The sequence below is a fragment of the Planosporangium thailandense genome (genome assembly GCF_011947195.1).
In the GTDB taxonomy this organism is placed as follows: domain Bacteria; phylum Actinomycetota; class Actinomycetes; order Mycobacteriales; family Micromonosporaceae; genus Planosporangium; species Planosporangium thailandense.
Genome location: NZ_JAATVY010000030.1, coordinates 1 through 57671 on the forward strand (window position 1 = coordinate 1; position 57671 = coordinate 57671).

The following is a 57671-nucleotide window of genomic DNA, read 5'->3' on the forward strand; positions in this document are numbered from 1 at the left end:
CTGGATGGTGCGGTCTCCGCCCCGTTGCGGACCCTTTTCGTATTGATTGCTGGCCACGTCCAGCCTTGAACCGGCGCTGCGTGGTGCTGATTCGCGGGGGACGCGCAGGCGGCCGGCATCCTCAGTCGGGTGCCGACGCATTCCCGCGGTCTTCGGCGATGTGCCAGCCGAACTGCGGACAGCCGATTCCGCGTACGAGCGCACGCTGCGGGGGCTCGCGACACGATCCGACCATCGTCCAGATGTCGCTTTTACGAAAAGCAGGCCGCGCCGATGCGGTTGCCGACTCGCGACGGCACAACATGACGTTTCCGGCTTCGGACCTACCCCGGGCGTGCGGTTCGGCGCGACGCTGCTGCTGGCGGGCACGCTGATGATCTTAGTCACGCACCGATCCGGTCGGGCAGTCCGTATCCAGTGGTGCTGGTCGCATTTCGCTGCTTCGAGACCGTGCGCAGCCTTCCATCGTGGACCGCCTCGTGGTGCACCGGATGGTGCCCGCGTGGCTGGCGCCGGGCTCCGCTGCGAACAACTGCCCGCCGAAGTGCCCGCCGTCACGATCGCCTCATCGGTGCGGCATCATCGGCGGACCTCTCGTCCCAAGCCGTGGGCAATATCGAGCACCTCGTCGGCGCTGAACCGGCACTGGTCACCGTGGACACTCATGGCCAGAGAGGCCATCGCCGTGGCCCGGGTGAGCGCATCCTGCGGGGAGCCGTCGAGCAGCCCCCACAGCAGACCCGCGGCGAAGGCGTCCCCGGCGCCGATCCGGTCCACCGCGACCGTGGGCAGCGCGGGAGCGCCGAACGTCTCGTCCTGCCACCACGCGACCGCGCCGTCGGCGCCCGACGTCACCACCACCCGCTCGATCGAAAGTGTTCGCGCCAGGTCTTTCGCCACGGCCAACGGGTCGCCGGCCAGTCCGAAGAGGTCACGGGCGTCCTCGGCCCGGCAGACCAGCAGGTCGACGTCCGCGGCCAGGTCCGTGGCGAACCGGGCGGCCGCAGTCGTGGAAGTCAGTGCCGCGCGGTAGTTGACGTCGTAGACCACCAGCGCGCCCCGTTCGCGGGCCTCCCTGGCCGCTCGCATGACGAGCGCATCGGACCCGGGCGCCACCGCGGCGGTGATCCCGGTCAGATGCATCACGCGCGCGTCGCACACGACGGGCCAGTCCAGGTCGTCCGCGGACAGCGAACAGAATGCGGTACCCGCCCGGTCGTAGACCACTCTCGTCGGTCGCGGCGGGGAGCCGATCTCAGCGAAATACAGTCCGAGGCGCCCGTCCGGCGCCCACCGTACGGCATCGATCAGGACGCCCGCGCTCGACAGCGAGTCGGCCACGCGGCGGCCGAGGACGGTGTCGGGCAGTGCCGAGGTCCAGCGGGTCGGCACGCCGACCGAAGCCAACGCCACGGCGAGGTTGGCTTCGGCCCCGGCGACGTGTACCCGGAACTGTGCGCTGTCGCGGAGTAGTTCGCCGGGCGGTGACGAGAGGCGCAGCATCGCTTCGCCGAGTGTGGCCACCGCGACCGTCGAGGGTCCCGAACGATGACGTTGTTGCCCGTTCACGAGAGAGGAACTTACACCAATCATCCTGTCATGACATGATGCTGACCATGGACGCGATGGTTGCGACAGCTCCCTGGGAGTTCCGCATGCAGGACCGCCCCGCTCCCGCGGGCGACGGTGGGACGACGCTGGATGTGCGCTACGTCGGGCTGTGCGGCACGGACCTGCACATCGTGCACGGTGAACATCCGCGGGCCACGTACCCGCTCGTGCTCGGTCACGAGATCGTCGGCGCCGTACCGGCGGACGCCGACAGCGCGTACGCCGGACGGCACGTCGTCGTGAACCCGCTCCTGCCCTGCGGGACCTGCGCGGCGTGTCGTCGGCGGCGCTTCCACGTGTGCGCCCGGCTACGGTTGATCGGCATCGACCGGGACGGCGGCCTCGCCGCTCGGCTCACCGTGCCGGACGCCCGGCTGCACCCCGTGCCGGCCGGACTCGCCGCGCGCGACGCCGCGCTCGCCGAGCCGCTCGCGGTTGCCGTACACGCCGTGCGGCGATCCGCCCTCCGACTGGGCGACACCGTCGTGGTGGTGGGCGCCGGCCCGGTCGGGCTGCTGACCGCGCTGGCCGCCCGGCATGCGGGCGCTGCCCACGTCTACGTCGCCGAGCCGGTGCCGGCCCGGCGGGCGGTGGCGAGCGCGCTCGGATTCGCCCTGCTGGACGCGGCGGATCCGGCCGCAGGGCTGGCCGACCTGACCGGCGGCGACCTTGCGGACGTGGCCTTCGACGCCGCCGCGCACCCGTCGGTGGCCGCGACGTTGACCGGGCTCGTCGTGCCCGGCGGTCAGGTGGTCATCGTGGGCAGCTACGGCGCGCCGGCCCCGGTCGACCTCCAGGCGCTGATGTTCCGCGGGCTGTCCGTGGTCGGCGTGCGGGTCTACCGGCCCGAGGACATCGACGCCGCGCTGGCCATGCTGGCCGCCGGTGTGATCGATACGGACCAACTGGTCACCGCGGTCGTGCCGCTCGAGCGGGTCGGCGAGGCGTTCGCGCAGTTGCGCGACGGCACCCAGGTGAAGGTGCTCGTCGACTGCCGGACCTCGAACGGCGGTGGCGCGGCGTGAAGGGCGTCGTCAAGACGATCCGCGGCGTCGGCGGTGTCGCCCTGCGCGACGTGCCCGCGCCGGCGGCCCGCGCGGGCGAGGTCGTTCTCGACGTCATCGCCGGTGGCATCTGTGGCACGGACCTCCACATCGTCGCCGACGAGTTCCCGTACTGGCCGCCCGTGGTGCTCGGCCACGAGATCCTCGGCCGCGTGGCCGAGGTCGGGGCGGGCGTCGACGAGGCGCTGATCGGCAAGCGGGTGGTGGCCGAGCCGCACGCCGGCGCATGCGGCGTGTGCTACCTGTGCCGGCGGGGGTGGGCTCAGCTGTGCGCGGACAAGCGTTCGCCCGGCTGGGGCATCGACGGCGGGTTCGCCGAGCGGGTCCGGCTCCCCGCGCATCTGTTGCACGTCATCGCCGACGCCGTCCCCGACGACGCCGCGGTCCTCGCCGAGCCGCTCGCCGTCGTCTGCAGCGGGTACGAGCAGGCCCCGGTCGAACCGGGTGACCTGGTCGTCGTGGTCGGCGCCGGTCCGCTGGGGCTGCTCGCCGCGCTCGCCGCGACGGCGTACGGCGCGGCCGGGGTGTTGGTGGTGGGCCGCCACAGCAGTCAGCTCCGGCTGGCCGCGGCCGCCGAACACGGACTGGCCGTCGCGCGGTCGCCGGACGAGGCGGCCTCCTGGGTGGCGGCGCGCAGTGACCGCGGGGGAGCGGATCTCGTCGTCGACACCACCGGCGCGGCGTCGGCGGTCGCCATGGCCACCGCGCTGCTGCGGCGGCGCGGGCGACTGCTGGCCCTGGGCTTCGGCGGCGCGGAGACGATCGCCGTGCCGTGGGACGCGATGCTGCAGCGGGCCGTCACGGTGTCCTTCGCGATGTCGTCGTCGCACACCGGCTGGCTGGCCGCGACCGAGCTGCTGTCGTCGCGGCGGATCGCGCCGGAGTGGCTCGTGACCCCGTTCGATCTGGCGGCCTGGTCGGAGGCGTTCGACGCGGTCGAGGGACGACACGTCATCAAGGCGGTATTGCGGCCCTGACCCGCCGGCAGTACCCGACAGTACGACAAGGAAAAGAGGTAGGCATGCGTGCAGTTGTCTTCGAGCGCCCGCACCAGTGGGCCGTCAACGAGGTTCCCGACCCGCACCCGGGGCCGGGTGAGGTGCGCCTGCGCATCGTCGTCACCGGGGTCTGCGGCACCGACCGCCACCTGCTCGCCGGCGGCTTCATGGCGCGGTACCCGCTCATCCCCGGCCACGAGATGGTCGGCGAGGTGGAGAGCGTCGGCGACGGCGTCGAGGGCCTCGCCGTGGGGGATCTGGTCGCCGCCGACAACACCGTGCTGTGCGGCCACTGCGAGTACTGCCGGCGCGACCAGCCGCTGTACTGCCAGAACTTCTACTCGCTCGGGGTGAACGGCCCGGGCGGGTTCGCGGAGCTGGTGGTCGTCCGGGCGGAGAAGTGCTTCCCGCTGGGAAACCTCGACCCGATGGTCGCGGTGATGACCGAGCCGCTGGCGTGCGCCATGCACGGCGCCGATGTGCTGGCTCTGCGGCCTGGCTCGGACGTGCTGGTGTTCGGCGCCGGGCCGACCGGACTGCTGCTGTCCCAGCTGCTGCTGCACGGCGGCGCCGCCCGGATCACCGTGGCCGCGCCGTCGGAGCACAAGTTGGAGCTGGCCCGGGCGTTCGGGGTGGACGAGACCGTCCGGATCGGACGGGGGGACCTCACCGAGGCCCTGCCGCGGCTACGCGCCCTGGCGCCGTCCGGGTTCGACGTGGTCGTGGAGGCGACCGGATCGCCGGATCTCCTCGCCCAGGCGCCCGCCCTGACCCGTATCGGCGGCACGGTGCTCGTGTACGGGATGGCGGACGCCGAGGACCGGGTGCCGTTCTCCCCGTACGAGATCTTCGCCCGCGAACTCACCATCAAGGGCTCTTTCGCCCAGACGCACTGCTTCGACCGGTCGCTGCTGGCGCTGCGGTCCGGCCGGGTGCGTACCGAAGGGATCGTGACCGACGTGGTGGCGCTGGACAAGTTCGACCGCGCGCTGGAGGCGGTGTCCAGTTCGGCCAGCGTGAAAGCCGTGATTAGGCCGTAGCGATGTCATTGACTGAGGGAAACCATGCTGCCTATCATCCTGTCATGACAGGGTCACCAGCGTCTCCGCCGGCGAGAGCAGCCGCCCGTCGCATCGACCGCCGTTCGGAGCTGCCGTTCTACTCGCAGCTCCGGGAGATCCTGCTCGATCGTCTCGCGAACGAGTGGATGACCGGCGACAAACTGCCCAGCGAGGCGGATCTGTGTGAGTACTACCAGGTCAGCCGGACCACCGTGCGGCAGGCCGTGGACCAGCTCGCCCACGAGGGCCTGATCGTCAAGGTCAAAGGCGTCGGCGCGTTCGTGGCCGACCGCAAGGTGGACGCCACCTTCGTCCAGCGCGCCGCCGGCTTCTACGACGAGATGGTCCAGCAGGGCCGCGACATCACCAGCCGGGTCCTGGCGCAGCGGGTGGTTCCGGCGAGCGTGCGCGAGGCCGCCCAGCTGGAGATCCCGATCGGCGCCGACGTGGTGCAGTTCGACCGGGTGCGCTACGTCGACGACGAGCCGGCGCAGATCGTCTACACCAGACTGCCCGGCGCACGGTTCCCCGGCTTCGTCGACATCGACATGACGGATCGCTCGCTGTACCAGGTGCTCGCGGAGCGGTACGGCTGCCGTCCGGCGACCGGGCGGCGCCGGGTCGAGGCGCGCGGCGCGGACACCACGGAGGCGTCGCTGCTCGACGTCCCGGAGGGGTCACCGGTTCTCGTCATGCAGAGCCTCACCCGAGATACCGATCAACAGCCCTTTGAATGGTTCGTCGCGGTCTACCGCGGGGACCGGTTCCAATTCGACATCGAACTGGTGGCGTCATGACACTGGAAAATCTGCAACTGCCCCTCGCCACCATGCTCGACCTGGCCAGCGGCGACATGGACCCGTACGCGCTGGTCGTGGAGCGACGCCTGAGCCACATGGCCGAGGCGTACCACGACCGGGCCGCCGTGACCGCCGCCGCCGGCGAGGACCCGGTGATCTACCGGGCGTACGAGGCGGACGTGCCGCACGAGGCGAGTCAGCTCGTCTACCGTATGACGATCATCGAGCCGGGCCGCATCGGCGACGAGTTCTACATGACCAAGGGGCACCACCACGTGGTCGACTCCGGGGAGTTCTACCTCGGGACGGCGGGCACCGGCGCGGTCGTCATGCAGACCCGGTCGGGAGAGGTGCGGGTCGAGGAGATGCCGCCGGGCCGGGCCGTCTACGTGCCGCCGGGCTGGGCGCACCGCAGCGTCAACGTCGGTACCGAGCCGTTCGTCTTCCTCGCCGTCTTCTTCGGCAACGCCGGACACGACTACGCGTCCATCGAGCGCGACGGCTTCGCCGTGCGCGTGCTCGCCGACGGCGACGGCTACCGGGTCGGCTAGACGCCCGCCACCGACGCGGTGGCGGGAGATCACCGCCGTGCTCCGCCCGGGCCCGCGCAAGATGCGTGGGCCCGGCCGGGAGCAGCTTGTTCACAGCGGCGTCGTCATCCCTGGTGGGTGACGCGTGCGCTGGACCGATCACGCAGGGAGTCGTCAGTGAGCAATGATCGTTCGTCCGTCCGGCTGCTCGTCGCCGGCGAGCTGCGGGACACCGCCGGCCAACTGCCGGTGGTCAATCCCGCCACCGGCGCACCGGTGGGTGACTCGCCGCTGGCCGAGGCGGACCTGGTCGACGAGGCCGTACGCGCCGCGCACGCCGCCTTCCGGGACTGGGCCGCGCTGCCGGTGCCGGCCCGCACCGCGTACCTGACCCGGTTCGCCGCCTGGGTACGCGACCACGTCGACCCGATCGCCCGTACCCTCACCGCCGAGCAGGGCAAGCCGCTGTCGGAGTCGATCGGCGAGGTGAAGGCGGTGGCCACCGCGTTCGACTACTACGCCTCGGCAGCGCCGCACGTGCTCGGCGAGACGATCCCGACGGCCTCGCCGACCCTGCGCAGCACGGTGCTGCGCCAGCCCTCGGGCGTGGTCGGCGCGATCGCCACCTGGAACTACCCGCTCGGCATCCTGGCCTGGAAGCTCGCGCCGGCCCTGGCCGCCGGCTGCACGGTCGTCGCCAAGCCGGCCGAGCAGACTCCACTGTCGACGCTCGCGCTGGCCGAGGGCTTCGTCGCGGCCGGGTTCCCGGCCGGCGTGGTCAACCTCGTCGCCGGACCGGGCGCGACGGTCGGCGCCGCGCTCGCCGCGCACCCGCTGGTCCGGCACCTCACGTTCACCGGCGGCACCGGCACCGGCAAGACCCTGATGCGCGTCGCCGCCGACACGCTCAAGCGGCTGACGCTGGAGCTCGGCGGTGGCTCGCCGCTCATCGTCGCCGCGGACGCGCCGCTGGAGCGGGCGGTGGCCGACGGCGTGAAGCGGGCGTTCCGCAACAGCGGCCAGCTGTGCAACTCGGTGCAGCACATCTACGTCGAGGCGGCCGTGGCCGACGAGTTCACCGAGCGGTTCGTCACGGCGGCCGCCACGATGCGGATCGGCCGGGGCGACGCCGCCCCCGAGCCGGACATGGGTCCGATGTGCGGCGAGGCGGCGCTCCAGCACGTGACCGACCTCGTCGAGGACGCCCGGGCGGCGGGCGCGACCGTGCTCACCGGCGGGCAGCGGCTCACCGGGCCGGAGTACGACGGCGGCTGGTACTTCCCGCCCACCGTGCTCACCGGCGTCACCGACACCATGCGCATCAGTTCCGAGGAGGTGTTCGGGCCGGTCGCCGTGATCACCGTCGTGTCGTCGGTGGACGAGGCGATCGAGCGCGCGAACGCCGGCGAGTCCGGCCTGGTGGCGTTCCTCTACACCACCGATCTGCGCACGGCGACTCTCGGCGCGGAGCGGTTGGAGTACGGCACCGTCAACATCAACAACGTCGGCGGCGGTGACGTGCCGTTCCCGTACGCCGGTTGGAAGCAGAGCGGGCTGGGCGTCGAGCTGGCGCGCGACGGCCTGACCGCGTTCCTGGAGACCAAGCATGTCCGCGTCGAGCTCGGCTACTGACTCCGCCTGCGTCGTCGCGGTCGACATCGGCACGCAGACGACAAGGGCGGCGCTCGTCTCGCCGCTGGGCGAGGTGCTGGACGTGGCCACCACGCCGGTGGAGCTGTTCGCACCCGCCCCCGGCTGGGCGGAGCAGCGGCCGATCGACTGGTGGAACGCCACCCTCGCCAACCTGTCCACCGTGCTCGCCCGCAACCCCGACCGCCGGGTCCTGGCGGTCGGGGTCGGCGCGGCCATGCACAGCGTGGTGCCCGTCGACGCCGACGGCGCGCCGGTGGCCGAGCGGGTCGGCATCTGGAGCGACAAGCGGGGCGCGGCGATCGCCGAGGAGCTGGCCGCCCGCCCGGACGCCGCCGACCTGGTCCGGCTCGCCGGAAACCTGCCGACCCCGGCGTGGTCCGGCATCAAGATCGCCTGGTACGCCCGTCACGAGCCCGAGCTGTACCGCCGCGCGCACGCGTTCCCGGTCACCAAGGACTACCTGAACCTCTGTCTGACCGGGGTGCTGGCCACCGACCACACCGAGGCTTCGGGAGCGTTCCTGTACGACGCGGAGCGCGGCGAGTGGTCGGAAGCGCTCTGCGCGGCGGTCGGGGTCGACCGGGCGAAGCTCCCGCCGATCCTCGCGTCCGGTGACGTCATCGGCGGCGTCACCGCCGAGGTGGCGGCGCTGACCGGGCTGCCCGCCGGTACGCCGGTGGTCGCGGGCGCGGGGGACATGCTCTGCCAGCTCGCCGCGACCGGGCTGCACAGTGTCGGCCGGGTGACCGAGATCAGCGGTACCGCCTCGATCATCGCCGGGTACGCGGAGGCGCCGCACCCGGACACCCGGGTGATGAACCTGCGCGCCGCGGCCGGTGGCTGGGTGCACTTCGGCATCGGCGACGCCGCCGGACTGTGCATGCGGTGGATCGCCGACGAGCTGTGCGAGGGCGTGACCGAGGCGGCGCGCCGGACCGGGGCGTCGCGCTACGACCTGCTCACCGCGCTCGCGGCCGACGTCCCGGCCGGCAGCGACGGCCTCATGTTCCTGCCGTACCTGCTGGGCGAGCGGACCCTGGGCAGCCCGCACGCGCGCGGCGCGTTCATCGGCATCACGCCCGGGCACGACCGGGCCGCGCTGGTGCGCGCGGTGATGGAGGGCGTCTGCTACGACCTGCGGCTGGCGCTGGACCTGTTCCAGCCCGACCGGACCGGCGCCCAGCTGCGGGTCACCGGCGGCGGCGCGACGAGTCCGCTGTGGAACCGGATCCGCGCCGACCTGTACGGCATGCCGGTCGCCACGCTCGCCACCAGCGACGGCGGCATCGTGGGCGCCGCGATCTGCGCGCTCGTCGGCGCGGGGTGCTACGCCAGCGTCGCCGAGGCCGCCGAGCGAATCGTCGTCGAGTCGGGTACGCGCTACGAGCCCGGCCCGGACATCGCCGCCTACGCCTCCGCGTACGAGCGGTTCCGCGCGTTCCACGACGCGCTGATCCCCGTCTGGAAGGCTTATCTCTGATGGGCGACCCACTGGCCGGGCGGGCGCTGCTGCTCGACATGGACGGCGTCCTGTGCTTCGGCACCAGTCCCGCTCCCGGGCTGCGCCGGTTCCTCGACGCCGTCGCCGACCGGCCGTACCTGTGCGCCACCAACAACACGCTGGTGACCGCGGCGGACATCGCCGACCGTTTCGCCGGGATGGGCGCCGACCTGCCCGCCGAGCGGGTGCTGACCGTGAGCGACGCGCTGCGCGATCATCTGGTCGCAACCTGCGGCCCGGACGACCGGGCGTACGTGCTCGGCAGCGGCCCGGTCGCCGCGGCGGTCGCCGACGCCGGGCTCGCGGTCGACGCCCGGCGCGCGTCGGTGGTCGTCGTCGGGCTGGACCTGTCCGCGACCCTGGCCGACCTCGGGCCGGCGATCGACGCGCTGCGCCGGGGCGCCCGCCTGGTGGCCGCGAACGCCGATCCGGTCCTGCTGACGGAGTCCGGGCTGCTTCCGGGTACCGGCGCGGTGGTGGCCGCCCTGCTCGCGACGGTCGATCCGGCGGCCGGCGGGGCCGTCGAGTACGTCGGCAAGCCGAGTCCGGTGATGTTCCAGCGGGCGCTGGCCCGGCTGGGCGTCGAGGCCGCCGACGCCGTGATGGTCGGTGACTCGCTGCGCTCCGACATCGCCGGGGCCGCCGTACTCGGCATCGCCACGGTCCTGCTCACCTGCGGAGTCACGCCGCCGCACGCGGTGCTCGACCCGGTACCCGATCTGGTGTTTCCCACCCTCGACGCGCTCACCGATGCGCTCGTCGACTCCTCATACGATCCGCCGGCCAGCCGGCGGGAAACGGAAGTGACAGCGTGAGGAAGACAGTCGTCATCACCGACTGCGACCACGGCGGCGTGGACGTCGAGCGCGCGGTGTTCGAGGCGGCCGGCCTGGACGTGACGGTCGCGCACTGCCGAACCGCCGAGGAGGTGGTCGCGGCGGGGCGCGGCGCGCTGGCGCTGGTCACCCAGTACGCGCCGGTGACCCGCGCCGCGCTCGCGGAGCTGCCCGGGCTGCGCGCGGTCGCCCGGTACGGCACCGGCGTCGACACGATCGACGTCGCGGCCGCGGCGGAGCGGGGCGTTGCGGTGATCTGCGTACCCGACTACGCCGTCTCCGAGGTCAGCGACCACACGATCGCGCTGATCCTGGCACTGACCAGGGGAGTGGTGGCGGCTGACCGGGCGGTGCGGGCCGGGCGCTGGGATCTGGACGAGGTCCGGCCGGTGCGCCGCACCTCGACCCTGCGCCTCGGGCTGGTCGGCGTCGGCCGGATCGGCGCGATGGTGGCGCGCAAGGCCGCCGCGCTGGGCTTCGACGTGGTCGCGTACGACGAGCAGCCGCTGCCGGACGGCATCGGTCGGGTCGGGTTCGACGAGCTGCTCGCCACCAGTGACGTGGTCAGCCTGCACCTGCCGCTGACCGAGCGGACCCGGCACCTCATCGGAGCCGCCGAACTCGCCCGGATGCGGCCCGGCTCGTTCCTGGTCAACACGGCGCGGGGCGCCGTCGTGGACGAGTCGGCTCTGGCCGGTGCCCTGCGGTCGGGGCACCTCGGCGGCGCGGGGCTCGACGTCGTGGAGTCCGAGCCGTTGGCCGCCGACTCACCGCTGCGCGAGTGCCCGAACGTAGTGATCACTCCGCACGTGGCCTTCTACAGCCAGCAGGCCATACACGAGCTCAAGTACCGGGTGGCCACCGGAGTGGTGGACGCACTGCGCGCCGCCGGCGCCATCGAGAAGGAGGAGTCATGAGTAACGCCACCGCTTCGATCTGGACCGCGCCGGGCCGCCTGGAGCGGCGCGACCTGCCGTTGCCCCCGGTACCCGTGGGCGGCCTGCTGCTGCGCGTCGAGGCGAACGGTATCTGCGGCACCGACCTGCATCTGCTCGACGGCGCGCCACCGCGGCCGACGGTGCTCGGGCACGAGATCGTCGGCACCGTCGTCGCGTTCGGCGAGGGCACCGCCCGGCTGGACGCCGGCGATGAGCCGCTCGCCGAGGGCGACCGGGTCGCGCTGTTCCCGTGGATCCCGTGCGGCGCCTGCTGGGCCTGCCGCCGGTTCGGCCCGGCCGCCGCGACCTGCACCAAGGGGTTCGTCTACGGCATCCCGTTCGAGGCCACCGGTGCCGGCGGCCCCTCACCGCTGGAGGACGACGCCACCGCGCCGGCCCTCACCGGCGGCTACGGCTCGCACCTGGTCGTCTACCCGGGCACGTACTACTGGCGGGTGCCGGACTCCATGTCGAGCGCGGTCGCCTCGCTGCTCGACCCCCTCGCCGTGGCCGTCCGCGCGGTCGACATGACCCGTACCGCGACGGGCACCTGGGACGAGGTACTGACACCGGACTCCACCGCGGTCGTGCAGGGCGCCGGCCCGGTCGGGCTGCTGACCGTACTCGTGCTGCGGGCCCTGGGCGTGCACCGGATCATCGTCACCGGGGCGCGCCCGAGCCGGCTGGCCGCGGCCGCGTCGCTGGGCGCCGAGGAGGTCCTCGACGTACGGGCGACCAGCGCCGCCGACCGTCTCGCCCGGGTCCGCGCGATGACCGCCGGCCGGGGCGCCGACCTCGTCATCGACTGCAGCAACGCGCCGGACGCGTTGACCGAGGGCATCCGCCTCAGCCGGCGGCTCGGCACGGTGGTCGAGGTGGGCAACATGGTCAACGCCGGCAGTGAGATCCGGCTCGATCCGGCCGTCGACATCTGCCAGCGCAACATCCGGTTGTTGGGCATGAGCGCCAACCCGCCCCGCTCCTACGCTGAGGCGATGGCCCTGCTCGGCCGCGAAGACCTGCCGTTCGCGTCGCTGGTCACCGACGAGGTGCCGCTGTCGGAGCCGGAGGCGGCTTTCGCGGCCCTCCGTGGCGATGCGATCAAGGTCGTGCTGGTCGCTGACTAGGCCCGGAAGCGAGGAGGAAGACATGGCGTACGACAACCGCGTGGCCGTCCTGTACGGCGTCAAGGACCTGCGCGTCGAGTCCCGACCGACGCCCGAGCCGGGGCCGGGTGAGCTGCTCGTCGAGGTCCGGTCCGTCGGGGTGTGCGGCTCCGACGTGCACTACTACGAGCACGGCCGCATCGGCCACTACGTCGTCGAGCAGCCGCTGGTGCTCGGCCACGAGGCGTCGGGGGTGGTGGTCGCCGCCGGGCCCGGCGCCGACGCCTCCCGGGTCGGCGAGCGGGTGGCGCTCGAACCCGGCGTCCCGTGTGGACGGTGCGCCCAGTGCCGGACCGGCCACTACAACCTGTGCCCGGACGTCCGCTTCTTCGCCACCCCGCCGATCGACGGCGCGTTCGCCCGGTACGTGACGATCAACCAGGAGTTCGCGCACCGGGTACCGGACAGCCTCGACGACGACGAGGCGGCCCTGATCGAGCCGCTGTCGGTGGGGGTGTGGGCCTCGTGGCGGGCCGGGCTGCGCGGTGGCGAGCGGGTACTGGTGACCGGGGCCGGACCGATCGGGCTGGTCGCCGCCCAGGTGGCCCGCGCCTTCGGCGCCGCCGAGGTGATCGTGACCGACGTGAACCCGCGCCGGCTCGCGCTGGCCGCCGAACTCGGCGCCACCTCGGTCATCGATCTGACCCGCGAGTCCGTCCCCGCCGACGTCGGCGCCACCGTGCTGCTGGAATGCTCCGGCGTGCCGCGCGCGCTGGTCGACGGCATCGTCGCGCTCGCCCCGGCCGGAACCGCCGTCGCCGTGGGCATGGGGCCCTCAGCGGACGCGGTGGTGCCGCTGCAACTGATCCAGAACCGGGAGATCAATCTGACCGGCACCTTCCGGTACGCCAACACCTACCCGTCGGCGATCGCGATGGCCGCCACCGGACGGGTCCAGCTTCGCCCTCTGGTGACCGGGCGGTTCGACCTCGACCACGCCGAGGACGCGCTCACCGCCGGTTCATCCGACCCGTCGGCGATCAAGACCGTCGTACGCCCCCAGGAGTAATCATGACCGCAACCATGACCGGCGCCTTCCTGCCCGGCGGCAGCCGCGTCGAATTCAAGCAGGTACCGGTGCCGACCCCCGGCCACGGCCAGGTGCTGCTGCGGGTACGCGCCTCCACGATCTGCGGCTCCGACCTGCGGGCCATCTACCGCGAGCACCTGGGGCACGGACCCGAGGCGTACCAGGGTGTGGTCGGCGGCCACGAGCCGGCCGGTGAGGTGGTCTCCGTCGGCCCCGGCGTCGAATCGTTGCAGGTAGGCGCCCGGGTGGCCGTCTACCACATCAGCGGCTGCGGTACGTGCGCCGACTGTCGGATGGGCTACCAGATCAGCTGCACCTCGCCGGCCCGGGCCGCGTACGGGTGGCAGCGCGACGGCGGCCACGCCGAATTCATGCTCGCCGAGGCCCGCGACTGTGTCGTGCTGCCCGACTTCCTCACCTACCTCGACGGCGCCTGCTGCGCCTGTGGCTTCGGCACCGCGTACGAGGCGCTCTGCCGGATCGCGCCGTCCGGCCGGGACCGGCTGTTGATCGTCGGCACCGGCCCGGTCGGGATGGCCGCCGGGCTGCTGGCGCGCTGCCTCGGCGTGTCCCGGCTGGTCGGGGTGGACACCAGTCAGGAGAGGCTGGACCTGGCGGTACGGCTCGGCGCCATCGACGACGGGGTCCTCGCCGGCGACGATGCCCTGCCGGCGCTGCTGGCCGCCACTGACGGCGGGTTCGAGGCCACGATGGACTGTTCGGGTAGCGCCGCGGGGCGGACGCTCGCGGTCCGCGCGGCCCGCCGGTACGGCCGCTGCGTGCTGGTCGGTGAAGGTGGCCGGCTGGAGCTCGACGCCAGCCCGGACGTGATCCACCAGCAGTTGCGCATCGAGGGCTCGTGGGTCACCAGTACCTGGCGGCTGCAGGAGCTGGTCGACAACCTGGCCCGTTGGCAGCTGCACCCCGAGATCGTCGTGACCGGGCGGTACGCGTTGGCGGACGCGGCGGCGGCGTACCGGGAGGCCGACGCGGGCGCCTCGGGGAAGATCGGCATCGTCGCCTGATACCGGAGCGGTGAGGTCTGAGCGCCGTCACGGCGCTCAGACCTCACCGTCGGCCGTCAGCGGTGCCGGAAGACCGGTGGGCGGCGTTCGAGGAACGCGGCAACACCTTCCTGGGCGTCCTGCGTGGCGTACAGCTCGCCGATCAGGTTCGCCTCCAGCTGGCGACCGGTGGCCGCGCCGTTGCTGAGCCCGCCGTCCACCGCCGCCTTTATCGCCTGGACCGCGCGGGCCGGCCGGCTCGCGATCGTCGTCGCGAGTTCGAGCGCGAACGTCCGCGCCGTTCCCGCCTCGACGACATGATCGACGATTCCCAGCTCCAGCGCCCGCCGGGCGTCGACGGTGTCACCGCGGAACATGAGCTCCTTGGCCCGCGAGGCGCCGATGACGCGAGGTAGGCGCTGCGTGCCGCCGGCGGACGGGAACACCCCCAGCTTCACCTCCGGCAACCCGAGCCGCGCGGTCTCGTCGGCGACCCGGAGGTCGCAGGCCAGCGCCAACTCCAGCCCGCCGCCGAGAACGTGACCGTGCAGGGCGGCGATGACCGGTTGCGGTAGCGCGGCGATCGCGTCGGCGCACGCGTGCTCCGTGCGCGAACGCGCCCGTCCCGCGGCAGCGTCGCGAGGGAACTCGGTGATGTCGGTTCCGGCCGAGAAGCAACGACCGGATCCGGTTATCACGACCGCGCGTGTCTCCTCGTCGCCGCGTAGCTTGTGGGCGAGCGTCTCCAGTTCGCGGCGGCCGGCGACGGTGAGCAGGTTGAGCGGCCCGTTGGCGAGCGTCACGACCGTGACGGCCGCCACCCGGGTCACCTGGATCCCGGTCATGCGACCCCCTTGAGGATGTGGGTGGCGACCGCCACGACCTCCCCGTCCTGGTTGTATGCCCGCACGTCGGCGCGCAGCATGCGACGCTGCGGCTCGCTCTCCGCGATCGTGTACTCGATGCGCACCGTGTCGCCGAGGAACACCGGGCGGGTGAAACGGATGCGGTCGTAGCCGTACGACACGTGCGGGTCGTTGCCGATCGACTCGACGAACTTCGTCGAGCACGCCGACATGTAGGCGACCATGAGGGCGCCGTGGGCGATGCGCCGCCCGTACGGCGTGCGCTTCATGTACTCCTCGTCCACGTGGTTGGGGCTGAGATCGCCGCTGATGCCCGCGAAGAGGTACACGTCCGACTCGCTCACGGTCTTGCTGAACGTGACCGTCCGGCCGATGAGGTCGTCGGTCATCGGTTCCGGCCACCGTCGGGGCGTGGTGCGGCGAGGAACGCCCGGAGGCTCTCGACGAGGAACGCGTGGTCCTGCGGACCGGGCAGCCCGGACACGGTCACCGTGCCGATGAGTCCGGCCCCGCGTACCCGCAGCGGGAACGAGCCGCCCGACGCGACGTACTCCGACCGGTCGAGCCGGAACTTCTCGTCGAAGTCGTAGCCGTCGCGCTCGGCCTCGACGGCGACCCGGTACGACGAGCGGTTGAACCTCATCACCGTCCGCGCCTTGCGTTCGATCCACTCGTCGTTGTCGGCGGTCGATCCGGGCAGGGCGGCGTGGAACACCTGCTGGGCGCCGAGCCGGATGTCGATGGCGAGGGGATGCGCCCGCTCCCGGGCGGCGGCGACGAGCGCGGTGCCGAGCGCCCAGGCCGCATCGAGGTCGAACGAGTCGAACTGCACGTCGTCTTCTTCGGCGGCCAGCTGGCGTGCCAGCTCCTCGGCGTTGGCCATGGTCACACTCCTGCGGACAGGGCGGCGGACCGGCGTGTTGCGCATCGCCGGTCCGCCGCGACTGGTGGGTTTTCGCGCGTGCTAGGCGTTGAAGAAGGGGGTCCGCTTGCCGGTACGGATCTGGACCGTCTTCACTTCGGTGAACTCGTCGAAGCCGACCTGGCCCATCTCACGGCCGTACCCGCTCTTCTTGACGCCGCCGCCGGGCAGCATGGGCGCGCCGTCGATCGTGGTGTTGACCCACACGGTCCCGCTGCGCAGGCGGCGGGACGCGGTCAGGGCCTTGTCGATGTCCTTGGTCCACACCGAGTTCGCCAGCCCGTACTCGACGGAGTTGGCGAGCTCGATCGCCTCGTCGAGGTCACGGAACCGGGTGATCGTCAGCACCGGCCCGAAGATCTCCTCGTTGAAGACCTTCGCGGTGGTCGGTACGGCGTCGAGGATCGTCGGCTCGAGGAACGTGCCGTCGCCGAACGCGCCGTCGGTGATCCGCGACCCGCCGCTCACGATGCGCGCGCCGTCGGCTTCGGCCGAGCCGATGTAGTCGAGCACCTTGTCGAGGTGGTCGGAGTGGATCAGCGGGCCCACGTCGGTGCCGTCGTCGAGCGGCTGGCCGACCCGCAGCCGGGACGTCCGGCGGACGAGCTCGGCGATGAAGTCGTCGGCGATGTCCTCGTGGACCAGCAGCCGGGCGCCCGAGACGCAGCACTCGCCGTTGTTGAAGAAGACGCCGAACATCACGCCGTCGATCGCGTCCTCGAGGTCGGCGTCGGGCAGCACGATGTTGGCGGCCTTGCCGCCGAGCTCGAGGGACAGCCGCTTGAGGTTGCTCTTGGAGGCCTCGACGATGCGCCGTCCCACGTCCGTGCTGCCGGTGAACGAGAGGACGTCGACGTCCTCGGACTCGGCGATGTACTGGCCGACCACGCTGCCGCTGCCGGTGACGACGTTGACCACGCCTTCCGGGACGCCGGCCTCCTGACACAGGCGCGCGAACTCCAGCGTGCTGCTCGACGTGATCTCCGCCGGCTTGACGACCGCGGTGCAGCCGGCGGCGATCGCGTACGGCAGCTTCTGCGCGAGCAGCAGCAGCGGGAAGTTCCACGGAGTGATCATCCCGACGACGCCGGCGGGTTCCCGGGCGACGAAGGCGGTGAAGTTCTCGCCGAGGTTGGTGTGAATGTCGCCGTGCGTCGACATCGCGAGCCCGGCGGCGTACTCGATCATGCCGATGGTGCCGTCGACGTCGCCGCGTGCGAGCCGGATCGACTTGCCGACCTCCTCGGCCTCCAGGCGCGCCAGCAGCTCCTTGTTCTGGCGTACCAGCTCGGCCAGGCGGAGCAGCACCCGGGCCCGCTCCTGGCCCGACAGCCTCGGCCAGGGGCCGTGGTCGAAGGCGCGCCGCGCGGCGGCGATCGCCCGCTGCGTGTCCTCCTGCGTGCCGCGGGAGTACTCGGCGACGACGGCGCCGGTGCCGGGGGCGCGTCGGGCGTGGCGTTCGTCGGACGGCGGTTCGAATCTGCCGTCGATGAAGTGCCCGTACACGCGCGGTTGCATCGCAGCCGCGCTGCCGGTGGCACGAGACTCAGCCGTCGCTGTCATGACCACTCCTGACTGTTTCTGGATTCCACTGACCCCACCGCACCCGCTTGCCGAAAGACCCCTCAGGTCGGCGGCCGCTCGACGCGCCGGGAAACGTTTACCTCTTGACGTGACCGCTCCTGGAGGCGCAAAGTTAGCCGACCAAGAGCGGTGTTGCAATACCTGGCACCTCTTGTCGGAGGGTATCGGAAACCGTTTCCCGAAGCGAGAGGCACGGCCGGGCGGAATCAAAGTGGAGGAATCAATGGCGCGCAGCGAGCTCGACTTCGACTACGTGATCGTGGGAGGAGGAACCGCAGGCTGTGTGCTCGCCGGCCGGCTGTCCGAGGACCCCACGGTCCGCGTACTCATGATCGAAGCGGGCCGCTCTGACCGTCATCCCTTCATCCACGTCCCGGCAGGCTTCGCCAAGTTGACGGTCGGACCGTACCAATGGGGCTTCACCAGCGCCCCGCAACGCGCCTGCGGCGACCGGGTGATCCCGCTGCCCCAGGGCAAGGTCGTCGGCGGCGGCGGATCCATCAACGCCCAGGTGTTCACGCGAGGCGTTCCCGGCGACTACGACGAGTGGGCCGACGTCTACGGCTGCAAGGGCTGGCGCTTCGCCGACATCCAGCGGTACTTCCTGCGCTCCGAGGGCAACGAGCGCCTGTCGGCGCCGTGGCACGGCACGGACGGCCCGCTCGGTGTGTCGGACCTGCCGACCCCCCACCCGCTGTCGAAGGCCTTCGTGCGCGCGGCGCAGGAGTTCGGGCTGCCGTACAACTCGGACTTCAACGGCGCCGAGCAGTACGGCGCCGGGTACTACCAGACCACGACCCGCGACGGTCGCCGGTGCAGCGCCGCGGCGGCGTATCTGAAGCCCGCGCTCAAGCGGCCGAACCTCGTCGTCAAGGCCGGGCACCTGACCAGCCGCATCATCCTCGACGGCAAGCGCGCGGTCGGCGTCGAGACGCTGAGCGGCGGCCAGCGGTTCCGGTTCTCGGCCCAGCGTGAGGTCCTGGTGGCGGCCGGGGCGTTCAACTCCCCGAAGGTGCTCCAGCTGTCCGGGATCGGCGACCCGGAGGACCTCAAGGCGGTCGGCATCGACGTCCGGCACGCCCTCGTCGGGGTGGGCAAGAACCTGCACGACCACTGCGACCTCGACATCATCTACGAGCTCAACGAGTACCAGAGTATGGACCGCTTCGACCGGGTCCGGCCGGCGACCGCACTCGCGGGCCTGCAGTACCTCGCGCTGCGCTCGGGCCCGCTGCGGTCCACGGTGGTGGAGGCGGGCGCCTTCTCGTACGCCAACCGGGACGAGGCGTCCCCGGACCTGCAGTTCCACTTCCTGCCGGCCTCGGGCGCGGAGGCCGGCATCGCCGCGGTCCGGCCGGGCTTCGGCGTCACCTTGAACTCCTACTTCGTGCGGCCGCGCAGCCGGGGCACCGTGCGCCTGGCGTCGGCCGACCCCCGTCAGCAGCCGATCATCGACCCGAACTTCGTCGCCGACGACTACGACCTCGAGATCAGCGCCGAAGGCGTCAAGCAGAGCCGGGAGATCATGGCTCAGCCGTCGATGGCCCCGCACATCAAGGCGGAGCACCTGGCCGGCGGCCGCCAGCTGAAGACCAAGGACGACTACATCAGGTTCGTCCGCGACTTCGGCCGCACGTCGTACCACCCGGTCGGCACGTGCGCCATGGGTGAGGGCGATCTGTCCGTCGTCTCGCCCGACCTTCGCGTCCACGGGCTCGAAGGGCTGCGGGTCGTCGACTCGTCGGTCATGCCGCGCATCGTCAGCTCCAACACCCAGGCGCCAACCGTGATGATCGCGGAGAAGGCCGCTGACCTGATCCGTGGCATCGACGCGTAGGCACCAGAACCTCGACGGGGGAGTAGGAGGCAGGGTGCGACCGCTCGTTGTCGCGGTCAACGGCGCCACCGGTCGGATGGGGCGGGCGCGTCACCTCGAGGGTGCGCTGATCCCGCTCCGCCGGTCGGGCGTGCGGTCCGGTGACAGCCGCCGCGAACTCGACCTCGTGCTGGTGGGCCGGCGCCCTGACGCGCTGCGGGAACTCGCCGCCGAACACGGGATCCAGCGCTGGTCCACCAGCCTCGACGAGGTGCTGAGTGACCCGGACGTCGACGTGTACTTCGACGCGCAACGCTCCGGGGAGCGCGCGGCCGCGGTGCGCGCCGCCATCGCCGCCGGCAAGCACGTGTACTGCGAGAAGCCGCTCGCGCCGACGCGGCTCGAAGCGGTGGCCCTCGCCCGCGCGGCGCAGAACGCGGGGGTGCGGACCGGGGTCGTACAGGACAAGCTGTTCACCCCCGGCTTCCGGGCACTCGGCGAGCTGGTCCGCGCGGGCCGGCTCGGCCGCGTCGTCGACGTGCGCGGCGACTTCGGGTACTGGGTGCACACCGGCGAGGACCGGGCGCCGCAACGGCCGTCCTGGAACTACCGCCGCGCCGACGGCGGCGAGTTCATCGGCGACCTGTTCAGCCACTGGTTCTACCTCCTGGACCTGATCCGTACGCCGGTGAGTGTGGCGGCGCTGGGCGCCACCCACGTGCCGCAGCGTCACGACGAGCACGGGCAGCTGTACGACGTCGACGTCGAAGACCTGGCGCACGTCCTGGTCCGCCTCGATGACCGGGTGACCGGGGTGGTCTCGTCGTCGTGGATCCAGCGCCCGGCGACGCCCTTCACGTTGACGGTGCACGGCAGCCGTCTGAGCGCCCGGGCGACGCCGGACGGTTGTGCTGTCGCGGACCTGACCACCGGCGACAAGGCCCCGTCAGCCGAGCCCCCCTGGCGACCGGTCGACGTGCCGAACCATGGCGACGAGTTCCTGTCGCAGTGGGGCGACTTCCTGGCCCATGTCGCGTTCGGCACGGACTACCGGCTGACTTTCAGTTACGCCGCGCGCGCAGCCGCCTTCTGCGACGCGATCCGCACCAGCCTTGCCCAGGGCACCTGGTGCGACATCCCCTACGAGGAGAGAGGGACGCGGTGACCCCGTCTATCACTCTGCCGCGAAGCGACGGAACGTTCTACACCCGTCGCCTCAACGCCCCTGCGGTGCTGCCGACATCGGCTCACCCCGCGACGTCCCGCGTCGCCTACGCGGCCGCCCATGTGGTCGCCGACCCGTTGCGGGCCTGTGCCGGCGACAGCGAAGCGCGGATCGACTGGGACGCCACCCTCGCCGTCCGCCGCCGGCTGTGGGGGCTCGGCCTCGGGGTCGCGGAAGCGATGGACACCGCGCAGCGGGGCATGGGCCTGTCCTGGGGCGCGGTTCAGCGGCTGGTCCGGGAGAGCCTCAGCGAAGCGTCGACCGTCGGCGCCGACGTCGTCGTCGGCGTCAGCACCGACCAGCTCCCCGCCGGTGAGCGGCCCGACGTGGCGACCGTGCTGCAGGCCTACCGCGAACAGATCGGCTACGTGGAGTCCCATGGCGGGCGCGCCGTCGTCATGGCCAGCCGACACCTTGCCGCGGCTGCCGCGGGCCCCGACGACTACCAGAAGGTGTACTCGACCCTTCTCGCCGAGGCGGCCCGACCTGTCGTCCTCCACTGGCTGGGCGAGGCGTTCGACCCGGCGTTGCGTGGCTACTGGGGGAGCACCGACTTCGAGAAGGCGGCCGACGTCGTCCTGGGGATCATCAACGACCATCCGGACAAGGTGGCAGGAATCAAGATGTCCCTGCTCGACGCCGACAAAGAGGTCGAGGTGCGGCGACGGCTCCCATCCGGCGTACGGCTGTTCACCGGTGACGACTACAACTACGTCGATCTCATCGCGGGGGACGGCGTCCACCACAGCGACGCGCTGCTCGGCGCGTTCGCGCTCATCGCGCCGTACGCCTCGGCCGCGCTCGCGGCGCTCGACGCCGACGACGTCCCGGGCTTTCGCGGCATCCTGTCCCCGACGCTCGGCCTCAGCCGGCTCGTGTTCGAGGCGCCGACGTACTACTACAAGGTCGGCGTCGTGTGGCTGGCCTACCTCACCGGCGCGCAGAACCACTTCCGGATGATCGGAGGTCTGGAGTCGGGGCGCAGCGTCCTCCACCTCGTGGAGGTGTTCGAACACGCCGACGATCTCGGGCTGTTTCCCGACCCGGACCTCGCCGCGGCCCGGATGGCCGCGGTCCTACAACTCAACGGAGTCGGATAGCGATGGATCTGTCCCGTTGCAGTCTCAACTCGATGACCGTGCCGAGTCTGCGGCTGCCCGAGCTGGTCGAAACGGCCGTCGCCCACGGCATCCCGGCGATCGCCCCCTGGCGTGACATCGTCGACGACGTCGGCACCGCCAAGGCTGCGCGGATCATCCGCGACGCCGGGCTTCGGGTCTCCAGCCTCTGCCGCGGCGGCATGTTCACCGCGGACGATCCATCGGTTCGCCGAGCCGCGCTCGACGACAACCGGCGGGCGATCGAACAGGCGCGGGAGCTGGGCGCGGCCGCACTCGTGCTCGTCTGCGGCCCGGTGGTGGGTCGGGACCTGGCCGGTTCACGAGAGATGGTCTTCGACGGGATCTCCGCGCTCGTCGAGGACGCGCGGGCCGCGAACGTGCCGCTCGGCATCGAGCCACTGCACCCCATGATGATCGCCGGCCGATCGGTCATCACCACGCTCGGTGAGGCCAACGACCTGGCCGAGCGGGTCGGAGACGATGTCGTGGGCGTCGTCGTCGACGCCTACCATGTATGGTGGGACGCGGTCATCGAGCATGAGGTCGCCCGCGCCGGAAAACGTATTCTCGGATTCCATGTGTCCGACTGGGTTGTCCCCATCATGGGTGAGCTCTCCAGTCGTGGCCTGATGGGCGACGGACATATCGACCTTCCGCGCCTGTCCGCGAGCGTCACCGCCGCCGGTTATCGCGGCGACGTCGAAGTGGAGATCATCAGTGATAGTCTTTCGCGGCGGGATCCACACGAGGTCGTGCGTTCCGTCCGTGAGCGCTTTGTGACGCACGTGTAGCGGCGGAGATCACGACATCATGCCTAACAAGAAGAACGCGAGAACTCGCCACACGTCGGTCAGCCAGCGACGACAGGTCACGATCATCGAGGTGGCCGAGGCGGCTGGCGTATCGATCGCGACCGTCTCCCGGGTGATGAGCGGAAGCCCGAGCGTCCGGTCCGAGCTGGTCGAGCGGGTCCGCCGCGCCGCCGACGAGCTCGGATACCGGCCCAACCCCGCCGCACAGCGCCTCGCCTCGGGCGTCGGTGACACCATCGGTGTCGTCGTGCCCAACCTCGCCAACCCGTACTTCTACGACGTCATCAAGGCGATGAACATCGCGGCGGCGACCGAGGGCTATCAGATGCTCATCGCCGACGCGAACGAGGATCCGGACGAGGAGTTCGACCTCTCCACCAACCTGCTCCGGCAGGTCGACGGGCTCGTTCTCGTCTCACCGCGGATGCCTGCCGCTTCGCTGCGTCGGCTCGCGCAGGAGAACGTGCACATCGTCCTCGTCAACCGGGTGGCGGTGGGGGTCGGTCTCCCGACCGTCGCCGTCGACAACTACTCGGCGATGGTGGAGATCTGTGGGCACCTCGCCAGGCTCGGCCATCGGCGCGTCGTCTATCTGGCGGGTCCGGAGCTGTCCTGGCAGAACGTCGAGCGCCAGCGGGCCGTCGAACAGGCGGAGGCCTTCGGTCTCGAGGTGCAGACCGTACCCGCTGGAGCGAGCATCGACACCGGCCATGCCGCGGTCGACCGCGCGCTCGAACTCAAGCCGACGGCTCTGGTGTCCTTCAACGACCTGGTCGCGTTCGGTGCGCTGGCGCGCCTCCAGGAGCTGGGCGTGCGCGTTCCCGATGACGTGTCACTCACCGGGTTCGACGACATCCCCTTCGCCGCGTACGTGTCACCGTCGCTCACGACGGCGAACAGTCCACAGCGGGTCTTGGGGCAGCGCGCCTGGCAGGTGCTCCACCAGATGATGAGTGGAGCGGAGGTGGACGACACTCCGCTGGTGAAGGCGGAGGTCGTGATCCGCGGCTCCACGGCGGCGCCCACATCGTCCACTCCCGACCGGCTGCCGTCGCGACCCGCGGCCGGCTCCGCGGCTCCCTCCGTCCACTAGCCCGCAACCACCCGCGACCACCCGCAACCACCCGGAACCACCCCGTCTCCGCGCCGGCGCGCGTCGCGTCGACCGGCGCGTCTTCGGCATGTCCACGCTCTGCGGGTACGCCGCTCGGTTGCATTTTAGATAACGCTTACCAACTTATTTCCAATCTGTTGACAGTGGTTCACGCAACGAGTAGAAAACGCTTCCAAGGAGGTAACCGGTGATGCGATTGCAGGGCAAGGTCTGCCTGGTGACGGGCGGGTCGTCCGGGATCGGATTGGCGATCAGCGAGCTGTTCGCGGCGGAAGGCGCGGCGCTCGCCGTGCTTTCGGTGGACGGCGAACAGCTGACCGCGGCCTGCAAGCAGCTGACGGCGGATGGACACGAGGCGCTCGCGATCCACGGTGACGTCTCGCGCGAAGCGGACTGGGCGGCGGCGGTCGAGCAGACCCTCGCCGCGTACGGCCGCATCGACGTCCTCGTCAACAACGCCGGCTACGGCGTGCGGGGCACCGTCCTCGACACCGACCCGCAGGCCTGGAACGACATGTTCGCCACCAACGTCAACGGGGTCTACCTCGGCAGCCGCGCGGTGCTCCCGGTCATGTGCCGGAACGGATCGGGCTCGATCGTCAACGTCGCCTCGGTCGCGGGCGCGATCGGCATGTCGCAGCGCGCCGGGTACTGCGCCACCAAGGCGGCCGTCATCGGGCTCACCCGCGCCATGGCCATCGACCACGCGGACGCCGGTGTGCGGGTGAACGCCGTCGCGCCGGGCACGACCGACTCCCCGTACTTCGACAAGATCAGTCCGGACGTCGCCGACCGCGCCGCCTTCCGTAAGCAGCTCGCCGAACGCCAGGTCCTTCGCCGTATGGGGACGCCGGCCGAGATCGCCGCTGCGGCCCTGTTCCTGGCGAGCGACGAGTCCTCGTTCGCCACCGGCTCCGTCGTCACCGTTGACGGCGGCATGAGCATCTGGTGAGGCGGACAGCATGACCCACGCCGACATTGTCGACGCCGACCGCGCCGCCGCGCTGATTCCCGACGGCGCCGTCGTCGCCCTGACCGGTAACGGCGGAGGCGTTCTCGAGGCGGACGAGATCTACGCCGCGATCGAGCGCCGCTTCCTTCGGGAAGGGCACCCGCACGGGCTGACGCTCATCCACGCGCTCGGGATCGGCGACGGCGAGCAGCGCGGCCTCAACCGGTTCGCCTACGAAGGCCTGGTCCGCCGGGTCATCGGCGGTCACTGGTCCTGGTCGCCGCGTATGCAGCAGCTCGCGCGCGAGGGGAAGATCGAGGCGTACGCGTTGCCCGCCGGAGTCATCTCGGCGCTGCTGCGCGAGAGCGGCAGCAACCGGCCCGGGCTGATCACCCGCGTCGGGCTCGGCACCTTCGTCGACCCGCGCCAGCAGGGCGGTCGCCTCAACGACGCCGCCCGCGACGAGCTCGTCAGCGTCGTGGAGATCGACGGAGTCGAGTACCTTCGGTACCACCCTCTGAACGTCGACGTCGCGATCGTGCGCGGCAGCGCCGCGGACAGCCGCGGGAACGTCAGCCTCGAGGACGAGCCGGCTCTCCTGGACTCGCTGGCGGCCGCGACGGCCGCCAAGGGGCGCGGTGGCAAGGTCCTGTGCCAGGTCAAGCGCCTGAGCAGGCCGGGGCACCTCGACCCGCGCCTGGTGCACCTGCCCGCCCCGGTCGTCGACGCGCTCGTCGTCGCGCCGGCGCAGTGGCAGACCTACGCGTCCGAGTACGACCCGGCACTGTCCGGCCGGCACGTACCCACCACGCACGCGACGGTCGACGGGGCGGCGCTCATGCCGGACGTGCGTACCATCATCGCCCGCCGTGCCGCCCTCGAAGTCGTCGCCGGCTCGACCGTCAACGTCGGTTTCGGCATCAGCGCGCAGGTCGTCGACGTGCTGGAAGCCGCCGGTCGGCTCGAAGAGATCGACCTGTTGATCGAGCAGGGGGCCGTCGGGGGAGCGCCGGTGGGTGGCGCGCTGTTCGGGGTCAGCAAGGCTCCGTTCGCGCTGCTGCCGTCGACCAACCAGTTCGACCTGTTCGCGGCGCGGATTCTCGACCTGTGCGTGCTCGGCATGGCCGAGGTCGACCCGGTCGGCAACGTCAACGTCAGCTACGTCGGCGAGAACGCCGTCGGGCCGGGCGGATTCATCGACATCGCCCAGGGCGCGACGAAGGCCGTCTTCTGCGGCACGTTCACCGCCCGGGGGCTGAAGGTCGCGGTGCGCGACGGCGGCCTCGACATCGTCCAGGAGGGCGCCGTACCGAAGTTCGTCGAGCGGGTCCGGCACATCACCTACTCGGCGCAGCTCGCGCGGGAGGAGCGGCGCAGCGCGATCTACGTGACCGAGCGCGCGGTCTTCGAGCTCCGCCCGGAGGGGCTGGCGCTCATCGAGGTCGCGCCGGGCATCGACATCGAGCGCGACGTTCTGTCGCACATGGACTTCGCCCCCATCGTCGACGACGTGCGAACGATGCCGGCCGACGTGTTCCGCAGCGGCCCACTCAACGGCGTTGCACCGCAGCTCGCCGCCAACGCTTCCACCACCGCACTGTGACGACCAGGAGAGATCAGAAACGATGCCGACCCAATCCACCGCGCCCGACTCGGCCGGTAACGAACTCCGGGACATGGTGCGCGACTTCGTCGCCAACGAGATCCGGCCGGTCGTGGAGGAGCTCGACGCGACCGAACGGTTCCCCGCCGAGATCTACGAGGCCATGGGCAAGCTCGGCCTGCTCGGCATCGCCATCCCCGAGGAGGACGGCGGCGCGGGCGGCACGGTCCGGGACTACGTCACGGTGATGGAGGAGCTCTCGTACGGCTACGCGAGCATCGCCGACCAGTGCGGGCTCGTCGAACTCGTCGGGAGCCTGCTGTCGATTTTCGGTACCCCGGAACAGAAGCAGCGGTACCTGCCCGGGCTGTTCGCCGGTACCACCCGGTGCGCGTACGCGCTGACCGAACCCGGCGCCGGCTCCGACCTCGGCGGGATCAAGACGCGGGCGGTCCGCACGGCCGACGGCTGGCGGCTGACCGGCGAGAAGGTCTTCATCCACAACGCGCCGGTCGCGGACTTCGCGATGGTTCTCGCGGTCACCGACCCGGACAAGCGCAAGCGGGGCGGCATGTCGATGTTCCTTGTGGACACCGACCTGCCGGGGGTGGAGCGCGCCTACCGCGAGAAGAAGATGGGGCAGAAGGCCTCACCGGTCGGCGGCCTGATCTTCAACGACGTCGAGCTTCCGGCCGACGCGCTCCTCGGCGCGGAGGGCGCCGGCTTCGGCGCCGTGCTCAAGGTTCTCGAGAAGGGCCGGCTGGGCATCGGGTCGCTGGCCAACGGCATCTCGCGGGCCGCCCTCGACACCGCGCGCGAACACGCCACCACGCGCCACCAGTTCGGCAAGCCGATCGCCGAGAACCAGGCGATCGCTTTCATGCTCGCCGACATGGCCATCGACCACCAGGCGGCCAGGCTGCTTCTCGAGCACGGCGCAGACCTGCTCGATCGCGGCGCCGAAGCGGGTTCCGCCTGCTCGATGGCCAAGGTGTTCGCTTCCGAAGCCGCCGTACGTAACTCGTCGCGGGCGGTCCAGATTCTCGGCGGCGGCGGCTACATCCGCGGCGTCGAAGCCGAGCGTCTCTACCGGGACGCTCGAATCACGATGATCTACGAGGGAACCAGCGAGGTCCAGCGGCTGATCATCAGCCGGGCCCTGCTCAAGTAACAGACAACCTGTCGTAACCGCAAGGAAAGCAACAACCACGGTGCCCGGTGTGCCGTGCCCAGGCCGGGAAGCCTTGAGTCATCGCTTACCGCGCCCTCCTCATAACAGGTCCCCGTGAAGGGAATTTCCCGCAAGGAGAGCAGCATATGCGAATCCTGAATCGATCCATCACCGCAAGATCGGCGCGGAAGGTGGTCGCCCTGTCCGCGGCCGCCGCCGTCACCTTGCTGGCTGCGGCCGGATGCAACAACAAGGGGTCGTCGTCCGCGAGCGGCGGCTCCGGCAAGGCGGGCGCGTGCGACCCCAAGCAGGTCCACCTCGTCCAGTCGGGCCGTGGCTTCGAGAACCCGTACTACGTCGCGGTCGACGCCGGCGCCAAGGCCTTCGCGAAGTCGGTTGGCCTGGAGAACAACTACACCTGGATCGCGAGTGAGGGCGACTCGTCCAAGCAGCTGACCCAGATCCAGTCCCTGCTGGCCAAGTACGGCAAGTGCACCGTGCTCAACGTGGACCCGAACGACAACTCGATCCTGCCGGCGATCGTGACCGCGGTGCAGCGGCAGGGCGCCTGGCTGGTCACCCAGTGGAACAAGCCGGACGGCACGGGCCCGACCAAGTCGTCGGAGCACTGGGTCTCCCACATGTCGGTCGACGGCAACCCGCAGGGTTACAACACCGCCAAGGCGCTGTTCCAGGCGATGGGTGGCCAGGGCAACATCGTCGCCCTGCAGGGGATCCTCGACAACGTGCCGGCCAAGCAGCGCTTCGACGGGCTGCAGAAGGCGCTGAAGGAGTTCCCGAACGTCCACCTGCTGGACAACCAGACCGCTAACTGGGACCAGACGCAGGGCCAGAACGTCACCCAGACGTTCCTCACCAAGTACGGCGACAAGATCAACGGCGTCTGGGCCGCCAACGACTCGATGGCGCTCGGCGCTGTCGAGGCGCTCAAGGCGGCCGGTAAGGCCGGCACGGTCAAGGTGAGCGGCATCGACGGCCTGCAGCAGGCGATCGACGACGTGAAGGCCGGCAACGTCGGCTACGCCGCGACGACCCAGTCGACGGGTGCCGCCCAGGGCGGGTACGGCCTCGCCATCGGGTACGCCGCCGCGACTGGCAAGATCAACCCCGCCAAGGAGTCGGCCGAGCACCGGGCCTTCTACCTGAAGTTCCAGGGCATCGTGTCGGCTGACAACGCCGCCACGCTGCCGCCGCCCACCGACACCTCGAAGCTCGACTTCAGCGACGTCTGGTCGTGCGTCGAGTCGCCGATCACCGAGGGCTAATCGTGTCCCAACACACGGTTGCGCCGCAGAGCCGCTCCGACGGCGGCTCTGCGGCGGGCCGCACCGAGACTCCAACGCCCGATGCCGGCGGACTGAGCGTCGTCCGGCGCGCGCTGCGCGTCGAATCAGTTCCGCTACCCGCGCTCGGCGCGCTCGCGCTCGTGGTCGTGCTTTTCAGCATCGCCAACAGCCGGTTCCTGACCATGGCGAATGTCCGGGCGCTCGCGGACCAGTCCGCGATCCCGGTGGTGCTCGCGGTCGGCATGACGTTCGTCATCCTGATGGGGAGCATCGACCTGTCCGTGGAGGGTGTCGTCGCCGCCACCTCGATGGTGACCGCGCTCCTCGTGGCCAACAACCGTACGCATGAGAACTTCGGCCTCTTCGCGGTCGTGGTGAGTATCGCGGTCGGCGCCGCCCTCGGCAGCATCGCCGGGTTCAGCGTCACCAGGCTGCGGATCCCGTCCTTCCTCGCGACGATCGGTACCTGGCAGATCGGGCTCGGGGTCGCACAGACCCTCTTCGCCGGACGCCCGCCGGTGGTGCAGGACCAGGACCTGCGCAGCTGGGCGCTCAAGACGTGGCTCGGGGTGCCCCGCCTCGCGTTCGTCGCCCTGGTCGTGGTGCTGATCGGGCTCTGGGTGCAGAACATGACCCGGTTCGGCCGGTACGCGTACGTGATCGGCGGTGGCGAGGACATCGCCCGCCTGTCCGGCATCAACGTCAAGCGGTTCCGGACGCTCGCCTTCGCGGCCGCCGGCGCCTGCGCCGGTCTCGCCGGCGCGATGGCGACGGCCCGGTCCGGCCAGGGGGCCGTCGCCAACGGCAACGGTTACCTGTTCCTGACCATCGCCGGTGTCGTCATCGGCGGGACGCTGCTCACCGGTGGGCGCGGCGGCGTGGTGCACTCGGCGATCGGCGTGCTGATCATGGTGTCGATCACCAACGGGTTGATCCTCATGGGCGTCAGCCCGTACATCTCGCAGTCTGTGCAGGGGGTCATTGTGGTCCTGGCGGTCACAGCAACGTTGTGGCGGCACCGCGAACGGCTGCGGGTGGTGAAATGAGCGACGTCGCGTACTCCGTTCAGGGTGTATCGAAGCAGTTCGTCGGCACCCGCGCGCTCGACGACGTCAGCGTCGAGATCCGCCGTCACGAGGTGGTCGGGCTGATCGGCGAGAACGGCGCCGGAAAGAGCACCCTGCTGAAGATTCTCAGTGGGATCTACCAGCCGGACTCCGGCACCGTGACGCTGCACGGGCAGCCGGTGAAGTTCCGCAACATCGCGCACGCGATGAAGCAGGGCGTCGCGATGGTGTTCCAGGAGCAGTCGCTGCTGCCGAACATCAGCGTCGCCGAGAACATCTACCTCGGCAACGAGCGCGACGCCGTCAAGCAGGGCGTGTTCCGCTGGCCGTTGCTGCGTAAGCGGGCGGCCGAGAAGCTCGACGCGATCGGCAGCCAGGTCTCGCCGCGGACCCGCACGGAGCAGTTGTCGTTCGCGAAGCGGCAGATGGTGGAGATCGCCAAGGCGATGGCGACCGGCGAGGGCAGCCACCACGACCCGGTCATCCTGCTCGACGAGCCGACCTCGGTACTCGAAGCGGCCGAGATCCAGCGCCTGTACGAGGTCATCCACGAGCTGAAGAAGCGGGCGTCCGTCGTCTTCGTCTCGCACCGCATGGAGGAAGTGCTCGAGGTCTGCGACCGGGTGTACATCATGCGCGACGGCAAGGTGGTCGCGGAGCGCACCAAGGACGAGATCGACGTTCCCGAACTTTTCCGGCTCATGGTCGGTCGGGATCTCAGCGACAGCTACTACGCCGAGAACGAGCAGGAGGCGCGGCGCGACGACGTCCGGATGCGCGTCTCCGGGCTGTCCGGCCGCGGCTTCACCGACGTGTCGTTCGACCTGCACGCCGGCGAGGTACTCACCCTGTTGGGGGTGCAGGACAGCGGCCGGGAGGACCTGGCCCGCGCGCTCTTCGGCGCGGCGGCGACGACCGCGGGTACGGTGACGCTCGACGGCAAGGCCGTGCGCTTCCGCAGTCCGGCGCATGCGGTCAAGGCCGGAATCGGCTACATCCCGGGTGAGCGCAAGACCGAGGGCGCGCTGCTGGGCATGAGCGTCGAGGAGAACATGACCCTCGCGCACACCGATCAGGTCATGAAGGGACCCGTGCTCGTCCATTCGGTCGAGCGCAAGACGGTCGATGAGTGGATCTCCAAGCTGCGCATCAAGACGCCTTCCGGGAAGACGTCGATGGCGAGCCTGTCCGGTGGTAACCAGCAGAAGGTCGTGCTGGCCAAGTGGCTGCTCGACCCGAACCTGCGGGTGCTGATCCTGGACACGCCGACGCGGGGCCTCGACATCGGCGCCAAGGCCGACGTCTACGCGCTCGTGCGGCAGCTGGCACGTAATGGAATCTCGGTGCTCCTACTGGCCGACTCCCTCGAGGAGGGGATCGCGATGAGCCATCGCGTTATCACCATGAAGGACGGCCGGGTGTCCGGAGAGTTCGACTCGGCACCCGGAGCGCGTCCCGAGCGGACGGACGTCCTGGAGCGGATGGTGTGACATGAGCACGACCAACACTTCGGCCGCCCCGAACGTCGCGGCACCGACGATCGATCCGGACGCCACCATCGCGCCACCCAAGCGGAGCCTCGTCAGCCGGCTGCACGACATCGGCGTCGCCCCCGCCCTCGTGCTCATCCTCATCGTCGCCGCCGTCTCGATCTACGACTCGAGCTTCCTGTCGTCGGACAACCTGCTGGCCCTCGCGGAGCAGTCCGCGATCCTCGGCCTGCTCGCCCTCGGCCAGAGCTTCGTCATCATGACCGGGCGCATCGACCTGTCGAACGCGGTGCTGACCAGCTTCTCGGCGGTGATCCTCGCCAAGCTGCTGCCGGGCCAGGGGGTCCTCGCGATCGCCATCGTGCTCGTCGGCAGCCTTCTCATCGGCATCCTGCAGGGGCTCGTACAGTTCCAGCTCCAGGTACCGTCGTTCATCGTCACCCTCGGCGCGCTCGGCCTGTGGACCGGCCTGTCGCTCACGGTGTCGCACGCGTCGACCATCCTGGTGATGCAGAACTACGAGACCGTGTCCTGGATCTACGGGCGTGACTACGGCCTGCCCATCTCGTTCCTGCTCATCCTCGCGCTCACCCTCGTGCTGATGGCCGCGATGCGCTGGTTGCGCTTCGGCCGCCAACTGCGGGCCGTGGGGTTGAACGAGCGGGCGGCCGCGCTGAGCGGTATCCGGACCCGGCGGGTGGTCCTCGCCGCGTTCGGCCTGTGCTCGCTGTTCGCCGGCCTGGCGGGCGTGCTGCAGATCGCGCTGCTGCAGTCCGCGTCGTCGGGAAGCTCGGACTCGCTGCAGCTGCCGGCGATCGCCGCCGTGGTGGTCGGTGGCACGTCGATCGCGGGCGGTGTCGGTGGCATCGGCCGGACGCTGCTCGGGGTACTGATCATCACGGTGCTCCGGGTGGGGCTCGACATCGTCGGCGTACCCTCGTCCGCCCAGCCGATCTTCTACGGTGCCCTCGTCATCGCGGCGATCACGATCACCGTCGACCGGCAACGGGTCACCTCGGTCGCATGACTGCGTCCGTGCATCCCAGCCAGCGTGGTCACGCGGCGCCGGTGGTCCTCGTCGCTCCCGACAAGTTCAAGGGGAGCCTCACCGCGGCGCAGGTGGCGGCCGCCATCGCCGACGGCGTCACCGAGGGCTGGGATGCGCGGGTGGTGACCCGGCCGGTCGCCGACGGCGGCGACGGAACGCTGGCCGCCGCGCTCGGCGCCGGCTTCGCCCGCCACCCCGTCGTCGTACGGGGCCCGACCGGCGAACCCGTCGCCGCCGCGATCGCGGTGTCCGGCCCGCGTGCCGTCGTCGAGTTGGCGTCCTGCTGCGGCCTGGGTCTGCTCCCGGCCGGGCGTCCGGCGCCGCTCGACGCGAGCACCGCGGGCCTCGGCGATGCCATCCGCGCGGCGCTCGACGCCGGGTGCCGTGACATCACGGTCGGAGTCGGGGGGAGCGCCTCCACCGACGCCGGACTCGGCCTGCTGAGCGCGCTCGGCGCCCGGCTGTACGACGCCGCCGGCGACGAGCTCAACCCGAGCGGACGAGCGCTCGAAGCGGTACGGCGGATCGACGTGACACACCTCGACGTACGGCTGCGCGAAGCGCGTATCACCGTGGCCTGCGACGTGGAGAACCCGCTGCACGGTCCGGACGGCGCCGCACACGTGTACGCACCGCAGAAGGGCGCCGACCCGACGATGGTGGAGCTTCTCGACCGGGGGCTGCGCAACGTCGGTGCGCTTTTCGACGCGACGCGGCCCGGCACGTCGCTGACTCCGGGCGCGGGGGCCGCGGGTGGCGTGACGGCGGCGGCACTGGCGGTGCTCGGCGCCCAGGTCAGCTCGGGCGCGCAGCTGGTACTTGACATGCTCGACTTCGACGAGCTCCTCGACGCCGCGGATGTGGTGATCACCGGTGAAGGCTCGTTGGATCAGCAGACCTTGAGCGGCAAGGCGCCGGCCGTGGTCGCTGCGCGCGCCCGCAGTCGGGGGCTGCCGGTCATCGGCATCGCGGGTCGCGCGACCCTCACGCCCGGAGAGCTCGCGGATGCCGGGTTCACGACGGTGCTGACTCTTGCCGAGATCGAGCCCCGGCTGGACGTGTGCCTGGCGGACGCCGACCGGCTGCTGCGTGTCGTGGCGCGCAGCGCGGCCGGTACCGTGCGCAGCAGCCTCGGCCTCCGGGGCCGGCAAACCCAACAGTGATGCATTCACCAATCGAATAGACCCAACGGCGGTGACCGCCGAAACCGGAAGTCGCGGGCTTGCGGGGAACACCTGAAGGAGTTGTGATGGCGAGCGTAAGTGATCGTCGCCCATTCGGACGGGCGGGCTTTGAGGTAACGGCCATCTCGTACGGCGCGGCACCGATCGGCAACATCTTCCGGCCGATCGTGGAGGCCGACGCCCAGGCTCTCATCGCGCACGCGTGGGACGCCGGCGTGCGGTACTTCGACACCGCGCCGATGTACGGCCACGGTCTGAGCGAACACCGCCTCGGGCACGGGCTGCTGCACCGGGATCGGGACGAGTTCGTGATCTCCACCAAGGTGGGCCGGACGCTGGTGCCGAGGCGCCGGGGCACCTTCGACACCGGGGTGTGGGTCGACACCGCGCCGTTCGAGGCTGTCTTCGACTACAGCTATGACGCCACCATGCGGCAGGTGGAGGACAGCCTCCAGCGGATGTGCACCGACCGCGTCGAGATCGCCTTCATCCACGACATCGACGCGTACACGCACGGCCCGGTCGAGGCGCCGAAGCGGTTCGCCGAGGCGATGGAGGGCAGCTACAAGGCGCTGCTGAAGCTGCGCGAGGAGGGCGTCATCCGGGCCATCGGGGTCGGCGTGAACGAGGTGGAGCCGCTCGTGGCCGCCGCGAAGCAGGGCGACTTCGACTGCTTCCTCGTCGCGGGCCGCTACACGCTGCTGGACCAGGACACGCTGGACGAGTTCCTGCCGATCTGCGAGGAGCGGGGCATCGCGACCGTGCTCGGCGGCGTGTTCAACAGCGGCATCCTCGCCACCGGGGCTACCGCCGGCGCGAAGTTCAACTACTCGGCAGCGCCGCAGGAGGTGCTCACGAAGGTGCAGCGACTGCAGTCGGTGTGCGAGCGGTACGGCGTGCCGCTCGGTGCGGCGGCCGTGCAGTTCGCCGCCGCACACCCGACGGTCGCGAGCGTCTGTCTCGGCTCGCGCACCATCGAGCAGCAGCAGCTCGGTTACGACTGGTTCGCCACCGAGATCCCCGGCGAGCTGTGGGCGGACCTGCGCAAGGAGGGCCTGATCCGCGAGGACGCGCCGACGCCGTAACAGTCCAGACGCCGTAACAGTCCATTCGGTAGGTGGGTGCGGTGCGGCCCGGCGCGCGCCACGACGCCGAGCGCACCGCCCACCGCCCGAACGGGAGACGGCCCCTGCCCGTGCCGCCCCGGTAGCCGTCTGTCCGTACAGAAGAGGAGAACCCCTTGCGCGCGCTCAGATTTCATGGTCGCCAGGACCTGCGTATCGACGACGTTCCGGAGCCCGAGGCGGGGCCCGGCCAGATCAAGGTGAAGGTCGACTGGTGCGGCATCTGCGGCACCGACCTGCACGAGTTCCAGGCGGGTCCGATCTACGTCCCGTCGACCGCGCCGCACCCCCTGACCGGTGAACTGGCTCCCGTCGTCATGGGCCACGAGTTCGCGGGCCGGGTCGCCGCTGTCGGCGAGGGCGTCACCGACGTCCAGGTCGGTGACGCGGTCACCGTGGAGCCGTCGATCCGGTGTGACGCCTGCGTCGCGTGTGAGGACGGGCGCTACAACATCTGCGAGACCCGAGGCGTGTACGGCCTGTCCGGGTGGGGTGGCGGGCTCGCCGAGTACTGCGTCGTGGACCGCAGGAACGTGCACATCCTGCCGCCCTCGGTTCCGACCGATGTCGGCGCGCTCGTCGAGCCGCTCGCCGTCGCGTGGCACGCCGTGCGGAACTCCGGCTTCGAAGCGGGGCAGGACGCGCTCGTCGTCGGTGCCGGGCCCATCGGCCTGGCACTGCTGCTGTGCCTCAAGGCGCACGGCGCCCGCTGGGTGGGTATCTCTGAAATGTCGGCCGCGCGCAAGCAGCTCGCCGGTCAGCTGGGCGCGGACGATGTTCTCGACCCCCGCACGGACGATGTCGTCGACCGGGCGCGCAAGGCCACCGGCGGGACCGGGCCGCACGTCGCGTTCGACGCGTCCGGGTTGCCGGTCACGCTCGAGACGGCGATCACGGCCGTGCGTACGCGGGGAACCGTCTGCAACGTCGCGATCTGGGAAGAGCCCGCTCCGGTCGACATGCAGCTGCTGCAGAACGGCGAGAAGACGCTGCGTTCGACACTGTGCTACGCGGGCGACGACTATCCCGAGGTCGTCGCGGCGCTCAGCGACGGCCGGCTGTCGCCCGGGGCGCTGATCACCGCACGCGTTCCACTCGACGAGGCCGTCGACGGCGGTTTCCGGCAGCTCCTCGACAACAAGGACCAGCACGTCAAACTCCTCATCGCACCCTGACCCGAACAACCAAGGAGTAGCGCCATTTCGGCTGTACAGATCGGCGCAGTCGTCATCTGCCTCGCCGTCACGGCGCTGGCGGTGACGCTGTTCGCCAAGGTCGTCACGCACCTTGTCAGCGTCTTCAAGCTGGGCCGGTCCGACGGGACCCGGACCGACCGGCCGGCGTACCGCGCCGCGACCCTGGTGCGCGAGTTCCTCGGGCACACCCGGATGTCGCGCCTGCCGGTGGTCGCCGTGGCGCACTGGTTTGTCATGGTCTCCTTCGGGCTGCTGTTCTTCACCCTGCTCACGGCGTACGGGCAGCTGTTCGAGCCGTCCTTCGCGCTCCCGCTCATCGGCCACTTCGCGCCGTACGAGTGGCTGACCGAGCTGATCTCGTGGGCGTCGTTGGTCGGCATCCTGCTGCTGATGGCGATCCGGCAGCAGAACCATCCGCGCCGCCTGGAACGGCGGAGCCGATTCTTCGGCTCGACGTTCTGGCAGGCCTACTACGTCGAGGCCACGATCCTCGGCGTCGTGGTGTGCATTCTGACGCTGCGCGGCCTGGAGTACGGGCTCGGCCGGGCGCACGCCGAGGCCAGCGCTTCCGCCCTGCACTACCCGCTGACCGCCTTCCTCGGGAAAGCCTTTTCGGGTCTGTCGGTCCGCGCGCTGGAGACCCTGATCGTCGTCGTCGCCGCCGTCAAGATTCTCATTTCGATGGCGTGGATGGTCACCATCGCGCTCCAGCCGACAATGGGGGTGGCCTGGCACCGGTTCCTCGCGTTCTTCAACATCTTCTTCAAGCGTCATGCCGACGGTCGTACGTCGCTCGGCCCGCTACAGCCGATACAGGTCGACGGCACGCCGGTCGACTTCGAAAACATCGAGGAGCTCGACGAGGACGCCGGTCTCGGCGTCGGCAAGGTCGAGGACTTCACCTGGAAAGGCCTGCTCGACGTCACGAGCTGTACCGAGTGCGGCCGTTGCCAGAGCCAGTGTCCGGCATGGAACACCGAGAAGCCACTCTCGCCCAAGCTGCTCGTGAAGACGCTGCGCGACCACGCGCACGCCAAGGCGCCATACCTGCTCACCCCGGAAGGCGAGCGCGGCAGCCTGCCCAGCGAGACCACGGTCCTCGCCGACGTCTCCCTGGTCGCCGGCACCGGCTACGACATCGCCGACCCGCTGTCGGCGTACCACCCGCACGGCCCCGACGCGGTCATCGACCAGGATGTGCTCTGGTCCTGCACCACCTGCGGCGCCTGCGTCGAGCAGTGCCCGGTCGACATCGAGCATGTCGACGCCATCGTCGACATGCGACGCTATCAGGTTCTCATCGAGTCGACGTTCCCCGCCGAGCTGGGGCTCCTGTTCAAGAACCTGGAGAACAAGCAGAACCCGTGGGGGATGCCCGCCCAGGCGCGCCTGGAATGGGCCAAGGGCCTGCCGTTCGAGGTCACGGTCGCGGGTCGGGACATCGAAGACCTCTCGGAGGTCGACTACCTGTTCTGGGTCGGCTGCGCCGGCGCCTACGAGGACCGCGCGAAGAAGACCACCCGTGCGGTCGCCGAGCTGCTGCACACGGCGGGCGTCTCCTTCGCCGTGCTCGGCGACGGAGAGACCTGCACCGGCGACCCGGCCCGGCGCGCCGGCAACGAGTTCCTGTTCCAGCTGCTGGCCAGAGCCAACGTCGAGGTGCTCAACGAGGTCCGCGCCAAGAAGATCGTCGTCACGTGCGCGCACTGCTTCAACACCATCAGGAACGAGTACCCGCAGCTCGGCGGCGAGTACGAGGTCGTACACCACACCGAGCTGCTCAACACGCTCGTCCGCGATGGGAAGCTGGTGCCGGTGTCGCGTCCGGACGACGCCTCGACGGGGTCCCTGACCTATCACGACCCCTGCTACCTCGGCCGCCACAACGGGGTCTATTCCCCGCCCCGGGAGCTCATCGGCGCGCTGCCCGGCGTCGAGCTGCGTGAGATGCCCCGCAGCCAGGAGAAGTCATTCTGCTGCGGCGCCGGTGGCGCGCGGATGTGGATGGAGGAGAAGCTCGGCACCCGCATCAACGCCAACCGTACCGAGGAGGCGGTGGCGACCGGGGCCGACCGGATCGCGGTGGCTTGTCCGTTCTGTCGCGTCATGCTCTCCGACGGCCTCGTCGGCAAGCAGGCCGAAGGCACAGCTCGCGGAGAGATCGAGGTCGTCGACGTGGCCCAGGTGCTCCTCGCGGCAGTTCAGCGCGGTGACGAGCCGGTCGTCGACACGCCGCCGGCCGGACGACTCCCGTCCTGAGTGGTCGGCGCGGCGGCGCCGGTTGTCGTCCCTGGTGCGAACGACGTCGGGTGTGTGACGCCGATCATCTTCGTTTTCACCCCGTCACAGGTAACAATCGCTCAACGCGAACAAGGTCCGTGCTGAACTTCTGCCGGAATTCTTAATACCCACTACCTTTGTCCAACGTGCCACCTTCCCTCTTCTGTGGAGTCAGTAATGATCATCGGTGTGCTCAGGGAGTCCCACTCGGGGGAGTCGCGGGTGGCGGCGACGCCCGCCACCGTGGCGGCGTTGGCCAAGCTGGGTTACGACGTGGTGGTCGAGTCCGGCGCCGGTCTCGCGTCCTCGTTCTCGGACGAGGCGTACGCCGAGGCCGGCGCGACGATCGGTGACGCGCTGAAGGCCGACATCGTCTTCGCGATCAACCCTCCGTCCGCCGAGCAGCTCGACCGGCTACCCAAGGGCGCCACGTTGATCGGCATGCTGAACCCGCGCCTGAACCCGGACCTGGTCGAGGACCTTTCCCGGCGACCGATCACCGCGTTGGCGATGGACGCCGTACCGCGGATCTCGCGCGCCCAGTCGCTGGACGTGCTTTCGTCGATGGCCAACATCGCCGGCTACCGGGCAGTGGTGGAGGCGGCGCACGTGTTCGGCCGGTTCTTCACCGGGCAGGTGACCGCGGCGGGCAAGGTGCCGCCGGCCAAGGTGCTCGTTGCCGGCGCGGGCGTCGCGGGCCTGGCCGCGATCGGTACCGCCGGCAGCCTGGGCGCGATCGTACGGGCGACGGACCCGCGGCCGGAGGTGGCCGACCAGGTCAAATCGCTGGGCGGCGAGTACCTGGCCGTCGAGACTCCGGACGTGGAGGTCTCCGCGACCGGCTACGCCAAGGAGATGTCGGACGACTACAACGAGCGCGCTGCCAAGCTGTACGCCGAGCAGGCCAAGGACGTCGACATCATCATCACCACGGCGCTCATTCCGGGGAAGCCGGCGCCACGGCTGATCACCGGCGAGATGGTCGCCAGTATGAAACCGGGCAGTGTCATCGTCGACATGGCCGCCGCCAACGGCGGAAACGTCGAGGGCACCGTCGCGGGCGAGGTGGTGGTCACCGACAACGGCGTGACGATCATCGGGTACACCGACCTGGCGGGGCGCCTGCCCGCGCAGGCGTCCCAGCTCTACGGCACCAACCTGGTGAACCTCATGAAGCTGCTGACGCCGGACAAGGACGGACAGCTCGTGCTGGACTTCGAGGACGTCGTCCAGCGCTCGATGACCGTCGTACGCGACGGTGAGCTGACCTGGCCGCCGCCTCCGGTGGCGGTGTCGGCGGCGACGCCGGCCGCCTCTGTGACGGCCGCCCCGACCGAATCGCACGAGAAGCGTCCGGCCTCGCCACGACGGCGGCTGGCGCTGGTCGGGGCCGGCGCGGCGGCGCTGTTCTGCGTCACGGCGCTGGCGCCGGCCGCCCTGCGGGGTCATCTCACGGTCTTCGCACTGGCGATCGTCATCGGCTACTACGTGATCGGGCACGTGCACCACGCCCTGCACACGCCGCTGATGTCGGTGACCAACGCGATCTCGGGGATCATCGTCGTCGGCGCCCTGCTGCAGCTCGGGCATGGTGACAACATCGTGACCGCGCTGTCGTTCGTCGCGATCCTACTGGCCAGCATCAACGTCTTCGGTGGCTTCGCGGTGACGCGCCGCATGCTCGCCATGTTCTCCAGGAGCTGATCTGATGACCATCGAAACGGTGGCGCAGGCGGCGTACATCGTCGCCGCCCTGCTGTTCATCCTGGCGCTGGCCGGTCTGTCCAAGCACGAGACCGCCAAGGCCGGCAACGCGTTCGGTATCGCCGGAATGGCGCTGGCGCTGGCGGCGACCATCGCGCTCGCGGTGGATCATGACATCAGCGGCCTCGGTCTGACCCTGCTGATCGTGGCGATCCTCATCGGCGCCGCGATCGGACTGTACCGGGCGAGCAGGGTCGAGATGACCGGTATGCCCGAGCTGATCGCGCTGCTGCACAGCTTCGTGGGTCTGGCCGCGGTGCTCGTCGGGTGGAACGGGTACCTGCACGTGGAGGCCGACCCGGGCGATGCCGAGGCCAACCTGTTGCGCGCCCAGCACATGCTCGGCATCCACAGCGCCGAGGTCTTCATCGGCGTGTTCATCGGCGCCGTGACCTTCACCGGCTCGATCGTGGCCTTCCTGAAGCTGTCTGCCCGGATCAAGTCCAGCCCGTTGATGCTGCCGGGCAAGAACATCCTCAACCTCGGTGCGCTCGCCGCGTTCGGCGTGCTCACGGTGTGGTTCGTCATTCAGCCGCAACTGTGGCTGCTGATCGTCGTCACCGTGATCGCCCTGCTGCTGGGCTGGCATCTGGTCGCCTCCATCGGCGGCGGCGACATGCCGGTGGTCGTGTCGATGCTCAACAGCTACTCCGGCTGGGCCGCCGCCGCCTCGGGCTTCCTGCTCTCCAACGATCTGCTCATCGTCACCGGTGCGCTCGTCGGCTCTTCGGGCGCCTACCTGTCCTACATCATGTGCAAGGCGATGAACCGGTCCTTCATCTCGGTGATCGCCGGTGGTTTCGGCATCGAGGCCGGGCCGGCCGACGACACCGACTACGGCGAGCACCGGGAGACCACCGCCGAGGAGGTCGCCAAGCTGCTCGCCACCGCCGACTCCGTGATCATTACTCCGGGGTACGGCATGGCGGTCGCCCAGGCGCAGCACGGCGTCGCCGAGCTCACCCGCAAGCTCCGCGAGAAGGGCGTCAACGTCCGCTTCGGTATTCACCCCGTGGCCGGCCGCCTTCCCGGTCACATGAACGTGCTGCTCGCCGAGGCCAAGGTGCCATACGACATCGTCCTCGAGATGGACGAGATCAACGACGATTTCGCGGGTACCTCGGTCGTGCTGGTCATCGGCGCCAATGACACCGTCAACCCGGCGGCCACCGAGGACCCGGGCAGCCCCATCGCCGGCATGCCCGTCCTCAGGGTGTGGGAGGCCGACAAGGTCATCGTGTTCAAACGCTCGATGGCCTCCGGCTACGCCGGGGTGCAGAACCCGCTGTTCTTCCGCGAGAACAGTGCGATGCTCTTCGGTGACGCGAAGGAGCGGGTGGAGGACATCCTCCGCGCTCTCTGACCGCCCGGGAACGGCGGTAAGCGGCCGCTGTGCGTGGCTGACTGTTCGGAATACGGGCTGACCGTCCTGCGGTTTCTCGGTTCGCGGCCCCGGTCCTGGGGCCGCGAACCGGCCGCTCGTGCGCTCCCCAGGCATCTACCGGTGCTCGTCGGCGTCCGTCCCTTTTGTCATTCGTTGTTGTCGTTTTCCGTTCCATGACCGTTCAACTCGCGGCCCCTGCCCGGGTCATTTTGTAATCCCTAACTTCGTAACAGCCAACGAAGAGAGGGATCAATGGATACCGCCCTCGCGGTCCGGGCTCGCGGGATCACGAAATGTTTCGGCGCTGTCGTCGCGCTCGACGGCATCGACCTGGATGTGCCGCAGGGGCAGATCCACGGCCTGGTCGGGCCGAACGGCGCCGGCAAGACGACCTTGCTCGGTCTGTTGCTGGGCCTGGCCGTCGCCGACAGCGGCCGCCTCGAGATCCTGGGCACGCCGGTCGGGCGGGTGCTCGCCGCTGGAGACGGTGTCGCCGGCTTCGTGGACGGGCCCGGTCTATACCCCTCGCTCACCGCCCGGCAGAACCTCGCCGCGCTGGCCGCTCTCCGTGGCCGCGCCGCGCGGACGGCGGGGGTCGACGCCGTGCTCGACGAGGTCGGGCTCACCGATGTCGCCGACGACCGGGCCCACGGCTTCTCCCTCGGCATGCGTCAGCGGCTCGGGCTCGCCGCCGCCCTGCTCACCAGGCCCCGGCTGCTCGTGCTCGACGAACCTGCCAACGGTCTCGACCCGGCCGGCAAGAAGCACGTACACGGTGTCCTCACCCGGCTCGCGACGGACGGAACCAGCGTCGTGCTCTCGAGCCATCGCATGGACGACGTTGAGGCGCTGTGCTCCGAGGTCACCATCGTCGCCACCGGACGGGTCGTCTTCTCCGGGCCCCTGAGCAAGCTGGCCGCCGAGAACCGTGAGCTCGACTACCGGCTGCTCACCTCCGACCCGCGGGCCGCCCGCCGGCTGGCTGTCGACACGGCCGGGATCCGTGTCGTCGACGACGCCGGGCCGCCGCACGACGCCGAGGTGCTGGTCGTGCGCGCGCTGGTGCCCGCCCTCGACGAACTGGTGATGCGGCTCGTGCGCGCGGGCATCGCGCTGCGCGCGCTCGTACCCGTGGCGTCGCCGCTCGAGGCCGCGTTCCTCGCCCTCACCGAGCAGCAGGGGACCACCCGATGACCACGACCGTCGCCGCCGACCGCGCTGCCGGTGCCCGCCGCGTCCCGGTGGCGCGCGGCTACCGCTTCGAGCTGGTGAAGCTGGTCTCACAATGGCGGATCCGCTTGCTGGTCCTCGCCTGCTGGATCGCGCCGGCGCTGTTCGTCGCCGCGGTGAGCCAGCAGAGCTCGCTGCCCGTCGACACCCTCTTCGGTCGCTGGATGCACGCCACCGGGTGGGCCGCGCCGCTGGTGATGCTCGGTTTCGCGGGCACCTGGGCGCTCCCGCTGCTGACCTCGGTGGTCGCCGGCGACGTGTTCGCCTCCGAGGACCGGCTCGGCACCTGGCGCCACCTGCTCGTGGCGGTCCGGTCGCCGCGACGGATCTTCGTGGCGAAGGCGCTGGCCAGCCTCACCGTCATCCTGCTGCTTGTGGCCGGGCTGGCCGGTTCCAGCGCGGCCGGCGGGGTCGTGGCGGTCGGCAACCAGCCGCTGGTCGGCCTCGACGGCCACCTGCTGACGCCGGCGGACGCCGCCGGGCAGGCCCTGCTCGCCTGGGTCTGCGTACTCGCTCCGACCCTGGCCCTCGCCGCGATCGGGCTACTCGGGTCCGTCGCGCTGGGGCGGTCCCCGATGGGACTGCTGCTGCCCGCGCTCGTCGCGCTCGTGATGCAGCTCGCCCAGATGCTGCCGCTGCCCGTCGCGGTACGCCTCGCCCTGCCCGGCTACGTCTTCATCGCCTGGACCGGCCTGTTCACCAGCCCGGCACAGCTCGGCCCGCTCCTGATCGCCATCGCGGTCAGCGTGGCGTGGGCCGTGACCGCGACAGCGCTGGCTTACCGGCTCTTCCTGCGGCGTGACTTCACCAACCTGGCCCACGACGGCTCGGGGCGCCGCGCGGTCACCGCCGGCGTCGTGCCGCTCGTCGGCCTGGTCGCCGCGACGATCGCGGTCGTCGCCGCGGCGACCGGGGCCACCGGTTCCGGGATCGAGCAGGACAAGGTGCAGCGCTCGGTCGCCACGGCATTCGCCCACCTCTACCGCATGCAGACCAGGCAGCTGGGCCGCCCCGACGTCACCGAAGCGCAGCTGACGGCCACGGCGACGTGCGGCAAGGGCGGCGGCAAGCTGGCCGCCCAGGGGCCGGGCAACGACTGGCGTTGCGTCGTCTCCTGGCATCTCCCCGACGTCGAGGCCACCGGGACGGCCATCTACCAGCTCGACGTCACCGCAGACGGGCGGTACGTCGCCGACGGCGACGGACCGAAGGAGGTCAACGGCTACTTCCTGGTGCGGACCCCGACCGGGGACGCACCGAACCCGCTATGGCAGTTCGACGGGAACGTCGAACTGCTCCCCAGCACCCGGAGGAAGGGATAACTCAATGCAGGTAACACGCCGCAGACGGCGTGTCGAGAAGGACCACCCCCGCCTTCTCGGTCGACGCATCGGCAGAGTACCCCTCGTGACGGCAGGCACCACCGCTGTCGCCGTCGCCGCCAGCACCGGCATCGCTTTCGCCTCGACGTACCGGTTCGGCACCGACCAGGTCGGCCAGACCACCAAACAGGGCCTGGTCGTGTCCGCCGACCAGTACATCAACCCGATCGGCGAGCGCCTCGTCATCAACAACGGCAAGATCATGTCGTCCGCGGTCAGCCCGGACGGCACCCACCTCGCGGCCTCGGTCGCCGACGGTGGAATGGCGCTGGCCATCGTGGACCTCAAGAGCTGGAAGGTGCAGCAGCTCGTCGGCAACAACGCTGCGGCAAACCTCCGCATCCCCGGCAACGACGTGGGCCAGGAAGGCCCCACGTACTCGCCCGACGGTAAGCAGCTGTGGCTGGGCCAGGCCGACGGGTACCGCACGTTCACCGTCACCGCCGACGGCACCCTCGCCAACCCGGCGTTCATTCCGATCCCGAAGGACGGGCCCAACCGCGCGCTGGTGGGTGAGGCGGTGTTCTCGCCCGACGGCTCCACCGTGTACTCCGCGGTCAACGGCCAGAACCGGGTGGTCGCCATCGACGCGGCGACCGGGGCCGTCCAGCGGAGCTGGGCCGTGGGCAACGCCCCGCGTGACATGGTCAAGGTCGGTACCAAGCTCTACGTCAGCAACGAGGGCGGGCGGAAGGCGTTGCCCGGCGACACCACGATCAACTCCTACAACACCCAGGTGCCGGCCGACCCGGTCACCGGTGCCACCACGACCGGCACGGTCGGCGTCATCGACCTGGCGAACCCGGCCGCGCCCGTCACGAGCATCGACGTCGGTCTGCACCCGACCGCCCTGTACGCCAAGAACGGGGCGCTGTTCGTCACCAACACCGCCACCAACGACGTGTCGGTCATCGACACCGCCCGCAACAAGGTCGTGCAGACCATCGCCACCCAGCCGTGGCCGGAGGCGTCGGTGGGCTACGAGCCCGACGCGGTGACGCTCACCGACGACGGTCACCTGCTGGTGACGCTCGGCCGCGCCAACGCGGTCGCCGTCTACCGGTACACGACCCCACTGGAGCCGGTCAGCTACGTCGGCCTGCTCCCGACGGACTACTTCCCCGCGGAGATCGCAGTCGTCGGCAAGGACGTGCTGGTATCCAACACCCGCGGTATCGACGCCCGCCGCCCCACCAACACCGCCGCGCACGGCACCCACGACACGACGTCGAGCCTGCAGCGGTTCAAGCTGCCGAGTGACGGCGTCATCAAGTCCTACACGGCCAAGGTCTTCCAGCAGAACGGCTGGACCGCCAACTCCGTCGAGCTGGCCAAGGGCAAGGGCAAGGCGAAGCCGGTGCCGGTCCCGCAGCGTATCGGCGACCCCTCGACGATCAAGCACGTGTTCCTGATCGTCAAGGAGAACCGGACCTACGACCAGGTCTTCGGTGACGTCCCGCGCGGCAACGGCGACCCGACGCTGGCGCAGTTCGGCGAGAACGTGACGCCGAACCAGCACGCGATGGCGAGTCAGTTCGGGCTGTATGACAACACGTACGACATCGGTACGAACTCCGCAGAGGGTCACAACTGGCTGATGCAGGCCGACGACCCGGAGTACACCGAGTCCTCGGCCGGTGAGTACATCCGCAGCTACGACACCGAGGACGACGCTCTCGGCCACCAGCGCACCGGCTTCCTCTGGACCGGCGCACAGGCGGTGGGGAAGACCGTGCGGGACTTCGGAGAGTTCCACCAGTTCCTGACCAAGCCGGCCGACGCGAGCTGGCAGAACCTGTACTGCGACACCAAGAACATGGCGGCGACCGGGCAGGACACCGCCTACCACCTGGTCTCGTCCTCGCCGATCCCGTCGCTCAACAACGTGTCGGTGCCGGCCTTCCCGAAGTTCGACACCGATGTCCCGGACATCTACCGGTACGAGATCTGGAAGCGTGACTTCGCCAAGAACGGGCCGGCGAACCTGAACATGTTCTGGCTCTCCAGCGACCACACCGGTGGTGCGCCGAACGCGGCCGCTCAGGTCGCGGACAACGACCTCGCGGTCGGCAAGATCGTCGACACGATCTCGCACAGCCCGTACTGGAAGGACTCGGCGATCTTCGTGGTCGAGGACGACTCCCAGGCCGGCCTGGACCACGTCGACGGCCACCGCGCCCCGATCCAGATCATCAGCCCCTGGGCCCAGCACGGCGTCGTCGACAGCCGCTACTACTCCCAGATCACAATGATCCGGACCATCGAACAGATCCTCGGGATCCACCCGATGAACCAGAAGGACAGCGCAGCCAGCCCGATGCGTGCGGCGTTCACCAACAAGCCCGACTACACGCCGTTCACCGCGCTGCCCAACCGGACCTCGTTGACCGCGGGTCTGAAGACCCCGCCCGCCTGTGGCGTGGACACCCCGGCGCCGCAGGACCCCAGTGCCGCGCCCGCGCCGTCGGCGACGGTGCCGGCGGACAAGCAGCAGGTGGCGGCGCAGTGGGAGGCCTGGAAGTCGCACCAGCGGCTGACCGGGCCCGACGCCAAGCCCGACTTCGCGAACCCCGCGCAGATGAACCACTTCACGTGGTACCAGACGCACGACTGGACGAAGCCGTACCCCGGCGAGGGCAAGATCTACGCGCCGGACCAGGTGCCGGGTGCCTACCTCCCGTCGTCGGAGTCCGACGGCTGACGGCGGGCTGATCGCGTCAAGGGGCCCCTGGCCGGCGTTACCGCTGGCCAGGGGCTCTTCCGTCCCAAGGCGGGCGGCGGCTACGGCGCGTCATTGATCATTTAATTGTTCACCTCATTGTCTCCTGCGGACAACTTGGACAAAACCGGTCTGTTCTCGAAGGCTCGGCAAACTCTCCGCGGTCGCGTCGTCGGCGCGGCACAGGTACCGACAGACCCGGAGCGTTGTCTTTGACCCCACATGGACGTCGTCATCGGCGCTGGCCGGCGAGCGTCCTCGCGCTGGTGGCGTTCGCCGCGACCGTGTTCGCCGCGCCGGCCCGCGCAGGAGCGCACCCGTTCGGTGATCCGCAGACCGTGGCCATCGCATCCGACGAGGATCGCCCCGAGGTCGTACAGGTGCGGTGGAAGGTCGGCGGCCTCGACGACCTGACCGTGCTCGGGGTCGCGCTCGGCCTGCTACCGCAGGACCGCGTCATGCTCGACGGCGCGGTCTTCTTCCGGGACTCGGACGCCGCGACGATCGGCCCGTCGCAGGAGTTCGCGGCCTACCTGCTGAAGCAGATCACGGTCGCCAGCGGCGGGCGGTCGTGTGCCGGTACGGTCCAGCCGCCGGCCGACCTCGCCAAGACCGGGGTGACCATCGATTACTCATGCTCCGCGCCGGTCGGCACGGTCACGGTCGCGGTGCGGACGTTGACCGACCTCAACCCCGCCTACCAGACGTTGGCCACCGGTCCGGCCGGCGAGCGCGCGGTGTACCGGTCGGGTCAGTACGCCCACGACTGGGTCCTCCGGGACGCGCCGGCCACTTCCGGTACGAACCTCGGCCGCAGCGCCGCCGTCCAGATCGCCGCGGTCGTCGGCGCCGGGCTGCTCGTCGCGGTCGCCGCGCTGGTGTTGTCACGGCGGTTGAAGCGACGGCGGTCCGTGGCATGACCGCAGTATTCGACGCCGCGTCCGTTTCGGACCGGCTGCAGGGCTTCCTCCACTCGCCGGGTGTGCCGCCGCTGGCGTTCCTGCTCGCGTTCGCCGCCGGTGCTTTCCACGCGGTGGCGCCGGGACACGGCAAGAGTCTGGCGGCGGCCTACCTCGTCGGGGCGCGCGGCCGGATCCGCGACGCCGCCTGGCTGGGCGGCTCGGTGGCGGTCATGCACACGCTCTCCGTACTGGTGATCGGCGTCGCGTGGACCTTCCTGTCGCTGGCGAACGTCATCCGGATGCAACAGCTCACGACCTGGCTGGAGCTGGGTGGCGGGCTGCTCGTCCTGGCCACCGGCCTCTGGCTGGTACGCCGCCACCTCCACGCCGCCGGCCACGGGCACACCCACTCACACGATCACCACCACGCGCATGACCACGACCACGACCACGACCACGGCAAGCGACCCGGCCTGCTCATGCTGGGCATCTCCGGTGGCCTGACCCCGTCGCCGGCGGCCTTCCTCGTGCTGGCGAGCGGACTGTTCATCGGACGCGCGGGTTTCGCCCTGTTGCTGGTGCTGACGTTCGGCATCGGCATGGCAGCCGTGCTGTTCGGCGTCGGCGTCCTCGCGGTCACCGGCAGCGCGGTGGTCGTTCACGGCGCCCGGTCGCACGCCGTCCTGCGGCTGGCCACACGGGTGGCCCCCGTACTCGCCGCCGGCGGCATCACGCTGTTCGGCGTCGGCATCGTCGCCGTCGCCGCACTCCACCTCATCGCTACCAGCTAAATCGCTATCAGCTAAGGAGACCCCGGACAATGACGCACCGACCACGGCGCATGGGGAGACCGCGGGCACACGTGCTCGCGGCCATGCTGGCCGTCGCGCTCGCCGGCGGATTAACCGCCGCGATGCCGCCTACCGCGGCGGGCGCGGAGAACGCGCCACCGGTGACCGGCGGCGCGCCGGCACTCAACCTGAGTGACGGACAGACCCTGGAAGGCACCGTCAAGGTCAACGTCGAACCGAGCGTCGAGAACGACTCGGTCGTCTCGCTGGCCGTCGACGGCCGCACCGTGGACGCCAAGCAGACCGCGGGCACCGCGCACTTCGGCTTCGACATGGGCAGCAACGGCACCGAGGCCCGGTACCACAACTACATCACGGTCAACGACCATACGGCCGAGGCCGACCGCGTCTACTTCCCTGACATCGCCGGGACCAGCGGCGCCCTCGACTTCCCCGGCGCGTGGCTGCACCCCGGCGTCAACACGGTCACCGTGCACGCCGGATGGAACTGGGTGGACACCACCAACACCGGCGCGGCCGGCGTGGAGCAGCTGCCCGACGGAGAAGGCCTGCGCTGCCCCAACTACGACGACTTCTCGCTGAGCAGCCTCAGCCTGAGCCTGCTCGGTGTCGTGGCCGACGGCGAGCAGAACAATTTCAGCTACAGCTTCGGCGACGGCACCTGCGGCAGCTCGCCGAAGCTGTTGAAGCAGGACCTGACCTTCGTCATCTCCGGCCAGCCCGGCAGCACCGCCGGGCTCAACGCCGACCTGGACACCACAACGCTGGCCAACGGCACCCACACCGTCACCGCGACGACGAAGTCGGGGGCCACGACCCGGGTCAGCGTCGGCGTCAACAACGCACCCGCCGGTGCGCCGAAGGTGACCCCGGCCGACGGCGCCGTCGTCCGCGGCACGCAGCCGGTACTCGCCGCCCTGCCGGGCGGCAGCGCCGGCACCGTTGAGACGCTGGCCATCGACGACAAGCCAGCCGAGAACGCCGAGACGCTCGCCGCCGGTACCGCCACCCTCGGCTTCACGGTCGAGGCGGGCAACTCGGTCGAGGCGAGGTACCACAACTACCTTCTGGTCAACGGTGCCCGCGTCGACATCGGAGGCGACTACGGCGTCAGCGGCGCGGAGAACGTGACGCTCAAGTTCCCCAACCGGTTCCTGCACCTCGGGGACAACGTCATTCAGGTCAAGACCGGCGACTACAACGGCACCCTGAACGGCAAGACCTGCGCGAACCACGATGACTTCAAGATCACCCGCAGCTCGGCCAATCTCGCGATCAGCACGGCCGGGACGGTGACCGCGGGCACGACGTACATCGTCACCACCGACGGCACCAGCGTGACGAAGGCCGCGACCACCGCCGCCTCGCTCGCGCTGGGCGACGGCACCTGCGGCCCCAACAAGGATGCCGAGTTCCACTTCGACATCGCCGGGGCGCCGACGGCGCGCACGATCGAGACCCTCGGCGCCGGCGGCGACGCGCACCTGCGCGTGTTCGTCGGCGGCAACGGCAGCGACAACGGGTACGACAACAAGGTCCTGATCAACGGCATCCCGCTGGACCTCGGCATCTGGGAGAAGGAGGTCGCCGACCTCTCCTTCCCGAACGAGTGGCTCGTGCCGGGCGTCAACGTCGTCGAGTTCGTCGCCGGCAGCGATCACGGCAGCGCCAGGCCGGGTGGCTGCGACAACTACGACGACTACACGCTGCGGGACTTCCAACTCGCTCCCGTCGGCGCGAAGGCGACGCAGCTGACCAAGGAGATCGCCGGGACCACCGTCACGATCGGCTCGGCGAGCTACCCCGCCGGCCAGCCCGTGACCGTGTACATCGGTGACGGCACCTGCGGCAGCAGCTTCAACGCCACGCTGGACAAGACGATCCTGGTCGACGTCGCGGGCGACAACGGCGCCGCGCTGCCGGCGCTCGGGCGTCGGGCGGACGTCGACACCACCCAGCTGTCGGACGGCGCGCACCGCATCAAGGCGGTCGTCGCGGGCTTGACCTCGACCCGTCAGTTCACCATCGACAACACCGCGCCCGAGATCGAGAGCAGCGTCCCGGCCGAGGGCCAGAAGCTGACCTCGACCGTGGCGCTCGTCGTCAAGGTCAAGGATGCCTCGGGCGTCGTCGGCAAGCCGGCGATCACGTTGGACGGCAAGACCGTCGCCCAGGGCGACCAGATCGGCCACGGCCTGCCCGCCGGGGACCACACGATCGCCGTCACCGCAACCGACACCCTGGGCAACAAGGCCACCCGGGAGATCCACTTCACCAGCGCGAACATCCCGGCCGTCCCGACCGACCTCAGCGCGACCGTGACCGGTACCAACGCGCCGTCGGCCACGCTCTCGGCAAAGGTTCCCGGCGCGGACGGCGTGCCGCTCACCGCCACGTTCACCAAGGCGGACGTCGTTCTCCCGTCCACCGGCTACCAGGGCGCGGCGACCGCGGTGCCGACCACGCTCGACGTCGCGCACGACGCGAACGTCAAGCTCGACTCGCTGCGCCCGCTCGACGGCCAGACCATCGACACGCCGTCCGGGCGGGACGTGGTGTTCCAGCGGTACGACCTGAGCGTCGGTAGCGCCGCGACGCCGACCCTGCGCTGGGAAGGCACCATCGATCCCGAGCGGGTCGTGGCGCTGCGCGTGTGGGACCCGGCCAGCAAGAAGTGGGTCGTGCTCACCAGCTCCCGCGGCCAGGCCGAGCACAACACCGTGCTGGCCGCTGAGCTCGGCACCGAGTACCGCGACGGCGGCACCGTGCACGTCCTGGTCACCGGCGAGGACCCGTTCGCCGACGACCTGTCGCCGCACGACTCGTCCGCCCAGAACGACAAGGACCACTTCGAGGACCCCGGCTCGTACGACTTCGCGATCGCGCACTTCACCGACACGCAGTACCTCACCGAGGGCGCGGCCGGCGGCACGTACGACAACTGGAACGGCAAGAAGGAGGCGTCGGACGTCGAGACCGCGGAGGAGCAGGCCATCTGGCAGGCGGCGTACCGCGACGAGACGCAGTGGATCGCCGACAACGCGAAGAGCCGCAAGATCGCGTACGCGGCACACACCGGCGACGTCATCGAGAACGACTACTACGACCCCCTCGCCAAGAATCCGGACGGCTCGCTGCAGCGCCCGGGCCTGAACGAGGAGGTCGACAAGGAGCTCGCGGTCTCCTCGAGCTACCAGAAGATCCTCGACGACAGCGGCGTCGTCAACCAGGTCATCGGCGGTAACCACGACACCCAGCTGGGCGCCGAGACCGGACCCGACTCCCGGTTCAGCAAGACGTTCAGCGCCGACCGGTACTACCAGGTGGCCAAGTCGTGGCCCGCGGGAGCCGAATACCACGCGTGGGACGAGCAGACCAACCCCGACGGCACCGTGACGCCCGGCAAGGACAACCAGAACAACTACCTCCTGTTCTCCGCCGGCGGCCTGGACTTCGTCGCGGTCGGGCTGTCGTACGGCGTCACGCCGCAGGAGGCCAAGTGGGCTGACTCGATCTTCAAGCGGTACAAGGACCGCAACGGAATCCTGTTGTCGCACGACTACCTGAAGCCGTCGTCCAACCCGGACGGCCGCGGCGCGGATTTCTCCGCACCGGACGGCTCACCGCTGTACAAGCAGGTCGTCGAGGCGAACCCGAACGTCTTCCTGGTCCTCGCCGGCCACGAGCACGGCGTGGGCACCAACCTGAAGACGGGCGTGGGCGTGACCGTGGCGCACAACGTCGTCGAGCTGCTGGCGGACTACCAGTTCTACACGGTCTCGGCCGGTGAGCTCTGGCCCAAGCTGGTCGACGCGAGCGGCAACATCGACGTCAACGGCGACGGCACCCCGGACCACAAGGCCACCGACCGGCTCCAGTTCGGCGCGAGCTTCCTGCGCCTGCTGCAGTTCAACGTGGCCCGCGCCGAGATGCACATCGACACGTACTCGCCGTTCCTCAACAACTTCGGGGCGACCGAGTACGACATCCGCCAGGACGGCAGCCAGACCAAGCCGAGGTACAACGGCGCGGAGGACAACCTGACCCTGCCGGTGGATCTCACCAGCCGCAAGACCTCCTTCTCCACCGACTCGCTGGCGGCGTACGTGCCGGCCGGCACCATCGGGACGGACCAGGTGCAGTCGAACGGGACGGCCACGGTCAAGTGGTCCGGGCTCACCCCGGGCACGTCGTACGGCTGGATCGTCGAGGCGAAGAGCGCCGACGGCGGCGTGGCGGCGGCGCAGCCGGCCGTCTTCCGTACCCCCAAGGGTGAGGCGACCGTGACGGCGACGTCCGCGCCGACCGACTGGGGCACGGCGGCGACGGTGACGGTCAAGGTGGCCGCGGGTGGTGTGCCGGCGACGGGCACCGTGGAACTGCGTGAGGGCAGCACGGTACGTGGCTCGGCCCCGCTGGCCGACGGCACCGCGACCCTCCCGCTTCCGGTGGGGCTGGCGGCCGGCAAGCACACGTTGACCGCGTCGTACTCGGGAAGTGACTCCCTCAACCCGGCCCAGGGGAGCGTCACGGTGACGGTCAACCTGCCGCCGGCGTGGAGCGCGTCGACGAAGTACGAGGCCGGCGACAAGGTCAGCTACCAGGGCAAGCCGTGGCTGTCCTTCCGGACCACCCAGCACCAGGAGCCGGGCGACCCGAACGGCGCGTGGCAGGAGCTGGCCATGACCGAGGACGGCACCACGATGTGGACGACGTCGCGGATCTTCGAGGCTGGGGACGTCGTGGCGTACAACGCCAAGACGTTCCGGGCGCTGCGACACACCCGCAACCAGCAGCCCGGTGATCCGCACGGGCCCTGGGAGGAGATCGCTCCGCCGTCGCCGGACAACGGACCCGCGACGTGGACGACGACGACGGCGTACAACACCGGCGACCGGGTGACGTACCAGGGTCACGTGTACGAGGCCACGAGGTACAACCGCGACAAGGCACCGGGTGCCCCCGATGGTCCCTGGAGGTTGATCAAGTAGCGGTATGAACGGCGCCGGCCGGGACCACACGGTCCCGGCCGGCGTCGTTTCCGGCGAAGAAGTCCCCGGTGGCACGTCCGGCGGCGCGGTCCACGGTGGCGCCGTGGCCGTGGCCGTGGCCCTGGCCTCGGCAGAGGGGAGGGCAGGCGAGCGCGGGTAGCCGGATTTCGGGCAAATGCCGGGATTGGACGCTAGCCTCGGTACGTGGATGAATTTGAATTTTATCGATGTCACAGCGCGCTGACGGATCCCGGCGAGCACGGTCTCCTGTTCGCCGAACTGCCGACCGACGTCGCGACCCTCGGCGCCATCGTGCGTGGCGTCGTCGTGCATCGCGACGAGACCTCCTGGCTGCACGGCTTTGAGCTGTCCACGCAGCGCCGCGACGAAGCGAACATCCGGTGGACGCGGGCCATCCTCGGCTACCTCGGCGATCTGCGGAAACGTTCCGCACCGCAGCGGTTCGCCGGCACCTGCCGGGACTTCTCCATCCTGCTCTGCGCGATGCTGCGCGAGGTCGGCGTACCAGCGCGGCTACGAGCGGGCTTCGCCAGCTACTTCCTGCCCGGCTTCTTCGATGACCACTGGGTGGTCGAGTACTGGTCGGAGGCGCACGGCTGGCGGTTGGCCGACGCGCAGCTCGCCGCCGGGGCGGCCGAGGCATACCGCGTGGACGTGGATCCCGTGGACATTCCGCGAGATGCGTTCCTCGTCGGCGGCCAGGCATGGCAGGACTGCCGCCGTGGCGACCGGGACCCGGGGCAGTTCGGCGTCAGCGGCATCGGACTCGCCGGCATGGGGGAGGTCCAGGGCAACGTCGTGCGGGACCTGGCCGCGCTCGCCAAGGTCGAGACGCTGCCATGGGACAGCTGGGGAGTCATCGGCCGCGGTACCGCAGGTACAGCAGGATGATAGCGGTGAGCGCCGCGAGCGCCGCCAGCACGGCCATAGTGATCTTGACGGCGCTGTACGGGCGCTGTCCCACCACCTTGCCGGTACGCCCGTTGACGAGTACCTGCCAGGTGCGGCCGGCGTACAGGTAACACGCGATCCACACCGGCAGCAGCATCAGCTTGAACATGATGTTGGAGTAGCTGGTGTTCACCGAATGCACGCGCTGCTCGTCGCCGCCGATGTCGCGCCGGCAATCGCCTTCGATGACCGGCGCCATCCGGGCCTTCGCCGCCTCCAGGCCCGCCTCCGGCTCGGTGTCGTACCGCAGGGTGCGGAACCCGGCGAGGAAATCCGGCTGGTACGGCTGCGCGTCCTCCAGCGGCCAGGGGGCGAGCGCGTCCAGCTGCTTGTCGGTGACGTGTCCGGTGGCGGGCACCAGGACGTCGTCGAAGTCGCGCTGCACCGTCCCGCTCGCCGGCCACCATCGGGTCTTGCGGACCTGGCGGGTCCGGGTCTGCGTCTGCCCGTTGACGGTCTCCGTGTAGGTCTCGGTCACCCAGTAGTACTCGCCGCGCTCACCCAGGTAGTTGCTGACCGTGTGGCAGTCGTACGTCCAGTGTGGCAGGTAGGTGCCGGCCACCGATTCCGTCTCGGTCACCTTCTTCAGCCGGGACGGCGCGAACCAGCGCGAGGACACCCAGCGCCGCACCGCGGTACGCACGCCGGCGCGGTCGACGGTGAACGGCAGCACCGCTTCCGGGGCCACCTGGTCGCCCGCCGTCACATCGGCGACCAGCGGCGCGCCGCAGAACGGGCATGCCTGCGACACGTCGTCGCTCTCGGTCCGCGCGCCGCATTTCTGACAGGCGAAGACGTACTTGCCCAGCGACGCCACCGGCTTGTGGGGCAGGGCGACGAACTCCGCGTACGAGTGCTCGCGCACCTGCCGGCCGGTGTCGGCGAGACGCTGCTCGTGGCCGCAGTACGGGCAGCGCAGGACGTCCGTACCCGGTTGGTACTCGATGCGGGCGCCGCACCCCGTGCACGGGTACGAGTGCGCCGCCGCTGCCACCTGGTCGCTCATCGGATCAGGACTGCGGGAGCGGCGGCGGGCCACCGAAGACGGCTGTCAACTCGGGCACCTGCTGCGCCGGTGCCCACGCAGGCATCCCCGTCGTCCACACCAGCGTCGTCGGGGTCAGCGTGCCGCTCGCCACCTGCGCGGCCAGCTCGGCCAGGTCGAACGGCCCCCGCTGCTGGCCGCCCACGCCGACGTACCACTGCTGCTGCACCGGTAGCGGTGGTGGACCCCCTGGCCCGGCTGGCGCGGCGGGCGCGGCGGGCGTCTCCGGCGCGGCCGGCCTGTTGAGGCTCGCCGCTATCTGCTGGCCGACCGCCATCCCCAGGCCGAGGCCCATCCCTTCACCCGCGCCGCCGCCCGGGTTGCGCGCCGCGTCCCCGATCGCGTTCGCCGTCTGGAAGCGGGTGTACCGGTCCAGGTCGCCCACGATGCCCATCTGGGTGCGCTTGTCGAGGGCCTGCTCCACCTCCGGCGGCAGGGAGATGTTCTCGATGATGAACTTGGGGATCGCGATGCCGACCGACGCGAGGTCATCGCTCAGCACCCCGGCGAGGCGGTCGCCGATCGTCTCCTGATGCGCTGCGAGGTCGAGGACCGGCACCTGGGCGGTGGCCAGCGCGCCGGCCAGCCGGCCCACGATCATCTGCCGCAGGTACCCCTCCACCTCCTCGGTGCGGAACTGCTGGTCGGTGCCGACCAGTTCGCGCAGCAGCTTGGCCGGGTCGACGACGCGGGCGGAGTAGGCGCCGAACGCGCGCAGCCGCACTGCGCCGAACTCGGGGTCCCGGACGATGACCGGGTTCTGGGTGCCCCACTTCAGGTCCGTGAACTGCCGGGTGTTGACGAAGTACACCTCGGCCTTGAACGGCGAGTTGAAGCCGTACTTCCAGCCCTTGAGGTCGGAGAGGATCGGCAGGTTGGCGGTCTCGAGCGTGTACATGCCGGGGCCGAAGGCGTCGGCGATCTGGCCCTCGTTGACGAAGACCGCCGCCTGCGACTCGCGGACGACGAGCTGGGCGCCCATCTTGATCTCGTTGTCGTGTCGCGGGAAGCGCCAGACGATCGTGTCGCGGCTGGCGTCCAGCCACTCGACGATGTCGATGAACTGGCCTCGGATCTTGTCCATCAAGCCCATAAACGGCCTCCCACGGTGCCCTGGCGTATTGATCACGCCGAGCGAACAATAACAACCTCCAGCAACGGTAGGGGGTTGGTCGCGCGGGCGGGGGTCGGTTTCGGGTGCGGCTGACGACCGGCTACGGCCACGTCCGCCGCCGGCCGGCTATGCGCGGTCCGAGGCCGGCCACACGTACGGCAGGTCGTCGGAGATGTCGCCGAAGAGCGGCCGGTACCACGCGGGGTCCTTGCGCACCAGCGCGGAGCGGTGGCTCAGGTGCAGGTCTTCGCGGCCCAGCCAGGGCGGAAGCTCGCTGGCGACGGCCAACTCCGACTGGGTGCGCACGGGACCCGCGTACTCGGCCGCGATGCTCGTCGCGCAGGTGTCGGGCCGGTCCGCGGCGCACCAGACGGCGCACACCTCGAGCCCGTACCGGACCAGGGCCTCCTCGTACCCGGTCCACATCCGGACCGCGGGATGACGCTTCCAGCCGTACTCCGGTCGTACCAGGGCCCGCAGCACCTGGAGCGCTTCGACGCGTTGCTTGCCCAGCCGCCGTGGGTCGAGCGCCACGGCGCTCGCGTGAAAGTCCGGGTACGGCAGAAACGTCTGCACCGAACGCCGGGTCTACCCGGTGGACCGCGGTGCATGACGACGACCGCGAACTTCTCGGTGCTCCGGCGGTCCGTCCGTACGGCTCGCTGCGTGGCGAGGTGACGAGCGGCCGCGCGGGAACCCTGCCCGGCTCGTTCCGATATGAGGCGTTGTGAAATCGGTACTTTCGGCAGCCGGGGCCTGTCCATGTTGCGATCGTTTATCAGTCGAACGTACGATGCCTGAATCTTGATTGATTCCAGAAAACGGGCCAGACTTCGGAGCGTGCCAACGACGTCGGACTTCGAGCGCATGCTGCGCGGGGCTGCGCTGCGTGTGACGCGTCCCCGGGTAGCGGTGCTGTCCGCGGTGCACGGCCATCCGCACGCCGACACGGACTCGATCATCGGTGTCGTCCGTGAGGATCTCCGTGAGGTGTCCCACCAGGCCGTCTACGACGTGCTGCGCGCGCTGACCGCCGCGGGTCTGGTAAGGCGCATCCAGCCGTCCGGCTCCGTGGCTCGCTACGAGGCGCGGGTCGGGGACAACCACCACCACGTCGTTTGCCGATCATGCGGTCTCATCGCCGACGTCGACTGCGCGGTCGGCGAGGCGCCCTGTCTGACCGCTTCCGACGACGGCGGCTTCTCGATCGACGAGGCCGAGGTCATCTACTGGGGCCTGTGCTCCGGTTGTTCCACCGCAGACAATTCCTGATCCCCTTGAT

At 70.3% G+C, this 57671-nt stretch carries 46 protein-coding genes; 38 read left to right on the top strand and 8 right to left on the bottom strand.

The genetic code is table 11. The features are described 5' to 3' along the window. Window positions 1–579 precede the first annotated feature (579 nt). Window positions 580–1524, bottom strand: coding sequence for a PfkB family carbohydrate kinase (locus HC031_RS27340; RefSeq protein WP_167928318.1), 945 nt, complete (start codon window positions 1522–1524; stop codon window positions 580–582). 80 nt (window positions 1525–1604) lie between these two features. Here HC031_RS27340 and HC031_RS27345 point away from each other — a divergent pair, with 80 nt between their 5' ends. The 12 genes from HC031_RS27345 (at window position 1605) to HC031_RS27400 (ending at window position 14213) form a co-directional block, all read left to right on the top strand. Continuing rightward, window positions 1605–2636 (top strand): zinc-dependent alcohol dehydrogenase, encoded by a 1032-nt coding sequence (locus HC031_RS27345; protein WP_205863313.1) that lies wholly within the window; start codon window positions 1605–1607, stop codon window positions 2634–2636. Further along, window positions 2633–3652: an alcohol dehydrogenase catalytic domain-containing protein gene (locus tag HC031_RS27350; protein WP_167928320.1), complete on the top strand. Its 1020-nt coding sequence runs from the start codon at window positions 2633–2635 to the stop codon at window positions 3650–3652. The genes HC031_RS27345 and HC031_RS27350 overlap by 4 nt, the downstream gene beginning before the upstream one ends. A 44-nt stretch (window positions 3653–3696) precedes the next feature. Then, on the top strand, window positions 3697–4713 hold the full coding sequence (locus tag HC031_RS27355) for a zinc-dependent alcohol dehydrogenase family protein (RefSeq protein WP_167928321.1): 1017 nt from the start codon (window positions 3697–3699) through the stop codon (window positions 4711–4713). A gap of 44 nt (window positions 4714–4757) precedes the next feature. Beyond that, the gene (locus HC031_RS27360; RefSeq protein WP_167928322.1) at window positions 4758–5531 is read left to right on the top strand and encodes a GntR family transcriptional regulator; all 774 of its coding nucleotides are present in this window, start codon (window positions 4758–4760) and stop codon (window positions 5529–5531) included. Then, the gene (locus HC031_RS27365) at window positions 5528–6085 is read left to right on the top strand and encodes a glucose-6-phosphate isomerase family protein (RefSeq protein ID WP_167928323.1); all 558 of its coding nucleotides are present in this window, start codon (window positions 5528–5530) and stop codon (window positions 6083–6085) included. Before HC031_RS27360 ends, HC031_RS27365 begins: the two co-directional genes overlap by 4 nt. 156 nt (window positions 6086–6241) lie before the next feature. Continuing rightward, on the top strand, window positions 6242–7696 hold the full coding sequence (locus tag HC031_RS27370; RefSeq protein ID WP_167928324.1) for an aldehyde dehydrogenase family protein: 1455 nt from the start codon (window positions 6242–6244) through the stop codon (window positions 7694–7696). Continuing rightward, window positions 7671–9197, top strand: coding sequence for a xylulokinase (locus HC031_RS27375; RefSeq protein WP_167928325.1), 1527 nt, complete (start codon window positions 7671–7673; stop codon window positions 9195–9197). Before HC031_RS27370 ends, HC031_RS27375 begins: the two co-directional genes overlap by 26 nt. After that, window positions 9197–10033: an HAD-IIA family hydrolase gene (locus HC031_RS27380; RefSeq protein WP_167928326.1), complete on the top strand. Its 837-nt coding sequence runs from the start codon at window positions 9197–9199 to the stop codon at window positions 10031–10033. The genes HC031_RS27375 and HC031_RS27380 overlap by 1 nt, the downstream gene beginning before the upstream one ends. Further along, window positions 10030–10971 carry an NAD(P)-dependent oxidoreductase gene (locus tag HC031_RS27385; protein WP_167928327.1) on the top strand — a complete coding sequence of 314 codons (942 nt, stop codon included), beginning with the start codon at window positions 10030–10032 and terminating at the stop codon, window positions 10969–10971. The genes HC031_RS27380 and HC031_RS27385 overlap by 4 nt, the downstream gene beginning before the upstream one ends. Further along, on the top strand, window positions 10968–12119 hold the full coding sequence (locus HC031_RS27390; protein WP_167928328.1) for a zinc-dependent alcohol dehydrogenase: 1152 nt from the start codon (window positions 10968–10970) through the stop codon (window positions 12117–12119). The genes HC031_RS27385 and HC031_RS27390 overlap by 4 nt, the downstream gene beginning before the upstream one ends. A gap of 22 nt (window positions 12120–12141) precedes the next feature. Further along, on the top strand, window positions 12142–13167 hold the full coding sequence (locus HC031_RS27395) for an NAD(P)-dependent alcohol dehydrogenase (protein ID WP_167928329.1): 1026 nt from the start codon (window positions 12142–12144) through the stop codon (window positions 13165–13167). Between the two features lie 2 nt (window positions 13168–13169). Further along, window positions 13170–14213, top strand: a complete 1044-nt coding sequence (locus HC031_RS27400) for an alcohol dehydrogenase catalytic domain-containing protein (RefSeq protein WP_167928330.1) — start codon at window positions 13170–13172, stop codon at window positions 14211–14213. 56 nt (window positions 14214–14269) lie between these two features. Here the strand turns inward: HC031_RS27400 and HC031_RS27405 are convergent, their stop codons facing one another. The 4 genes from HC031_RS27405 to HC031_RS27420 form a co-directional block, all read right to left on the bottom strand. Further along, on the bottom strand, window positions 14270–15037 hold the full coding sequence (locus HC031_RS27405; RefSeq protein ID WP_167928331.1) for an enoyl-CoA hydratase/isomerase family protein: 768 nt from the start codon (window positions 15035–15037) through the stop codon (window positions 14270–14272). Next, window positions 15034–15447, bottom strand: a complete 414-nt coding sequence (locus HC031_RS27410; protein ID WP_167928332.1) for a MaoC family dehydratase — start codon at window positions 15445–15447, stop codon at window positions 15034–15036. The genes HC031_RS27405 and HC031_RS27410 overlap by 4 nt, the downstream gene beginning before the upstream one ends. Further along, window positions 15444–15941 (bottom strand): heme-degrading domain-containing protein, encoded by a 498-nt coding sequence (locus HC031_RS27415; RefSeq protein WP_167928333.1) that lies wholly within the window; start codon window positions 15939–15941, stop codon window positions 15444–15446. The genes HC031_RS27410 and HC031_RS27415 overlap by 4 nt, the downstream gene beginning before the upstream one ends. 81 nt (window positions 15942–16022) lie before the next feature. Then, on the bottom strand, window positions 16023–17543 hold the full coding sequence (locus tag HC031_RS27420; RefSeq protein ID WP_205863314.1) for an aldehyde dehydrogenase family protein: 1521 nt from the start codon (window positions 17541–17543) through the stop codon (window positions 16023–16025). A 244-nt stretch (window positions 17544–17787) separates the two neighbouring features. Here HC031_RS27420 and HC031_RS27425 point away from each other — a divergent pair, with 244 nt between their 5' ends. The 25 genes from HC031_RS27425 (at window position 17788) to HC031_RS33545 (ending at window position 54170) form a co-directional block, all read left to right on the top strand. Then, window positions 17788–19401, top strand: a complete 1614-nt coding sequence (locus tag HC031_RS27425) for a GMC family oxidoreductase (protein WP_167928334.1) — start codon at window positions 17788–17790, stop codon at window positions 19399–19401. Between the two features lie 34 nt (window positions 19402–19435). Continuing rightward, complete coding sequence (locus HC031_RS27430) at window positions 19436–20545, top strand: Gfo/Idh/MocA family protein (RefSeq protein ID WP_167928335.1); 1110 nt, start codon at window positions 19436–19438, stop codon at window positions 20543–20545. Beyond that, window positions 20542–21705, top strand: a complete 1164-nt coding sequence (locus HC031_RS27435) for a dihydrodipicolinate synthase family protein (RefSeq protein ID WP_338090857.1) — start codon at window positions 20542–20544, stop codon at window positions 21703–21705. The genes HC031_RS27430 and HC031_RS27435 overlap by 4 nt, the downstream gene beginning before the upstream one ends. Before the next feature lie 32 nt (window positions 21706–21737). Next, the gene (locus HC031_RS27440) at window positions 21738–22517 is read left to right on the top strand and encodes a sugar phosphate isomerase/epimerase family protein (RefSeq protein WP_205863315.1); all 780 of its coding nucleotides are present in this window, start codon (window positions 21738–21740) and stop codon (window positions 22515–22517) included. 19 nt (window positions 22518–22536) lie between these two features. Beyond that, window positions 22537–23631, top strand: coding sequence for a LacI family DNA-binding transcriptional regulator (locus HC031_RS27445; RefSeq protein WP_167928337.1), 1095 nt, complete (start codon window positions 22537–22539; stop codon window positions 23629–23631). A gap of 211 nt (window positions 23632–23842) precedes the next feature. After that, on the top strand, window positions 23843–24604 hold the full coding sequence (locus HC031_RS27450) for an SDR family NAD(P)-dependent oxidoreductase (RefSeq protein WP_167928376.1): 762 nt from the start codon (window positions 23843–23845) through the stop codon (window positions 24602–24604). 10 nt (window positions 24605–24614) lie between these two features. After that, entirely contained in the window at window positions 24615–26207 is a 1593-nt protein-coding gene (locus HC031_RS27455) for an acyl CoA:acetate/3-ketoacid CoA transferase (protein ID WP_167928338.1), read from the top strand. A gap of 22 nt (window positions 26208–26229) precedes the next feature. After that, a complete protein-coding gene (locus tag HC031_RS27460; RefSeq protein ID WP_167928339.1) occupies window positions 26230–27378 on the top strand; it encodes an acyl-CoA dehydrogenase family protein in 1149 nt (382 codons plus the stop codon). A gap of 146 nt (window positions 27379–27524) precedes the next feature. Then, window positions 27525–28664, top strand: coding sequence for a sugar ABC transporter substrate-binding protein (locus tag HC031_RS27465; protein WP_167928340.1), 1140 nt, complete (start codon window positions 27525–27527; stop codon window positions 28662–28664). Window positions 28665–28666: 2 nt separating this feature from the next. Continuing rightward, window positions 28667–29731, top strand: coding sequence for an ABC transporter permease subunit (locus HC031_RS27470; protein WP_167928341.1), 1065 nt, complete (start codon window positions 28667–28669; stop codon window positions 29729–29731). After that, complete coding sequence (locus HC031_RS27475) at window positions 29728–31242, top strand: sugar ABC transporter ATP-binding protein (RefSeq protein WP_167928342.1); 1515 nt, start codon at window positions 29728–29730, stop codon at window positions 31240–31242. The genes HC031_RS27470 and HC031_RS27475 overlap by 4 nt, the downstream gene beginning before the upstream one ends. A 1-nt stretch (window position 31243) precedes the next feature. Further along, window positions 31244–32269 (top strand): ABC transporter permease, encoded by a 1026-nt coding sequence (locus tag HC031_RS27480; RefSeq protein ID WP_167928343.1) that lies wholly within the window; start codon window positions 31244–31246, stop codon window positions 32267–32269. After that, the gene (locus tag HC031_RS27485; protein WP_167928344.1) at window positions 32266–33453 is read left to right on the top strand and encodes a glycerate kinase; all 1188 of its coding nucleotides are present in this window, start codon (window positions 32266–32268) and stop codon (window positions 33451–33453) included. The genes HC031_RS27480 and HC031_RS27485 overlap by 4 nt, the downstream gene beginning before the upstream one ends. A gap of 86 nt (window positions 33454–33539) precedes the next feature. Next, complete coding sequence (locus tag HC031_RS27490) at window positions 33540–34559, top strand: aldo/keto reductase (RefSeq protein WP_167928345.1); 1020 nt, start codon at window positions 33540–33542, stop codon at window positions 34557–34559. Between the two features lie 155 nt (window positions 34560–34714). Continuing rightward, entirely contained in the window at window positions 34715–35773 is a 1059-nt protein-coding gene (locus HC031_RS27495) for a 2,3-butanediol dehydrogenase (protein ID WP_167928346.1), read from the top strand. Between the two features lie 24 nt (window positions 35774–35797). Further along, window positions 35798–38053, top strand: coding sequence for a heterodisulfide reductase-related iron-sulfur binding cluster (locus tag HC031_RS27500; RefSeq protein WP_167928377.1), 2256 nt, complete (start codon window positions 35798–35800; stop codon window positions 38051–38053). Window positions 38054–38251: 198 nt separating this feature from the next. Continuing rightward, entirely contained in the window at window positions 38252–39778 is a 1527-nt protein-coding gene (locus HC031_RS27505; RefSeq protein WP_167928347.1) for a Re/Si-specific NAD(P)(+) transhydrogenase subunit alpha, read from the top strand. A gap of 4 nt (window positions 39779–39782) precedes the next feature. Next, window positions 39783–41201: a Re/Si-specific NAD(P)(+) transhydrogenase subunit beta gene (pntB, locus tag HC031_RS27510; protein WP_205863317.1), complete on the top strand. Its 1419-nt coding sequence runs from the start codon at window positions 39783–39785 to the stop codon at window positions 41199–41201. A 273-nt stretch (window positions 41202–41474) separates the two neighbouring features. Further along, entirely contained in the window at window positions 41475–42416 is a 942-nt protein-coding gene (locus tag HC031_RS27515; protein ID WP_167928348.1) for an ABC transporter ATP-binding protein, read from the top strand. Then, on the top strand, window positions 42413–43774 hold the full coding sequence (locus HC031_RS27520; protein ID WP_167928349.1) for an ABC transporter permease: 1362 nt from the start codon (window positions 42413–42415) through the stop codon (window positions 43772–43774). Before HC031_RS27515 ends, HC031_RS27520 begins: the two co-directional genes overlap by 4 nt. An 85-nt stretch (window positions 43775–43859) precedes the next feature. After that, window positions 43860–46535 (top strand): alkaline phosphatase family protein, encoded by a 2676-nt coding sequence (locus HC031_RS27525; RefSeq protein WP_338090858.1) that lies wholly within the window; start codon window positions 43860–43862, stop codon window positions 46533–46535. Window positions 46536–46765: 230 nt separating this feature from the next. Further along, complete coding sequence (locus tag HC031_RS27530) at window positions 46766–47473, top strand: hypothetical protein (RefSeq protein WP_167928351.1); 708 nt, start codon at window positions 46766–46768, stop codon at window positions 47471–47473. Next, the gene (locus HC031_RS27535) at window positions 47470–48246 is read left to right on the top strand and encodes a HoxN/HupN/NixA family nickel/cobalt transporter (protein ID WP_167928352.1); all 777 of its coding nucleotides are present in this window, start codon (window positions 47470–47472) and stop codon (window positions 48244–48246) included. The genes HC031_RS27530 and HC031_RS27535 overlap by 4 nt, the downstream gene beginning before the upstream one ends. 29 nt (window positions 48247–48275) lie before the next feature. Then, window positions 48276–53258: a carbohydrate-binding protein gene (locus HC031_RS27540; RefSeq protein ID WP_167928353.1), complete on the top strand. Its 4983-nt coding sequence runs from the start codon at window positions 48276–48278 to the stop codon at window positions 53256–53258. Window positions 53259–53462: 204 nt separating this feature from the next. Continuing rightward, window positions 53463–54170, top strand: a complete 708-nt coding sequence (locus HC031_RS33545; RefSeq protein ID WP_167928354.1) for a transglutaminase domain-containing protein — start codon at window positions 53463–53465, stop codon at window positions 54168–54170. Here HC031_RS33545 and HC031_RS27550 read toward each other — a convergent pair. The 3 genes from HC031_RS27550 to HC031_RS27560 form a co-directional block, all read right to left on the bottom strand. Beyond that, window positions 54136–55236, bottom strand: a complete 1101-nt coding sequence (locus tag HC031_RS27550; RefSeq protein WP_167928355.1) for a hypothetical protein — start codon at window positions 55234–55236, stop codon at window positions 54136–54138. The genes HC031_RS33545 and HC031_RS27550 overlap by 35 nt on opposite strands. Before the next feature lie 4 nt (window positions 55237–55240). Next, window positions 55241–56368 (bottom strand): SPFH domain-containing protein, encoded by a 1128-nt coding sequence (locus tag HC031_RS27555; protein ID WP_167928356.1) that lies wholly within the window; start codon window positions 56366–56368, stop codon window positions 55241–55243. A 147-nt stretch (window positions 56369–56515) separates the two neighbouring features. Next, the gene (locus HC031_RS27560; protein WP_167928357.1) at window positions 56516–56965 is read right to left on the bottom strand and encodes an MSMEG_6728 family protein; all 450 of its coding nucleotides are present in this window, start codon (window positions 56963–56965) and stop codon (window positions 56516–56518) included. A 291-nt stretch (window positions 56966–57256) separates the two neighbouring features. On the opposite strand from HC031_RS27560, the gene HC031_RS27565 reads away from it, so the two are divergent. Then, window positions 57257–57661, top strand: coding sequence for a Fur family transcriptional regulator (locus HC031_RS27565; protein ID WP_205863322.1), 405 nt, complete (start codon window positions 57257–57259; stop codon window positions 57659–57661). Window positions 57662–57671 lie beyond the last annotated feature (10 nt).

Excerpts from the sequence above, each read along its gene's own strand:
- HC031_RS27520 (WP_167928349.1), top strand. The coding sequence starts at position 42,413 with ATGACCACGACCGTCGCCGCCGACCGCGCTGCCGGTGCCCGCCGCGTC.
- HC031_RS27550 (WP_167928355.1), bottom strand. The coding sequence starts at position 55,236 with ATGAGCGACCAGGTGGCAGCGGCGGCGCACTCGTACCCGTGCACGGGG.
- HC031_RS27420 (WP_205863314.1), bottom strand. The coding sequence starts at position 17,543 with ATGACAGCGACGGCTGAGTCTCGTGCCACCGGCAGCGCGGCTGCGATG.
- pntB (WP_205863317.1), top strand. The coding sequence starts at position 39,783 with ATGACCATCGAAACGGTGGCGCAGGCGGCGTACATCGTCGCCGCCCTG.
- HC031_RS27390 (WP_167928328.1), top strand. The coding sequence starts at position 10,968 with ATGAGTAACGCCACCGCTTCGATCTGGACCGCGCCGGGCCGCCTGGAG.
- HC031_RS27460 (WP_167928339.1), top strand. The coding sequence starts at position 26,230 with ATGCCGACCCAATCCACCGCGCCCGACTCGGCCGGTAACGAACTCCGG.
- HC031_RS27380 (WP_167928326.1), top strand. The coding sequence starts at position 9,197 with ATGGGCGACCCACTGGCCGGGCGGGCGCTGCTGCTCGACATGGACGGC.
- HC031_RS27405 (WP_167928331.1), bottom strand. The coding sequence starts at position 15,037 with ATGACCGGGATCCAGGTGACCCGGGTGGCGGCCGTCACGGTCGTGACG.
- HC031_RS27375 (WP_167928325.1), top strand. The coding sequence starts at position 7,671 with ATGTCCGCGTCGAGCTCGGCTACTGACTCCGCCTGCGTCGTCGCGGTC.
- HC031_RS27410 (WP_167928332.1), bottom strand. The coding sequence starts at position 15,447 with ATGACCGACGACCTCATCGGCCGGACGGTCACGTTCAGCAAGACCGTG.
- HC031_RS27425 (WP_167928334.1), top strand. The coding sequence starts at position 17,788 with ATGGCGCGCAGCGAGCTCGACTTCGACTACGTGATCGTGGGAGGAGGA.
- HC031_RS27355 (WP_167928321.1), top strand. The coding sequence starts at position 3,697 with ATGCGTGCAGTTGTCTTCGAGCGCCCGCACCAGTGGGCCGTCAACGAG.
- HC031_RS27475 (WP_167928342.1), top strand. The coding sequence starts at position 29,728 with ATGAGCGACGTCGCGTACTCCGTTCAGGGTGTATCGAAGCAGTTCGTC.
- HC031_RS27455 (WP_167928338.1), top strand. The coding sequence starts at position 24,615 with ATGACCCACGCCGACATTGTCGACGCCGACCGCGCCGCCGCGCTGATT.
- HC031_RS27515 (WP_167928348.1), top strand. The coding sequence starts at position 41,475 with ATGGATACCGCCCTCGCGGTCCGGGCTCGCGGGATCACGAAATGTTTC.
- HC031_RS27505 (WP_167928347.1), top strand. The coding sequence starts at position 38,252 with ATGATCATCGGTGTGCTCAGGGAGTCCCACTCGGGGGAGTCGCGGGTG.
- HC031_RS27415 (WP_167928333.1), bottom strand. The coding sequence starts at position 15,941 with ATGGCCAACGCCGAGGAGCTGGCACGCCAGCTGGCCGCCGAAGAAGAC.
- HC031_RS27440 (WP_205863315.1), top strand. The coding sequence starts at position 21,738 with ATGACCGTGCCGAGTCTGCGGCTGCCCGAGCTGGTCGAAACGGCCGTC.
- HC031_RS27535 (WP_167928352.1), top strand. The coding sequence starts at position 47,470 with ATGACCGCAGTATTCGACGCCGCGTCCGTTTCGGACCGGCTGCAGGGC.
- HC031_RS27465 (WP_167928340.1), top strand. The coding sequence starts at position 27,525 with ATGCGAATCCTGAATCGATCCATCACCGCAAGATCGGCGCGGAAGGTG.
- HC031_RS27395 (WP_167928329.1), top strand. The coding sequence starts at position 12,142 with ATGGCGTACGACAACCGCGTGGCCGTCCTGTACGGCGTCAAGGACCTG.
- HC031_RS27555 (WP_167928356.1), bottom strand. The coding sequence starts at position 56,368 with ATGGGCTTGATGGACAAGATCCGAGGCCAGTTCATCGACATCGTCGAG.
- HC031_RS27450 (WP_167928376.1), top strand. The coding sequence starts at position 23,843 with ATGCGATTGCAGGGCAAGGTCTGCCTGGTGACGGGCGGGTCGTCCGGG.
- HC031_RS27565 (WP_205863322.1), top strand. The coding sequence starts at position 57,257 with ATGCTGCGCGGGGCTGCGCTGCGTGTGACGCGTCCCCGGGTAGCGGTG.
- HC031_RS27490 (WP_167928345.1), top strand. The coding sequence starts at position 33,540 with ATGGCGAGCGTAAGTGATCGTCGCCCATTCGGACGGGCGGGCTTTGAG.
- HC031_RS27400 (WP_167928330.1), top strand. The coding sequence starts at position 13,170 with ATGACCGCAACCATGACCGGCGCCTTCCTGCCCGGCGGCAGCCGCGTC.
- HC031_RS27445 (WP_167928337.1), top strand. The coding sequence starts at position 22,537 with ATGCCTAACAAGAAGAACGCGAGAACTCGCCACACGTCGGTCAGCCAG.
- HC031_RS27540 (WP_167928353.1), top strand. The coding sequence starts at position 48,276 with ATGACGCACCGACCACGGCGCATGGGGAGACCGCGGGCACACGTGCTC.
- HC031_RS27485 (WP_167928344.1), top strand. The coding sequence starts at position 32,266 with ATGACTGCGTCCGTGCATCCCAGCCAGCGTGGTCACGCGGCGCCGGTG.
- HC031_RS27365 (WP_167928323.1), top strand. The coding sequence starts at position 5,528 with ATGACACTGGAAAATCTGCAACTGCCCCTCGCCACCATGCTCGACCTG.
- HC031_RS27345 (WP_205863313.1), top strand. The coding sequence starts at position 1,605 with ATGATGCTGACCATGGACGCGATGGTTGCGACAGCTCCCTGGGAGTTC.
- HC031_RS27480 (WP_167928343.1), top strand. The coding sequence starts at position 31,244 with ATGAGCACGACCAACACTTCGGCCGCCCCGAACGTCGCGGCACCGACG.
- HC031_RS27360 (WP_167928322.1), top strand. The coding sequence starts at position 4,758 with ATGACAGGGTCACCAGCGTCTCCGCCGGCGAGAGCAGCCGCCCGTCGC.